The sequence below is a fragment of the Nafulsella turpanensis ZLM-10 genome (genome assembly GCF_000346615.1).
Taxonomy (GTDB): Bacteria; Bacteroidota; Bacteroidia; order Cytophagales; family Cyclobacteriaceae; genus Nafulsella; species Nafulsella turpanensis.
The window spans coordinates 1-57,671 of sequence record NZ_ANNU01000020.1; the positions used below are offsets into that span (position 1 = coordinate 1).

Sequence of the window (57,671 nt, forward strand, 5' to 3'; positions counted from 1 at the left end):
AATATTTAATTATTTATTATTGTAAAAACCTGTATCGCTATTCTAGGACGAGACATTTAACGCTTATTCAATCACCAGCTCATAAGGCAGTCGAGCCTGAATTCCACTATACTTCTTCAGCTCCTGAATTTCCTTTACAAAAGGATAAAGCTCTCCCAGGCGGGATTCCATTATTTTAGCTTCCACACTTTCATTCAGGCCTTCCAGCAGCTCTTCCATAATGGTTTTCTTTTCAGGGTAAAACCGCAGACGATAGTCATCTTCCTCCAGACCTGCTTTTACAGCAGCAATCTGGACAGCATCTTCAAAGCTCCCGAGCACATCGACCAGTCCACGGTCTTTGGCCTCTATACCAGACCATACCCTGCCGGATGCCACTTCTAACAGAACTTCCAGCGGCATATCTCTTCCTTCGGCTGCCTTACGGGTAAATGTCTCGTAACCATCTTCCACTGAGTTTTGAATAATGGCGGCTTCAAACTCACTTAAAGGTGCCGTTACCTTATAAAGGTTCGACAATTCTCCTGTTTCCACCACATCGGTTGTAATACCCAGCTTATCATTCAGCAGGGTTTGCATATTAAAGATTACCCCGAATATACCGATAGAGCCGGTAATGGTATTGGGCTGGGCTACAATGGTATCACAGGCCATAGCCATATAATACCCACCCGATGCTGCTACATCGGACATGGAGGCAATAATAGGCTTCACTCCTTTGGTCAGCACCACCTCACGCCAGATAACATCACTGGCCAGAGCGCTTCCTCCGGGTGAGTTAATTCGAAGGACGATGGCTTTTACCCGCTCGTTTTTGCGGGCATCGCGAATGGCTTTGGCAAATTTATCGGAGCCAATGCTCTCATTGTCGCCCTCACCACTTACAATTGGGCCCGTGGCTACAATTACGGCAATTCGGTCTGATGATACCTCTTCGTCTTTTACCGACTTCTGGTACTTGGCGTATTTTACCAGGTTAATTTCCTCTTCTTCATCCTCCATTTCCAGCTTCAGGCGCATGGCCGCCAATACCTCATCATAATACCCCAGCTGGTCTACTATTTCCAGCTCCAGTGCATCTTCCGGGTCGCGCACCAGCATTTCGTCAGATATACGTTCCAGCTCATCTGCTTCTATTCCTCGGTCGCGGGCAACATCGAGCAGAAAAACACTGTAGATATTATTAAGAAAGGCATTGGTTTGGAGGCGGCTGGCCTCACTCATATCGGTTCGGGTAAAAGGCTCAATGGCGCTTTTAAATTCCCCTACACGAAACACCTGCGGCTCAACACCAAGTTTGTTCAGGGCTCCTTTCAGGAACATAACTTCCTGCACCAGTCCATTCAGCTCTAAAGCTCCGGCAGGGTTCAGGTACACCTCATTGGCTACAGAGGCCAGGTAATAATCTTTTTCTGTATAAAGTTCGTTATAGGCCAGAATCCACTTTCCGCTGCTCTTAAAATCTTCCAGGGCATCACGGATTTCTTTAAGGGTGGCAAAGCCTGCCTGCACATTTTGCGCCTCCAGGTAAATTCCCTTTATCTTTTCATCTTCCCTCGCATAATTGATTGCTTCCAACACTTCAACCAGTCCTATTACGCCTCCTTCTCCACCCGAAAGCACTTCAAAAGGATTAACAGGGAAACCTGTTTCCCTTTCTACAATAGGTTTATTTAATTCTAAATGCAGCACCGAATTTTCGGCCACTTCCACCTCTTCCTCCGCTGATGATGCCGCTGAAATGATCGCTACACCCAGCAGAATAAACAATAGAGAAAAGATGAAAAGTCCGACAATGGTAGCCAGTACTCCTTTAAAAAACTTTAGCATAATTTTATTTTCTGTTTTTAAACCGGTATCTAAATTATAGATTCGCTGTAAATAATAAAAGAGTTTACATGACAAACGGGATATATTTACTCTTAGGCTCAAATTTAGGGGACAGAGCGGCGAACCTCCTTCGAGCCATTGATGCCTTGGAGCAGGCGGCGATTAAAGTAGTAGCCCAATCGGAGCTATACGAAACCGCCGCCTGGGGCCTGGAGTCTCAGCCTTCGTTCCTCAACCAGGTGGTGGAAATAAAAACCGAACTGGCACCTTTAAGCCTCCTGCAATGCCTGCTGGAGACAGAGCAACAAATGGGCCGAAAACGTAATGAGAAGTGGGGCGAAAGATTAATTGATATAGATATTTTATACTATGCCGACCGCGTTGTGAAAGAGCCCTCGCTCCATATTCCGCACCCACACATACAAGAGCGGCGCTTTACCCTGGTACCACTTTGTGAGCTGGTTCCGCTTTTGGTCCACCCGCTACTTGGCAAAACGCAACAGGAACTACTGGATGTATGCCCCGACCCACTGGAAGTAAGAGTGTATCAGGCATAGGAAATAAAAAAAGCTCCGGAGAGCTTTTTCAATATTTTCATCGCTTGAGATTCTATTTATCTCCCTTCTACGTCGAGCACACGGGTGCCTCTTTTAAGGGTTTTCAGAACGATGAGTAGCAGGAGGCATGCAACGAAAACTATCTTCCAGAATTCCAGCACATAAAACCCGCCGGTAAGCATATAATTCCGCAGAACATCCACAAAAACGAAAGACAGTGCGGTATAAAACAAGCCATTGTACTCTCTCTTTAACACGTTGCGGAATGAAAAATCGAGATTACTTTTTTGCCAGCGTTTAAAAGAAGGAATAAAGGCCGGTGTTCTGTTCGCCCATTCTTTATACTTCTCCCTGTATTTACTATAGAGAAACGCTTCTTCTGCAAACATAATCCGCTCGTAATACAGCCAGAACATGAGGCTGCATACAACGGCAAACCAGGTGCTGCCTACATACAATATCGGTCCCATCCACATCAGGTAATTTCCTAGGTACAAGGGGTGCCGCATGGCCGAATAAATGCCGGTAGTATTGAGCGTTTCAGCAACCTGCCCTTCGGCAGTGTTACGGCCGGAGGTTCCTTTTGGGGTGTGCCCTACGGTATAAGCTCTTACGGCCAGCCCTGCTATGGACACTAAAAAGCAGAAAACAGCATAACCGATGCCCTCACTTGAGCTGAAATCAACATCCCCGAACAGGACAACAAGGGCTGCAAAAGGAAACAGCACAACGGGCAGATAGCTCCTGTAGCGGAAGAGCCAGTTTCCTGATTTCTCGAATTGGTTTAATAACATAAGGGAAAAACTAAAAGCTTTTAGTTACAACAGGAATTGCTGTTTTAGATCGAAGGATATGAACCGGCCAACAGGCACTCTTCCTGAACCGAGGGGCAAAGATAGGAATGTATTCTTTAAATTAAAATCAAACTAAAAACAAAACATACTCCACTTTGTTGCCTGCCATACGACATCAGAAGCAGACAAAACAAAAACAGAAGGTATTACCGTAACTCACTGACAGGCAATAACAAACTACAAATAAGTAACATACTCCCACTCAAGAAACAACTGCTACTGAGCATAAATTAATAATTACCGAACTTTAGGAAGAGGAGCCGCCTTTTGCCTGAATGTATGTGCTGTAAAAAATAATAGCCTCCACCCGCTTAGCAGCAGATAGAGGCTATTCCCCATTTGTTTATTTATTTTTATTTTATTGGCAGAACTGCTCTGTAAGTTCGAGCTTACTAATATCAAACCCCTGCCGACGGGCTTTCTGCAGGTATTCCACATATACATCCTCATCCATCTCCGGGTAGCGCGACAGGATCCAGAGATGCTTACGGTTAGGGTGGCCCACTAGTGCATATTGATAGTCCTCGTCCAGCTCCATTATCCAGTACTTTCCTTTGAAGGGCCAGAAGAACTCAACCTCCAGCTTGGCATTTCCACTACCTTCCACCGGATAAGCTTTCCCCCATGCTTCCTTTTCCCGCCCATCTTTCAGGCAGCTGTTCAGTACATCCACATACCCTTCCGGATTAAGCCGGTATTCGGCCGTGGTGCAGGCACAGCCTTTTTCAAAAGACTCGGGCATGGATGCAATTTCGTACCACTTACCGCCATAGCGTTTTAAATCAACATTTGAAACTGTTTTCAGCGGGGTTTCACTTTTTTTATAGGCAGCTATCAGAGCGGCTACTCCCCCAATGGCAGTGGCGCCGGCCGCAATTTTCCAGCCGTTAGAACTTCTTTTCTTCATTAATATTCTTTGTTAAAATTGTTGAGGTTCCTTCTTATCGTTCCTGATTGGTTACACCTGACCTCTGCCTGTTCGATAATATCAAGGGCAGAGAATAAATTTAAAAACCGTAACATAGTAAATGACTTCCCAGGCCCCCTTCTTGTTTGCTGAAATGCCGTAAATTTAATCTGAAGTATAAATTCTACTTCTCTCAGCCCACTACTCCTCTTTCTTTTTCTGTTTGGATCCTGCCCCCTTCTCTTTTACCGACAATTCGCATTTCACCCCCTAATATCCATTTCTGTTTTCGCCCGTATACTTACACAGTAATGAACCTAAAATTGAAGATTATGGCAGATAACAATAAAAAAGAAACCGCAGAAAATCAGAATCAACAGAAAGACAATGCAGGGCTACAGCACAAGCTCAGCAATAAAGGCAACCCTGCTGATGTGGATAAAGGAAGCCTTAGCAGCAAAACCAGCCACGGGAGTGATGGTGGAGATCAGCGCTCCAATTACACGACCAGTGGTGGAGAAGCCCGCCCAAGTGCAGGAGATATTGGAACAGACCGCCAGCGGGAGAAAAACCGTATCCTGAATGAACAGGTAAAGAAGCCTGATCAGGAAAAGAATACAAAAAAGTAAGAATTGAATGAATGCCTTCCCGGAAAAAAAACACCTCCTGTTGTAGAATGCCTACAGCAGGAGGTGTTTTATTCTGAACTAAAATTTCAAACTTCCGGCTATACAAACCCGGAAAGATAAATAAGCCAGACCTATTAAACCTCTACACTACTAACGCTGGCTTCTTTATCAATCTTCTTCACCAGTCCCTGGAGTACCTTGCCGGGCCCACACTCCACAAATTCGGTGGCGCCATCGGCCAGCATCCGCTGCACACTCTGGGTCCAGCGAACGGGAGCGGTGAGCTGGGCTATCAGGTTCTGCTTAATTTGCTCAACATCGGAAGAAGGCTCTGCATTAAAATTCTGGTACACAGGGCAGGAAGGCTGGCTGAACTGTGTCTGCATAATGGCATCTTTCAGCTCCTCCCGTGCAGGCTCCATGAGCGGAGAGTGGAATGCTCCACCAACCGGCAATGGCAACACCCGCTTGGCCCCTTTAGCTTTTAATATCTCACCTGCCTGCGCCACTCCTTCGTTGGAGCCGGAAATAACAAGCTGACCGGGACAGTTAAAGTTGGCTGGCACCACCACCTCGTCCGTCACTTCTTTACAGGCCTCTTCCACTACAGCATCGTCCAGTCCTAAAACTGCGGCCATGGCAGAGGGGTTTGCCTCACAGGCGGCCTGCATGGCAAGGGCTCTTTTAGAAACCAGGCGAAGGCCATCTTCGAAGCTAAGCACACCATTGGCCACCAAAGAGGAAAATTCACCAAGGGAGTGGCCGGCCACCATATCGGGCTTTATATTTGCCAGCTTTGCCAGGATAACAGAATGAATAAAAATAGCTGGCTGAGTAACTTTGGTTTGCTTCAGGTCGTCGGCCGAACCATTGAACATAATATCGGCTATATTGAAGCCAAGTACTTCATTCGCTTTCTCGAATAATTTTTTCGCCTCTTCCGACTGCTCGTACAAATCTTTGCCCATACCAGGAAACTGCGATCCCTGGCCGGGGAAAATATATGCTTTCATACAATTTTTATTGGTTTGTAGTCCGAAGTAATAAGGAAATCCTGAAAATTACAAACCTTCTAAAAAGCGGTTACGGATTTCGGGGGTAGGCATGCGGCATTGTTCCCGCTTCCCGAAGAAGCGATAACGATTGCTGCCAATGAAGTTATAGGCTGCATCGCGAAGCGGCCGGGGCACTATTTTAAACACCTTCAGCAGGGGCCATGCACCCTTTAAGCGACCAGCAATTTCAAGTGCAGCGGTACTTTTCTGATACACTTTCCCGTCTTTTAACAGCACTACGCTTTCAATGTTTTCGGTAGAAAGATTGTAGTACGCCAACAATTCCTGGCCAGCTGCTGACTGCAGAGAAGCAAAAGCAAGCTGCCCTTTGGGATCGCGATCCAGGATAAAATCGACTGCCCCATTACAGAGGTTGCAAACGCCATCGAACAATACAACGTCGCGTCCGGAAGCTTTTGCTAACACATTTTTACTGTTACCTGATTCCGTTTTCTCCAACTGTTAAATCTTCTCCGTCTTCAATAATTTCAATCCAGCCTTTTAAAGTCTGCTCTTTCTTTGCGGGGTCGAGCACATTAAAACTTACCTCTGCCACATAATAGTACACTCCGGGCGCAAGTTCTTCTCCATTGTTAGCCCGTCCATCCCAGTTTATGTAGATGGAACGCTCCTGACCGTCTTCTTCCCTGGTATTATAACTGTACACTTCTTTACCCCAGCGGTTAAACACCACAAAGTTTACCGCCTCCACAAAGCGCGGGCAACGCGCCGGATCCTCTGCATTAAGGGGTGGACCATAGGTCTGGTTAAAGCGGTCGCCGTTCGGAGTAAAGACGTTTGGCAGCCAGTAATTCGGGCAGTTGTCGTTCTGCACCAGGTTGCTCGGCTCACTTCTGTTTCCGGAGCGGTCTACCGCAACAATATAGTAGAAGCCCGCAAGCGACCGCAATTCATCGTGTACAAATCGGTTAACTGATGGAGTACCTACTACTTCAAAGGTTCCTTCTTCGCCGGTGGCAGAGAAATACACTTCCCAGTAGTCGATATCATCCTGGCAGTTCTCTTCCGAAGAAACCGTCCACACCAGGCGATTTTCGAAAAATTCCTGCCCACATTCAGCCTGCCGGATAAACTCCTCACAGCTCAATACGTTCTCGAGCTCGAAAGTGAGTGGAGTACAGGGTGGAATACTATCGTTTGGCTGGGCACAAATTTTCTGCGAGTTATTATATAGTGGTGAAGCAATAGCCGGATTACCATAGCTACCGCTGGTGGTAACAAAATAGCAGTATTCAATAGTATCGGCCAGTTGCACTTCGCCGGTCGCTCTACCGTCATCGAAATACTCAAGCTTCTCATTCAATACATTTACACTATCTATCAGCACAAAAGCATCTTCAGCCTCTCCCGGTATTCTATTGCGGTAGATATAATGCCAGGGAGCTTCCCGCACCTGGTTGCTCCATGGAACTGCCGCTTCCCAGATAAGGCCAATCCCTCCTACCTGTGCCTGAGTAGAAAGGCGTACAGTTGAGGCAGAGGCGGAGCTATCCACTTCCTGTCCCTGTGCACGGAACATCACGTAGTAATTATACACTTCATCTTCCGTGTTCAGACCGCTATCCACAAAAGAAGTATCGCTTACATCCTCCAGTATCAGCTCATAAGCACCGCCGGTAAAGCCCTGTGCACGATAAACATCATAAGTATAGGGAGGCTGGAAGCGACTGGAATCGACTTCCAGAGGCGGTACCCAGCGGACTAATACCTCTCCTTCCTCTTCAGCTGTTTCCAGTACACTTACATTTGTAAGCAAAGGCACAGAGGCAGGCATGGTTACACAAACCTCTTCCGAAACTTTACTTTCTCCTCCGGCAGGCTGAGGGAATACGGCTACAATTCTATAGCAGTAAGTTGCACCAGGCGTAAGGCCCTGTCCGTTATTTGTATCCCGGAAGGGAAAGTCCGTAATACCGCGGGTGCCTACTAATTCATAACCGCTACCGGCAGGCATACCGGTCTGGCAGTCATCTTCGCTTATTTCTCCGTTATCAACACGGCGCCAGACCTGAATCTGGCTGGCTTCATTGCCGCAAAGGTATTCATCGGCATTTACATTTACATCAGCCGTACGACTATCGACGGCATTAACACTGCTGATTTCCGGGGCGGGGGCAATTACGGTAACATTCCAGGTTTCCAGGTCGGTAAGGGAAACGCCTCCGCCACGAAGGTCGGTAGCTTTAAACTGAACGGTATAAGGCCGCTCCTGCACATCTTCGCAGCTTGTTTGCCAGCTGAATTTTACCTGCGCCGGCACGTCCTGGGCCGAGGCATCATCGGGGCTATAGGTTGCTCCCAGGGCATACACCCCACCATAGGATTCTATTTTAACCTGATCGCCATCCGGATCATCGGCAAAAATGGTGGCTTCCAGCAAAGTACCAGCCACAATACAGGTATCTTTAGGTATTTCCAGCACCGGGGGCTCGTTTTCTGTTTCTTCCACGATAATCTGCATATCGCGGGTTACATAACCAAGGAAATAAAACTCCCCGTTTATCTTTCGCCACTCCTCAATAAGAAAGGCCACATTATACTCGCCTTTAGTGCCCGGGGTATTCCACACCAAATCCCCGGTTAGCGGGTCGAGTGTTAAGATGGATTCGCCGCCATCGAGACTGGTACCATTACGGGGATCGCCTTCAGGAAAGGTTTCATCCGGAAAGCGGAAGTTGGCTACCGGCACATTATTGTCCTGCTTACTGGCAACCAGTCGGTACGAAAGGCTGTCGCCATCCACATCGTAAGCACCTGGGTTATGGATATAAAGCTTGCCAACTGCCGCATTATCTACGGGTGGCACCAGCAACTGTGGCGTATTATTTACTCCCAGAAAGCCATCGATTACCATTACGGTTTCGATATAAAAAGGCATATTTACCGAATTATCCATATTCAGGATTCCTTCATTCCGGTAAAGCTCCCGAAAAGAAATTTTATAGGTCCCCTGCCCTGGGAAGGTATGCGTGCGGGTAAGGGTGTATTTCCATGTGCCGTCACTGACACGCTCACGGGGAATCCAGCCGGTTTCACCATCATTGGTTATTTGCTCGGAGGTACCATCTCCATAATCGAGGATACCATTACTACCAAACAGAACGGGAGAATCCGTATCGGCATAGCCGGTAACTGTAATTTCGTAGACAGGCCGTTGGGGGTCGATTCTACGCGCGGTAATTTCCCCTGCCCTGATATGGGTTGCCTGCAGTTGTGCTGTAAAGCCCAGAAAAAGCAGCATAAACAGGCTAAAGAGTTTATAAAAAGTATTTGCCATTGCCTGGTGGTTAAAGGCTAAATGAGTTGTATCTAATATAATATAAAACCAAACCAAAAGGTTTGTGTTAGATTGCCGGGCCTGAATTTCAGGCTTTCCTTGTATAAAACTTAATTTTATTGTGAAAATTATCGGTGCAACATCTTTTTTTACAAATTGAATCCGGGCAGGCATCTCTTTATCTTGAAATATATCTCATTGACCTTCAGATATATAGGAAAAACAAAGGTAGTAACGCTACAAAAATCGAAGTTTACCCTAAGGCAATTGAATAAACAGCCATGGTAGCAGGCCACCCGGACAAAACATTTGCTTAGCTATGGATAATATACAAAATTTTAGCAGGAATAATTTAGAATGGATTAAAATTAATTTGGGGGAATTGTTTGCTACCGCCTGCTAATGTACCTTTGGCAAGCTAAAAAAATAGGTACCCTTAAATTATATCTAAAGAATGAGTTGGATCACACAAACGTTTTCGAGCACGATAGGCAGAAAGTTACTGGTTGCCGCATCGGGCTTGTTCCTGATCATTTTCCTGATCGGTCACGTTTCCGGTAATTTTTTATTATTTAAAGATGATGGCGGTCAGGCCTTCAATGAGTATACCCAGTTCATGACCACCAATCAGCTGGTACAGGTGGTGCGCTGGCTTACCTATATCAGTATATTAACCCATATTATTGTTACCATCATTCTTACTATCCACAACAAAAAGGCTCGCCCTGTAGGATATGCCGAGGCGCACCCTTCTGCCAACAGCACCTGGTCGTCTCGTAACATGGGCCTGCTGGGAACACTCATTGCTGTTTTCCTGGTTATACACCTGGGCAACTTCTGGTATAAGATGAAGGTGGGCGAAGTTCCGCTGGTAACCTATGAATCCGAAGGCACCTTACGCGACCTTTACTCGGTTGTGCTCTTCTCCTTTTCTAACCTTTGGTATGTAATTTTGTATGTGGTAATGATGATCTTCCTGGCGCTGCACCTGGCTCATGGCTTCCGCAGCGCCTTCCAGACGCTGGGCTGGCGCCACAAAAAATACACCCCGATTATTGAAAAGGTAGGACTGGCATTTGCGATTATTGTACCGCTGCTTTTTGCCATTATGCCCGTTTATATCTATATCATTACCAGGTAGTCTTACCCTTTAAACGACAGAAACGATGAAATTAGATTCGAAAATACCTGAAGGGCCACTAGCGGAAAAATGGACAAAACACAAGTTCAATGTTAAGCTGGTAAACCCTGCCAATAAAAGAAAGTATGAGATAATTGTGGTTGGAACCGGTCTTGCCGGTGCTTCTGCAGCTGCCTCTCTTGCCGAACTAGGCTATAACGTAAAAGCATTCTGCTTCCACGACAGTCCCCGCCGTGCGCACTCTATTGCCGCTCAGGGAGGTATTAATGCCGCCAAAAATTACCAGAACGATGGCGACTCTGTATACCGCCTGTTTTACGATACCATTAAAGGAGGCGACTACCGCAGCCGCGAAGGCAACGTTTACCGTCTGGCCGAAGTTAGTGTTAATATCATTGACCAGTGTGTTGCTCAAGGCGTTCCATTTGCACGCGAATATGGCGGTCTGCTCGACAACCGTTCTTTTGGTGGTGCACAGGTATCGCGTACCTTTTATGCGAAGGGTCAAACAGGGCAGCAGCTCCTGATTGGTGCCTACCAGGCCCTGAGCCGCCAGGTAACCAACGGAAAGGTAAAACTGTATACCCGCTCCGAAATGCTGGACCTGGTAATGATTGACGGCGAGGCACGTGGCATTATTACCCGTAACCTGATTACCGGTAAAATCGAACGTCACGGAGCCCATGCGGTAATTCTGGCTTCAGGTGGTTATGGCAACGTATTCTACTTATCGACCAATGCCATGGGCTCGAATGCAACTGCCGCCTGGAGAGCACACCGTCGTGGCGCGCTTATGGCCAACCCCTGCTATACACAAATTCACCCCACCTGTATCCCTGTTTCCGGTTCGTACCAGTCGAAGCTTACGCTGATGTCGGAATCGCTCCGGAATGATGGCCGTGTTTGGGTTCCTAAAACAAAGGAACTGGCCGAAAGAATTCGTAAAGGAGAAATTACTGCCCTGGATATTAAAGAAGAAGACAGGGACTATTACCTGGAAAGAAGATATCCTTCTTTCGGCAACCTGGTTCCGCGCGACGTGGCTTCACGAAATGCCAAATATGTATGCGATGAAGGTCGTGGCGTGGCCCCTACCGGGCTTGCGGTTTACCTCGACTTTGCCGATGCCATTAAGCGCGACGGACGCGATACGATTGAAGCGCGTTACGGTAACCTCTTCGAAATGTATGAGAAGATTACTGGGGCCAACCCTTATGAAGTGCCCATGATGATTTACCCTGCGGTACATTATACCATGGGTGGCCTCTGGGTAGATTACAACCTGATGACCAACATCCCCGGGCTTTATGCACTGGGCGAAGCCAACTTCTCCGACCACGGCGCCAACCGCCTTGGAGCCAGTGCCCTGATGCAGGGGCTTGCCGACGGTTACTTTGTTATCCCTTACACCTTAGGTGACTACATTGCCGGTAAACCCAATACCAAAACCGACATTAACCACCCTGCTTTTGAGGAGGCTGAAAAAGGCATTCGCGACATGATCAGCAAGCTCCTGAGCATAAAAGGTAAGCGCACGGTGGATGATTTCCACCGCGAGCTGGGCCACATTATGTGGGAATACTGCGGCATGTCACGGAACGCTGAAGGTCTAAAGAAAGCCCGCGGCATGGTTCGTGCCCTGCGCGAGGAGTTCTGGAAAGATGTAAATGTTGGCGGCAGCAGCGATGAACTGAACATGAGCCTTGAAAAAGCCAGCCGCGTAGCTGACTTCCTTGAACTTGGCGAACTCATGATCGTCGATGCCCTCCACCGCGAAGAAAGCTGCGGCGGCCACTTCCGTGAAGAATACCAGACGGAAGAGGGTGAAGCCCTGCGGAATGACGATGAGTTCTCTTACGTAGCTGCATGGGAGTTTAAAGGAACTAACCAGGACGAGGTGCTGCACAAAGAAGAACTCGTGTTCGAGAATGTTAAACTGACCCAGAGAAGCTATAAATAAATTGCTATGAACTTAACACTGAAAGTCTGGAGACAAAAAAACCCAAGCGACAAAGGCGGGTTTAAAACATATAAAGTAAATGATATCAGTGAGCATATGTCCTTCCTCGAAATGATGGACGTGCTCAATGAGCAGTTAGCAGTGGCTGGCGAAGAGCCGGTGCACTTCGACCACGACTGCCGCGAAGGTATTTGCGGTTCCTGCAGCATGTACATTAACGGTCGTGCCCATGGCCCACAAAAGCTTACCGCTACCTGTCAGCTGCACATGCGCCATTTCAACGACGGAGAAACCATTACCATTGAACCATGGAGAGCCAGGGCTTTCCCTGTGGTAAAGGACCTTGTGGTAGACCGCAGTGCGTTTGACCGTATAATCCAGTCTGGTGGGTATGTATCTGTTAATACAGGAGGCGTACCTGATGCCAACGAAATTCCTGTTCCGAAGCAGATTGCCGATGAGGCCTTCAGCTCTGCCGAATGTATTTCCTGCGGTGCCTGTGTGGCTGCCTGTAAAAATGCATCGGCCATGCTTTTTGTAAGTGCAAAAGTGTCGCAGCTCGCCCTTCTTCCACAAGGTAAGGTAGAACGGAAAAGCCGTGTGGAAAGAATGGTGGCCCAGATGGATATTGAAGGCTTTGGTTCCTGCACCAATACCGGTGCCTGTACCGCTGAATGCCCTAAAGGCATCTCCCAGGAGAATATTGCCCGCATTAACCGCGAATATTATAATGCAAAATTTACTTCTGATAACGTTTAGAAGTCCTTTTGCAAAAAAAAGGGGCTGTCTTTTTGGACAGCCTCTTTTTTTGCTTTAGTCTGTTACTCCAGCAGGGAGCCTGCTCCTTCATAAAAAAACCCGGAAAGAGGGTCAGCTCCAACCGGGTTTCGAGAGTTTAAAAAATAGTAGCTTAAAAAGTTATCAAATTAACAGTTTAAAAAATTAGGTTCCGTTCAACTCTATTACATCTTCCATGCCAAAATATGAAGCAAAGGTATAAATTAGCCTATACAAGCCAGATACGCAGATTCAGCATTTAGAGGTACCATTTTCGCAAACAAAATACCCTGTCATTTTGAGTGAGTTGTTTTCATTTTGAAAGACTTCATCAAAAAAACCCGGAAAGAGGGTCAGCTCCTGCCGGGTTTCGAGAGTTTAAAAAGTAGTTTAAAAAATTTAACTAGGTTCTGTTTTTCCTATTACAGGAAACATGCCAGAAAAAGCCATTTGCTCTTGAATGTTGTTATCTGACTGATTTAGAGATATTAGATGATAAAATCTCTAAATCCTTTATTTTAACCCAAACAAAAAACCCTATCAAAATGACAGGGTCTTTTTCAGAATGAAACATTCAGAAAATTAATATACCCCATTCTCGGCCAGCTGAATTTCGTACTCACTTATTTTCCGGTAGAGGGTCGACACCCCGATATTAAGCAATCGCGCAGCCTGGGTTTTATTTCCATTCGCTATCTTGAGCACTCTTTCGATATGCATTTTTTCAATATAGCCCAGCTCCAGTTTATTGCTATTGTTCACTTCCAGCACGGATGGGCCAAACTTCACCTCGTAAGGCAGTACAGATTCCTCCAGCTTCCCTCCTTCGCTAAGTATAACAGCCCGCTCTACCACATTCCGCAGCTCACGAATGTTCCCCTTCCAGGGATACTGCACCAGGTGCTGAAGGAAGCCATCTGTCATTCCACTAAACTTTTTTTGCGAGTTACGGGCAAAGAGCTGCATAAAATGTTCAGCCAGCAGAGGTATGTCTGACTGCCGATCCCGTAGAGGTGGCAGCATAATTTCAAAAACGGAGAGCCGGTAATAGAGGTCGGAGCGGAATTTATTCTCATCTTTCAGCAGGTTGCGATTAGTGGCTGCAATAATGCGGACATCTACTTTGCTTGTTTTGGTATCGCCCACCTTTATAAAGGTGCTGGTCTCCAGCACCCGAAGCAGCTTCGCCTGCAGGTCGAGGTTCATTTCTCCTATTTCGTCAAGGAAAATCGTGCCTCCGCTGGCTTCTTCAAACAAGCCTTTTTTATCATATGTAGCGCCTGTAAAGGAGCCTGCTTTATGCCCGAATAGCTCTGATTCGAGCAACTCCTTATTAAAAGCACTGCAGTTAATGGCCACAAAAGCCTTATCGCTCCGGTGGCTGGCGCTGTGGATAGCCCTTGCAAAAACCTCCTTGCCGGTGCCGGTTTCTCCCAGGAGTAAAACAGTGGCATCGGTGGCTGCTACCCTCCGCGCCATTTCAATTGCTTCCTTTATCTGCGCTGACTTTCCAATTACGCTGGAAAAGCTGTACTGGTCTCCTACCTGCTCTTCCAGTTTTTTAATTTTCTTTTGCAGCTTTACCTTCTCATAGGCTCTGTAAAGCAGCGGAATCAGTTTACTATTATCTTCTCCTTTTATGATATAGTCATAAGCCCCTGCTTTGATGGCGGTAACACCATCCTTTATACTGCCATAGGCGGTAAGCATAATTACTTCTACCAGCGGACAGGTTTCTTTAAACCTTTTGAGCAGCTCAAGGCCATTAGTCTCGGCAAGGTTCACATCACATAAAATAATGTCCACCTCGTCTTTCTGTAGCACTTTAAATGCCTGCCGTTCATTGGGTACATCTAAAGTCTTAAAACCTTCTTTTTCAAGTATCCGGGAAAACAGAAAACGGGTATCGTCTTCATCATCTACAATCAATATATGTCCTTCAAACATTAAATTCTTTCCTCTTAATATATGATTTACAGAAAATGCCTCTACAGGTAATTTATTATCGCAGGAACTGCCATGGAATAAATATACCAAAAAACTAGTATCAAAAAAATGGTGCCCGGCCTGATACAATAAATATAATTACCTGTGATTGCACTTTTTCTATCAAATTTTCACCAGCCCCCGGAATTACCCGCAAAAGGAGACTACTTTGCTTTAATGGCCGAAGAATGCTATTTTTGTAGAAGTACGAAACCTTAAAGCTGCAAATAAGATGGAATTCCAGACACTTACCGCTATCAACTCAGCCACTTATCTCGAAAAAAATGAGATTGCCGACTTTCTGTGCGAGCACCTCGACCAGTATGGAGATACGAAGGAGGACGTTATGAAATGTCTGGACTATGCGCTTAGTAATTACCCGCACCAGGGTGGTTTTGCGCTGCTGGCCAGGGATACTGAAGGAATTGTAGGCGCTGTAATTATGAACAAAACAGGCATGGAAGGCTATATTCCGGAAAACATACTGGTTTATATTGCCGTACATAACAACTACAGAGGTAAAGGACTGGGCAAGCAGTTAATGGAAAGAGCGATTAACCTTGCTAAGGGGAATATTGCCCTGCACGTGGAGCCCGATAATCCTGCCAAAAAACTGTATGAGAAATTAGGTTTCACCAATAAATATCTTGAAATGAGGCTGACAAAATAAGAGAGGCCACTGGCCTCTCGAACAGACCTCATTACGCACACTGTTATGGCCTATCTTACGCTTTACAAAGATAAACTCGCGAAGAACTTCCATTATCTTAAAAACCTGTTCGAGTCGCACAATATGGCCTGGGGGGTAGTTTCAAAACTCCTCTGTGGCAATAAAAAGTACCTTGAGCAGCTGATTGAGCTGGGCGTTAAAGAAATCCATGACTCCCGCATCAGTAACCTAAAGCGAATAAAGGAAATAAGCAATGAGGTTCAAACGGTTTATATAAAACCTCCGGCAAAACGCAGCATTCCGGATGTGGTAAAGTATGCCGATGTGAGCATGAACACGGAGTACTATACCATGAAGCTCCTTTCCGAAGAAGCGGAAAAACAGGGCAAGGTGCACAAGGTTATTATTATGATCGAAACCGGCGACCTGCGCGAAGGAATAATGGGAGAAAACCTGGTTCGCTTCTATGAAAAAGTTTTTGAGCTGCCTAATCTCGAAATTATTGGCCTGGGCACCAACCTTAACTGTCTTCACGGGGTAATGCCTTCTAAGGATAAGCTAATTCAGCTAAGCCTCTACAAACAAATTATTGAACTGAAGTTTAATGTAAAAATTCCCTGGGTCAGTGGAGGCACCTCTGTAACTATTCCGCTCATCCTCACGCATCAGCTTCCGGCAGGCGTTAATCACTTCCGGATAGGAGAAACCCTCTATTTTGGCGCTAACCTTTTCGAGGAAAATACCATCGACGGCATGCACGACGATGTATTTGTGCTTTCTGCCGAAATTATCGAATTAACGGAAAAGCCAATGGTCCCGCATGGCCGCATGGCGGCCAACCCGCAGGGAGAGGTAATAGAGATAGACGAAAAGCTTTATGGTAAAACCTCCTGCAGGGCCATTATTGATATTGGCCTGCTCGACATCGACCCCAAGTACTTAGTTATTGACAGTCATGATTTTGAAATTGTAGGCGCCAGCTCCGATATGCTGGTACTGAACCTGGGCCAGAATGAGAGGAAATACAAGGTAGGCGACCTGGTAGACTTTAAACTGAAGTACATGGGCGCCCTCGCTCTGCTCAACAGTAACTATATAGAAAAGCGAATTGCCTGAACAATCGGGCAGGATAAGGATTTGTAATTACAGTACAACTATAATTACAAACTTATGAAAGCGCTGAAAGGATTTGTCATTTGCAGTATTCTACTTTGCTGCGCCCACATTAGTGAGGCCCAGTACTCTTACCCCCAGCCCGATTTTCGCTCTACCGGATTTTTAACTGACCGCTTCCCCCATGTGGTAAAGGTAAATTTCCTGAGCCCCTTCGTTTTTACCGCTAATGTGGCGTATGAACAGTTTATTACCCCTAAAGTAAGTGTTCAGCTGGGAGCTTTCTATACCGGCATTACACTTGAAGAAACCGATTTTTACTTTTTCACCTTTCCGAGAGCCCGCTACCGCAGTTTTGCCTTTACCCCTGAGGTGCGGTTCTACACCGGAAGCCCTGTCCGTACCCGCCTGGGTGGCTTCTATCTGGCACCCTTCCTGCGTTACCAGCATACCGATATCCATATTTCGCCTGAACTACAGGAAGTAGACGAGCAGGAACCTGCACCGACCGATACCTACGAAGGGAGTTTAAGCTCCATCCGCGTGGGCGGCGTGGCAGGTTATAAATTATTTGTGGGAGAGCATGTATGTCTGGAAGCCTTTCTTGGCCCTTCTTTACGGGTTTCTCAATCGTTAAATGCTAATTTGAACACCTACAATGCAGAAGACTTTATGCCCTTTGGGCTCATGCTCCGCTCGGGTTTTACTATTGGCTATGCTTTTTAAACTGCGCCGGGTGAGGATTAGCATCAGGCATAAAAAAAACCGGAAAGAGAGTCTTCCGGTTTTTTTTGCTTTTTCAGAAATACTATTTTTCTTCTGCAGGAATCTCTTCTTCAAATTCCTCCTCATCCGTTTCAGACAGGGCGGTAAAAGGGTCTTCTTCGGCTTCTTCATTGCGGACGTTCTCCGCTTCTTTATCTTCGGCATTCATGGCCGCAATTTCAGCTGGTCCCGGAGGAATAGGTCGTACCACGCCACGGGCTTCAGCTTCCACTTCACTTAATGGCCGTAAGTTTTCAGGAATTACCTGCTCCCGATCTTCTTCCGATACATACGGGAATATTTCCACAATAGGGCTCTGGGCTATTTCAGGAATCTCAAAGGGCACCAGCATCGTGCTCAGGCTCTCCTGAATCCTGTCATACGCCTCCTTTACATTGGCGGCGGTCACCAGCATCATATTAGTAATTTTCTTCTCCTTGCCGCTGTTCTCATCGGCCACCATATAGGTTACCTTACACTTATACCATACATCGTTATCGTCGTAATGGAATATATCTACAAAACGGCTTTTTGTAATACTCGTTACCTCAAATTCTCCGCGAATTACCGAACCCAGCTCTTCATAAATACGGGCTTCGGCCTCGGTATAAGATACCGCGTCGACCAGGTAAGGCTCCGACACATTCTTGATTTTCCCGTTCTCTTCTTCTTTCTGGTACTTAATTTTACACTGAAACCAAATCTTCATAAATCTCTTATTTTGATACCCAAACAGATCGAAAGATAAAAGATTAAAGCTGGAAATAATAATTAAAACTTCTGAATATTGGCCCGGCCTGGAAAATTTAATTTCCCTTACCTTTGCAGTATCGAATAGTAAGGATAATGTCATGGGTAGTAAGTCTAACTTTACTCATTCTGGCTTAAAACCTGCAGTTTTACGTTTAAAAAAGTATGTCTAAAATAGTTATAAGTTGCGCACCAAGTACGGCTCCTTACCTGGCAATGGAGCTGGAAGCCCTGAATTATCCTGTAGTTGAAATGAATGCTACCGATGTGGTAACAGAAGGAGATATGACGGATTGCATGCGGCTAAACCTTTACCTGCGCACGGCCCACCGGGTGCTGCTGATAATTGCCGAATTACAGGCCCGTACTGCGGAGCAGCTATACCAAAAAGCAAAGCGGGCTCCATGGGAAGACTACCTCTCCCCTGACGGATATTTCAGCATTGACTCCTTCGTTCGAAACGAAAGCATACTTGATTACCGATTCGCAAGCCTTAAACTTAAAGATGCCATTGCCGACCGCTTTCAGCAGAAATTCGGACGCCGGCCCGACAGCGGCAAAGAGAAGGACCAGGCCGTCCTTTTTATGCACTGGGTGGAAGATAAAGTATCGCTGGCCCTCGACACCAGTGGCGAAACTATTGCAAAGCACGGTTACCGTCACCTTCCCTGGAAAGCCCCCCTGCTGGAATCCATCGCTTCCGCCACCATTCTTGCCAGCCGCTGGGACCGCCGGAGCCCTTTTGTAAACCCTATGTGCGGCAGCGGCACCCTGGCCATTGAAGCCGCCCAGATAGCCCTTAACATTCCTCCGGGGCTTGAGCGCGATAACTTTGGGTTCATGCACCTGAACGGGTATAAACCCGGTATTTGGAAAGACATGCAGGAGGAAGCAAAAGAAGACTGCTGGACGGAACTTTCTTTTCCTATCATCGCTACAGACAATAATCCTAATGCCATTGCAGCGGCCCGCCAGAATGCCCGGGCTGCCCGGGTGGAGGAGTTTATTACATTTGAGGTCTGTGATTTCCAGGACACCCCTGTTCCGGAAGAAGAAGGGGTTGTCATCTTCAACCCTGAGTGGGGCCTGCGACTGGGTGAGCAGGAACAGCTGGCACCGGTTTACCGGCAAATTGGAGACTTTTTTAAAGCCAAATGCAGCGGCTACTGGGGTTATATATTTACCGGAAACCTTGAGTTGGCCAAGCAGGTTGGACTACGAACCAAGCGGCGGATGGAATTTGTAAACAGCAAAATTGACAGCCGCCTGCTGGAGTATGAACTCTACAAAGGAAGCAAAAAGAATTAACATTAACCTCCTGATAATTAACTACATAATCCATTTGCCATATATACTAACCGTTAGAAGGAGCAATTTTCACCTGCACAGCAAAACTTTTAAATTTTAATTCACGTTCAATAGATAAGTTGCCAGTAAACCTGCCTGGGTGGCCACCTGCCCTACTTTGGCTGCTCTTGCAAAAGACAGACGGTAAACGCAGCCAGTCTACTGAACCATTAAAGCTTACAAGACGATGCTAAAGGCCCTCTACCACTCTTTCCCTATCCGGCTCCTGATACATAACATCAAGAATAATCAGGTGCTGCTCTTTCTCTGGGCTTTTTTGTTTGCCGTTGTTACCCAGAATTTCGGTAAGGTTTTAGGTATTCCCTATCTTTTTCTTGATCCGGAATATATGTACAAGGTCAACTTCTGGAGCTTTTTCGTAATAGGCATTGTACTGGCAGCCTATACAATGGCTTTCCACATTACCTGCTATATTCTTGACGGACCAAAATTTCCTTTTTTAGGGACCCTTCCACGTCCCTTCGGAAAGTTCTGTATCAACAATAGCCTTATCCCGCTACTGTTCCTCCTTACTTATATCATTTGCATCATTCGGTTCCAGCTCGATTACGAATATAATACTCCTTACCGGATTTCAGTGTATATCGGCGGGCTGCTTTCGGGCCTCTCTCTGATGATCGGGGCCATGTTTCTTTACTTTCGCTTTACCAATCAGGACATCTTCCGGTTATTTGCGAACAATGTAAACCGAAAGCTTAAAAAGATTAAAATCACGCGGGCTAACCTCATCCGCCGCCTGGCAGCAGCCAAAAACAAACCCGCCAGTGTCAGCTATTATCTCGACGAGCGCTTATACCTCCGAAAAGTAAGTGTAAGCCGACATTTTTATGATAAGGAGGCCATTTTAAAAGTATTTGACCAGAACCATATGAATAGCGTAATTTTTGAGCTGTTCATACTCGTGGTCATACTGGTACTGGGAGTATTCCGCGAGCATGCCGTTTTCCAGATTCCTGCAGCAGCCAGCAGCTTTCTGCTGCTTACCATTGTGCTGATGTTTGCCGGCGCCCTCTCCTTCTGGCTTCGCAGCTGGACGATTACCGTAGTACTGGCCGCTCTGCTGGCGCTTAATTATACATCCAGTTTTTCGTTTTTTGATAAGCCCTACCAGGCCTACGGCCTTAACTACCAGCAGGCACCGGTAAAGTATTCGCTGGCGGCCCTGGATTCGCAGGCGCAGGAAGAGTTTTACCTGAAGGATAAAGAGAATACGCTTAAAATTCTGAACAACTGGCGTGCCAAGTTCCCGCTGACAGAAAAACCAAAAATGGTGTTTATCTGCACCAGTGGCGGTGGCCAGCGTGCGGCCTTGTGGACTGTGCGTTCCCTGCAAACGGCTGATAGTCTTACCGGTGGAGGACTCATGAACCAGACCATGCTGATGACAGGTGCATCAGGAGGTTTGGTGGGAGCTGCCTATTTCAGAGAACTAGTTCTCCGGCAAAAGCAGGGCGAAGCGGTAAATCCTTACGATTCCATATACCTCGACCGCGTTAGCCGCGATAACCTCAACCCTATTATCTTCAGCCTGCTGGTAAACGACCTCTTTATCCGCTATCAAAAGTTTTCTTACAATGGGAAGTCTTATCTGAAAGACAGGGGCTATGCCTTTGAAAAGCAGTTCAGCCAGAATACGGAAGCCTTTCTTGATAAGCCATTGTCGGCCTACCGGGAGCCGGAACAAAAAAGCCTAATCCCGATGATGCTGGTAGCTCCCAGCATAACCAACGATGGCCGGAAGCTCTTTATCTCCCCGCAACATGTATCTTATATGACTTCAGGGATGAAAGAGGAAGAAACTGGTGCCGTTGCCGAAAAGGTAAAAGGAGTGGATTTCCTGCGCTTCTTTCAGGATCATGATGCCGAAGATCTCAGGTTTCTGAGTGCATTGCGTATGGCCGCTACTTTCCCCTACATCACTCCCAATGTAAGCCTTCCGAGTGAGCCGCCCATGAAAACAATGGATTCGGGTATAGCCGATAATTTTGGCATAGAAGACGCCACACAGTTCCTGTATGTTTTTCGCGAATGGATTGCGGCAAATACCAGCGGCGTAATCTTTTTGAGCATACGCGACTCTGAAAAAAATGCACCGCTGGAGAAGAACCTCTCCCCTACACTTTTCCAGAAGTTCTTTACCCCCATTGAAAACATTTACAAGAACTGGACCTATATCCAGGACATTAAGAATGAAAACCTTCTGCAGTTTGCCGAAGGCTGGTACGATGGGGATATTCACCGGATTGAGCTGCAGTATATCCCCCGCACCATGTTCGATACAGAGCCGGCCGATAATGCGCTGGAAGAACAAAGCAAACTGAAAGAAGAAGAGGAGGAAAGGGCCTCTCTCAACTGGCACCTTACCACCCGTGAGAAAAAGAATATTCTCGACAACATTTATCTCGACATCAACCAGGATGCCTTAAAAAAACTACAGGAGCTGCTTGGCCCGGAACAGGCCCTTCCGCGGTTTTTAAGTAAAAAAGAAGTAAAAACTTCCGATAGCCAGCCCACGGGGCAGGCTGGCGCCCTTCCCTAAGGCTGGAATCGCAACTGAAACATTTCTCTGAAACCTGTCTTACACCCCTTTTTCTTCCAGAAAGTGGCAGGTGTACTCATAGCCGGCATTAAAGAAAATATCCAGTGCGGAGCGGTCAGTTAATCCATGCCGCCCAAGCTCCGGGGGTTCAATTACCCAGTCGCACAATTGCCTGGTTTTGTCTACGGTACTTTCCAGTGCAATCCAGGCAGTACGAACAATGGTATCGCGCAGGCCGCCAAGTTCTTCTTTTTCCGGAATCGGGTTTACTGTAATGCCAATAAGCCGCTCACATTTTCCTGTTAAAGGCTCAGCCGGGAGGTTGCTCACCAGCCCTCCATCCACACACTGCTCTCCGTCTATCTCAACTGGTTCAAAGGCTACAGGCACAGCACAGCAGGCTTCGAGTATTTTTAGCAGGTTTCCCTTCTCGAGCACTTTCTGCTTTCCATTGTTCATAGAGCTGCAGCAAAGAATGGTTTTAATCGGAAGATCTTCGAGGCGATCGTGCTTAAGGTATGGCTGCATGAGTTCTCCTGCCCTGGCAGGCCTTAAAAGTCCGAACTTTGGAAAATGCAGCTCCAGCACCTGGCCAAAAGGTTCCTTACACCAGATGTCTGCCATTTCATCCGGTGTGTATCCGCTGGCATATAGTACCGAATTAATGGCACCGGAACTTGTACCGCATAATACATCCGGCTTTACGCCCTTTTCCTCCAGTGCCTTCAGTGCACCAATTTGCCCCATGCCCCGGTAGGCACCACCGGAGAGTACTATTCCATTTTGATATGTATTGTTTTGGTTTCTCTTTTCTTTCTCCATACCAAAGCAAACCAAAGAAAAGAAAGGAGTGTTTCCTATAACGAACGCTTGTTAGCAATTGAGCCCTGTTTTCATTAAATTTGCAATCGATTGTGACTGGGAGCGATTGAAGACGGGAGGCAATAGGCATGAGCCATCAGGCACTAAAATCGAGCAACGAACAACAAGAAACTAACAACTAAATAATATGTCGCAAACAAAAACGGCACCTTATAAGCCAAAAAATCATATCCGCATTGTAACGGCGGCCTCGCTTTTCGACGGGCATGATGCTGCCATTAACATAATGCGGCGTATCATCCAGTCTACAGGGGTGGAAGTAATTCACCTTGGCCACAACCGCTCCGTGCAGGAAATTGTCGATACGGCCATTCAGGAAGATGCGCAGTCCATTGCCATCACCTCCTACCAGGGTGGGCACGTGGAATTTTTTAAATATATGCACGACCTGCTGAAGGAAAAGGGCGCCGGGCATATCAAGATTTTTGGCGGTGGCGGCGGCACCATCCTTCCCGAAGAAATCGAAGAGCTGCACCAATACGGCATCGACCGTATTTACTCTCCCGACGATGGACGCTCTCTTGGCCTGCAGGGCATGATCAACGACCTGGTAGAGAAAAGTGATTACCCCGTTGGCGGAAACCTGAATGGTGAAGTAAACCAGCTGGAAGAGAAAGACCCGAAGGTGATTGCCCGTATTATTTCCGCGGCCGAAAACTTTCCGGAAGAATCGAAAAAAGTATTGGACCAAATCCACCAAAAGGTGGCTACCAAAACCACGCCTATCCTTGGTATTACAGGAACAGGTGGAGCTGGCAAATCCTCACTTGTCGATGAGCTGGTGCGCCGTTTCCTCATCGACTTTGATGACAAACGCATTGCTATTATCTCGGTAGACCCATCGAAGCGCAAAACCGGCGGTGCCCTGCTCGGCGATCGCATCCGGATGAACTCCATTAATAACGAACGGGTGTTTATGCGTTCGCTGGCTACCCGCCAGAGCAACCTTGCCCTGAGCAAATATGTGCAGGAAGCAGTGAATGTGGTAAAAGCCGCCGGCTACGACCTCATTATCCTCGAAACTTCCGGCATTGGGCAGTCCGATACCGAAATTATCGAGCATTCCGATATGTCGCTCTACGTAATGACACCGGAATACGGAGCTGCCACCCAGCTCGAAAAAATCGATATGCTGGATTTTGCAGATGTAATTGCCCTCAATAAATTCGATAAGCGAGGCGCCCTCGATGCCCTGCGCGATGTAAAGAAGCAGTATAAGCGCAACCATGGCCTCTGGGAGGCAAAGGACGAGGAGCTGCCTGTTTATGGCACCATTGCCTCGCAGTTTAACGACCCCGGCATGAACCAGCTCTACAAAGCCATTATTGATAAACTGGCGGAGAAGACTGGTGCGAATCTGAAGTCAACCTTCGAAATCACCAACGAAATGTCGGAGAAGATTTTCATTATTCCTCCGAAGCGCACCCGCTACCTGAGCGAAATTGCCGAAAGCAACCGCAATTACGATAAAACCGTGGCCGAACAGGCTGAGGTAGCCCAGAAGCTTTATTCCCTGCGCAAGTCTATTGAAACGCTGGAGAACAGCAGCATAGACGATAAAGACCGCCTCATTAAAAAACTGGAAGAAGCTTTTGAGCAGGTAAAGCTCGACCTGGATCCGCGCAACTGGAAGGTGCTCGAAGAGTGGCCCGACAAGGTAAAAAAATACCGCGACATGCTCTTTACCTATAAAGTGCGGAACAAGGAAATCAGCATCGAAACCCACAGCGAAACGCTTTCCCACACACAGGTGCCCAAGGTTGCCCTGCCCCGCTACGAAGCATGGGGCGATTTGCTCAAGTGGAACCTGCAGGAGAACGTGCCGGGTGAATTCCCTTATACCGCCGGGGTATTCCCGTTCAAGCGAAAAGGCGAAGACCCAACCCGTATGTTTGCCGGCGAGGGCGGACCGGAGCGTACCAACCGCCGCTTCCACTATGTAAGCAAGGATATGCAGGCCAAGCGCCTTTCCACAGCCTTCGACTCGGTAACCCTTTACGGCAATGACCCCGATTATCGCCCGGACATTTACGGTAAAATCGGTAACTCCGGTGTTAGCATTTGCTGTCTCGACGATGCTAAAAAGCTCTATAGTGGCTTTAACCTCGCCGACCCGGCTACTTCAGTTTCCATGACCATCAATGGCCCCGCAGCTATCCTGACCGGCTTCTTTATGAATGCCGCTATTGACCAGCAGTGCGAGTTGTATATTAAAGAAAATGGACTGGAAGAAGAGGTAAACCAGAAAATTGAAAATATTTTCAAAGATAAAGGGGCTCAACGCCCCGAATACCAGGGACCGCTACCGGAAGGAAACGACGGCCTTGGCCTGATGCTGCTGGGCGTGACAGGCGACCAGGTTTTGCCAGCTGATGTGTATGAGGAAATTAAAACCCGCACACTGGCTTCTGTCCGCGGTACAGTACAGGCGGATATCCTGAAGGAAGACCAGGCCCAGAATACCTGTATCTTCTCAACGGAATTCTCCCTTCGTCTGATGGGCGATGTGCAGCAGTATTTCATCGATAAGAACGTCCGGAACTTCTATTCTGTGTCTATTTCGGGCTACCATATTGCCGAAGCCGGTGCGAACCCTATTACGCAGCTGGCCTTTACACTGGCCAACGGCTTTACCTTTGTAGAATATTACCTGAGCCGCGGCATGGATATCAATAAGTTCGCGCCTAACCTCAGCTTCTTCTTCTCCAATGGTGTAGATGCCGAGTATGCAGTAATTGGCCGTGTGGCTCGTCGTATCTGGGCCAAAGCGATGAAGAATCTCTACGGGGCCAACGAGCGCAGCCAGATGCTGAAGTACCATATCCAGACCTCCGGCCGCTCCCTGCACGCCCAGGAAATCGACTTTAACGATATCCGTACGACACTGCAAGCGCTCTATGCGATTTACGACAACTGTAATTCGCTGCATACCAACGCTTACGACGAGGCCATTACCACGCCTACTGAAGAAAGTGTACGCCGTGCCATGGCCATTCAGCTGATTATTAACCGTGAGCTGGGTTTAGCCAAGAATGAGAACCCGCTGCAGGGAGCCTTTATCATCGAAGAACTGACTGAACTGGTAGAAGAAGCGGTACTGACGGAATTCGACCGCATTACGGAGCGCGGTGGCGTGTTGGGTGCCATGGAAACCATGTACCAGCGTGGCAAAATTCAGGAAGAAAGCCTTTACTACGAAACGCTCAAGCATACTGGCGAATACCCGATTATCGGCGTAAATACCTTCCTGAGCTCAAAAGGCTCGCCCACAATTATCCCGAAAGAGGTGATTCGTGCAACGAAGGAAGAAAAGGAATACCAGATAGAAATGCTGGGGCGCCTGAAGGATCGCAACCGGGAGCAGGCCGACCGTTTGCTGAATGAGCTGCAGCGCACCGCTATCCAGAATGGCAATATGTTCGAAACCCTCATGGAGGCCAGTAAGTTCTGCTCCCTCGGACAAATTACCAACGCCTTGTTTGAGGTAGGCGGTCAGTACCGGAGGAATATGTAAAGTAGACTGGAGACGTGAGATATGAGAAAAGCAGGCTCGATGAATTTCGGGCCTGCTTTTTTTTCTCCAGATCAAAATTTCTTTTCCCTCTCCAGCTGCGGCCTTTCATACTTGTGAGGCTGAACCGGGACAGGGAGATCAGGCAAGCCAAATTTTTCTTTAACGGTATTATAGTTACTGTAGTCAACAGGCTCCATCCTACCATTATCCATATACTGGGCGGGAACAATTACAATGCGAATTACCCAGTCATCCAGTTCATCAGGACCTAAAGGGGCAGTATAGAGGTTAAAGTTTGCTTCCAGGAATAGTTCAACATCGAAAGTGGTATGATTAAAGTTATAGACCAGTGTTCCTTCCGGCACAAAGGTGGTCTGCGGCAGCTGTCGCCATACATCTACCGGGCCTGCATCGGTATCTACCACATCCCAGAGGGCATACACCAGTACGGCATCTGAAGGAAGGGCTTCATAGCCATTGAAAGGTAGAATGACACCAAAATCATCGGCTGCCCGGAAATCAACATCGGCAAACTCAATAACCAAACCTTCTTCACCAGGATTTCCCTGTGGACCTCTTGGCCCCTGCGGACCGGGAGGCCCTTCCGGCCCTTCGGGTCCGGCACAGGCAGCAAGCAAAAAAACCAAAGCAAGGAAGTAGACTTTATTGAATAGCTTTTTCATCTGGACAGTGGTTGTGGTTTAGGAATAAGAGCAAAGAGATATTGACAGGAGCCAGGTATCTCTTTTAGCAATAGCAAACAAAAAGAATGCCTAAGTAGGAGAAGCAGTTATAAGTTCTCCCCCCACACAATCAACCCACTGTAATCCAGCTCATTAAAAAAAACAAAATTGTGTTACTACACAGCAACAAAAAAGGCCTCCTGAAAAGGAAGCCTTTTAAATATCTGTTTAATAAAGTACAGATTATTCTGCAGTTACATCAGTAAATTCGCTTGGTTCTACAATATTATCAACTACGTGAATAATACCGTTAGAGGCCTCAACATCAGGTTCAAGAATAAGTGCTCCTCCTATGTATACTTCTGTACCATCTAAACGAGTCTCCACCGGAATCTCATTTTCGGCAGCAGATTCAATAATCTGTGTTGTATTAAAAGCAGCTGAATAAACTTCGGTTGGTAAAATATGACGCTGAACGAAGAGCATTAACTCTGTTCTGTTTTCAGGGGCCATCAGGTAATCAAGCTTTCCAGCTTCGAGTGTTTCAAAAGCTGCATTGGTAGGAGCAAGAATGGTTACAGGATCTGCCAGTTTTATTGAAGGCTCCAGTCCTGAAAGCTCCACCAGCTTGACAAAGGTCGATAAATTATCTTCCATTTTGGCAAGGGCCAGTACATCATACTGTTCAGTATCATCCATATCTTCGAACATATCTTCATATGCAATGTCATCATTCGACACCTCTTCTACCTCATCCACGAGTTCGACACCTTCGATAGGATCTCCTTCCACAACAGCATCATCGGTACCCTCATCTGTACTTGCACAACTAAAAAGGGTCATTGCCATTATGGCCATTCCTGTTATTGGTTTTAAAAAAGTTCGTTTCATAGCTAAAAATTATGGTTAAATTAAAAAATTCAGTTTACTCTACTAAACCATACGGATTGTAGCAGAAAATGTTAAAAAGGATAAACACCCACTTTAAACCTATAGTAGGGATGTCCTTGAAAAATTTAAAAGAAGCAGCTTTATTTTTCCTTCATGCTGGCAAGGCCTGCGACTTTTTCTGCAATTGCCACGTACTGCTCTTCCTGCAATAAGTGGCTGCCATTTACCTGGTGCATTTGTTCGGGTGCCAGCCGGGCCAACTGCTCTACTTCCTTGCCATACCGCTCGTACCGGAGACCGGGATCATCCATTCCCCAAATCGCCTGCACCGGGTAAGGCACATTCTGAACCGCCTTTCGGCACCGGGCTGCATACTCTTTTGATTTGTCAAAATTCCGCATCACTTTTAGGAAGGCTTTTCCTCCATCCTCCCGTTTTAGCAGGTCAACATAGGCATAAATTTCTTCTTTAGGTATACCATCGGCATTTGCCACTCCTACGCCTTTGAAGGCTGCATACCAGCTAAGGTGGGTAAGCGCTGCCAGCTGGGCTTCTCCAATTACCGGCACTTCGAAAGGCCGCATGGGTAAGGGTTTTTCAAACTGGTCGACCTCAATCCATGTATTCAGAATAGTAAGAGAAAGAATTTTTTCCTGAAGTTCGGCGGCCATTCCAAAACCAACCGGCCCACCAATATCGTGCACCACCAAATGAAAGCGCTCCAGTCCAAGGGCCTCAGCAAGCATGGCGCAGAAGCGGGCATAAGAAGGAAAGGAGTAGTCGAAATCACCGGGGCGCGTCGACAACCCAAAGCCGGGAAGGTCGACTGCTATTGCCCTGAAGCCACGGGTAGCGAGGGCTGGCAATACTTTTCTGTACAGAAAAGAAGAGGTAGGAACACCATGGATACAGAAAACAGCCTCCTGAGGGCTTTCTTTTCCCGCAAAACCCGCTTCCAAAATAAAAGTTTCCACCCCTTCTACATCAATATACCTGCCCGATGCCCGGTGTTTTTCAATTACCTGCTCAACCGAAGAATTACTCATAATGGAAGGATTATATTTGGAACAAAAAGGCTTTAGCCGGATGAAGGCGATTGTCCTGCTGATTTATTTTAATGCTACGTATCCCTTCATGACTGGTTGCAGCATAGAGCAAGGTATGAGTAAGCAGTTACCGCAGCGATAAAACATTCTTGCTCTTTAGGTTAAGCCGGATGAAGTGATGATTCTCCTTATCTCCGGCTAAAAGCATAAAGCTTCCTCCTCCTGTTTCAATGCCAGAGCGTGGAATAACAGAGAGCTTTAGCCTATTCAGCTCCGGAACCGGTTCTTTCCTCAGTCTGCCATTTCGGTCCACCTTCACAAGTACAGTTTCTGAACGGTTAACAGGTTTTAATCCTTTCCCGCCTTCTCTTTCCGCTAAAAAAGAATAGTTGTTAAATAGCAGGCAAATCTCATCCTGAAATTCTCCTGCCATGTAAGAGGCGTAAAGACCGCTGTCGTCCTGAGAATATTGCCGCTTTCCTATCTTCTGCGCCCATTCAATTTCCCCTTTCTTGCTCATGCTTACCAGCAACACATCCTTATAATTATAAAAATAGTTGGTCTCTGATTTAGCACCACTTTGCCGCTGATTTACCCGGGTGGTGGTAGTAAGGCTGTACTGCTCCCCGAGCAAAAGAATACTGCCGTCTTTTCTCAATACAAGCTCATGGAGTTCGAAGTCGGAGCGTTTTAATTGATGGGCTCCATCAAAAGGAACCACCTGGGGTAAACCCAGCTCAGAAAGGCTTTGCGATTCAAAGGTTTGTGGAACAAAATCTGCTGCAAAGGCCATATTACTTTTCGAAGTAACTTCATTGGTAAGGCCATTAATCCGGAAAAAATAAGCTCCTTTTACATCCGTACTTCCTTTATCTGCATAAAAGCCTCCTCCTATTAAGTTTTGCTGATGGTCTGTTGTAATTTTAATTTCCGTTAAAAACTTACCAGGCAGTTCAATACCGTACCTGTGCAGTTCGCTCCCGCTATTCTTATAAGCCAGCAGATGGTACTGGTAAGAGGTGCGGCTTTTATCTCCATTCCGGAATAAAGTATTCAGCAGGTACACATTTCCGGAATTATCGAGGTGATACTGTACGGTGGAGAACCTTCTTAAAGGAAAAGGCAAACAGTTTTCTTTATGCCAAAGCCGCTCCAGTTCCTGGTTCAGCACATACAGGTTAAAGTTTTGCCGCTCGAGCTTTTCGGATAGATGAGAATAAAGCAGAAGAAGCTTGCTTTTATCTTTTGAGCGGCTCCAGCTAAAAAAGCCATCTTTTTTTCGGTTATCGACTTCTGCAATTTTCTTCCACTCTCCTTCCGGCTTCAGTTCCAATTTATTGATAGGCCTTGCGAAAAGAAGCTCTTTGCCGCTTGCCTCGTCAGTAGCCGAAGCAAAAAGAAAAAGACTATCTTTTAGCTGAACCAGAAACTGAAAAGAAAGACGCTCTCCCCCCTTTTTTACTCTTAGTTTTTCTTCTTTTACCTCCTGAAGGTCCTCATTAAAATACTGGAGATACAGGTGATAAGGCTCCTGCCGGAGAAAACCAAAAGAACGTTTCATTTTTTTCTGGAGCACGATAAAACCACCATCATCCTGTCCCACTACCGTCCGGAGCGACTTTCGGTCTGATTTTTTCAAGGCACCACCAATGGAAACCTCAAAGCCTGGCTGATTTTCCTGAGCATATGAAACAAAAGGGAATAAAAAAAATAGCAGTAACAGTATAGACTTATAGTTATACATATTGGGCCTGATTAAGATTAAAAAATGGCTATATAGCTTACTAACCGTTACAGTATAAGATTGTTAGCGAAAAATATTAATTTCCTTTTCTTATTTTTTTATCTTCCAATATTCCTTTGAGTTACCTATAAGGTTTCCCTAACTTCTTCCACCTGTCTATTTAACCCTTTTCTTCCACCTGGGCTGGGGTTAATCTTCTTCCGCCTGCCGGTTTATTATATTTCTTCTTCCAAAACCTTTCGCTGCTCATACTCTTTTAAGAGTGTAAAAAGACGCAAAAAACATGCTTAAAACTCCTAAACCCGGCAGTGCCCGCAGTTGGCTTATAGCCATTTTTCTTATCCTTTTGATTCTCGGCTGGTCTCTTTTTCACTTCTGGATGCCTTGATTGCTCTGTTGCAGGCTTTAATACAAAACCTTTCTGCTGCCCCTTCGCTGATATTTGTCAAATTACCTGCTTTTTTTGCTGTCAACCACCAGAAAGTAATACCTGAATGGAGGCAATGAGGGACTTACCGTTTCTTTTTCCCTGTTGAGCAGGAAGCGTCTGAAAACAAAAATGGAGCAACAGAGTATAATTCAGGAAGAATTCTTGTAATATTAGTCCTGAATTAAGAAAAGTGAACTTACTTTTTTCTTTGTAACTTTCCTCAAACAAGCTTTAAAAGCATTACTAAAGCAGTAGCGGTATGGATATTATTAATTCTGCAGGAAAATGGCTGATGAAGAAGCGTCTTCATCAGATAGAACATTTTATGCAACATCCGGAAGAAGCACAGCGCCAGGACCTGCAATACCTGTTAAAAACTGCCAGAAACACCACCTATGGGAAGAAGTTCCGCTTCGATCGGGTAAGGAATGTTCAGGAATTCCAGGAACAGGTACCCCTTACCACATACGAGGATCTTTTCCCTTATATTCAAAGGCAACTAAAGGGCGAGCAGAATGTGCTCTGGCCCTCTCCTATAAAATGGTTTGCCAAATCATCCGGCACTACCAGCGACAAAAGCAAGTTTATTCCGGTTTCGCAGGAGTCTCTCGAAGGCTGCCATTACAAAGGCGGCAGAGACATGCTGGCGCTTTACATCCGCAATTATCCGGACACTAAGATTTTTACCGGTAAAAATCTTTCTGTAGGCGGCAGCCAGGAAAACAGCTTTTCCGACAAATCTGCCCCTGTACATACGGGAAATATCTCGGCCATCGTGATGCAAAACCTGCCTTTCTGGGCCCAGTTTTCGCGTACACCCGGGCTGGATATTACCATGATGAATAACTGGGAAGAAAAAGTTAAAAAAATAGCCGAAATCACCTCCCGACAAAAAGTAGCCAGTATGGCCGGCTCTCCAATGTGGATTCTTTTGCTGCTTCAGTACATGATGAAAAAGCAAAATGTCCAGTACATTCAGGAAATATGGCCGGAGCTGGAAGTCTTTTTTCATGGCTCTGTTTCCTTTACACCTTACCGTCCGCTTTTCCAGCAAATCGACCGTGGCGAAAGCCTCCGGTACATGGAAATTTATAATGCGACAGAGGGCTTTTTCGGACTGCAGGACCAGCCGCACGATACCGCCATGCTGCTCATGTTAAATTATGGTATTTTTTATGAATTTATTCCGGCCGAAGATTTTAACAATGAACACCCACGGGTACTTACGCTGCAGGAAGTAGAAGCCGGCAAAAATTATTCTTTAATTATCTCTACCAGCTCCGGCTTATGGCGTTACAAAATCGGCGATACCGTTCGGTTTACTTCGGTACGACCTTACCGCTTTACCATTAGCGGGCGTACGAAACACTGTATTAATATTTTTGGTGAAGACCTTTTTATAGAGCATGCAGAAAAAGGCCTTGCGGCTGCCTGCAAAGAAACAGGGGCTGTAATCGAAAATTATACCGCCGCTCCCCGCTATTATGGCAAAGGGGAGAAAGGCTGCCACGAATGGGTAATAGAATTTGTACAGCCACCACATGACCTGCCGGTTTTCACTAAAATTCTGGACAAAGCCATCCAGGAGGTTAATGAAGATTACTTTGAAAAAAGAAAGGGTAATACTGCCATTGAAGAACCGGTAGTGAGAGAGGCCGCACCCGGTACTTTTTATTCATGGCTGAAAAAGCACGACAAGCTGGGCGGGCAGCATAAAATCCCTCGTTTATCGAATAGCAGGGAATTGGTCGAAGAGCTGTTAAGCCTGCAGCCGGAAAAAAGGGAAGTAGGATAAACTGAACTCCTGATAAGATTTATGCTACTCCTGTGTATGGTTTAATTTAAAGAAAACTGAAAATGAAAAACTTAGGGAGCCTTTTAATAATATTTAAATAATCCGGAGGTATAGACGCTCTGGCTTTCGGGCACCAGGCCAGGCAGAAGGATAGCAGTAGTGGACAGGATAAAACAAGCCACGAACATAAGCCCTCAGTGAGTACAGCATCTAAATTATTTTTTACAGTACCGATCTGTAAGGCTTTTAACACTTTTACTTATTCAAGAGGATCTATTCCTGTTCTACTACAGTTTTTGTCCTTCCCACATACCGCTTACAGAATTTCCCTTTACAGCACAAAAATCCTTTTTTACTTTTCAGGTAAATTTTTAGCTTATGAAACGTCAATTCAACCTTACTCTCATCGCATTTTTCCTTTTTACCGGCTTTTGCCTGGCACAGGAAAATAAGTACCAGTACCAGGTGGACCTAACCCAGGTACAAAACGACCAGCTTCAGGTAAACCTGGATGTACCGGATATTGAACAAAAAGAAATCACCTTTCACCTCCCCGCCATTATTCCTGGCACTTACCGAATCAGTAATTTCGGTGAGTTTGTCAGCGACTTAAAAGCGTATGACAAGAAAGGGCGCCTCCTTCCGGTCGAACAGGTAGACACCAACACCTGGAAGATCAAAAAAGCCCAAAAGCTGGAGCGCCTTTCTTATTTGGTAGAAGATATTTTCGACACTCAGAAGGAGAACAACATTTACTATATGAGCGGAACCAATATCGCCGCCAACGAAAACTTTGTTATCAACCCCTTCGGTTTCTTTGGTTATTTCGAGAATATGCGGGAAATTCCTTTTGAGGTAAGTATTACCAAACCCGAAGGCTTTTATGGCAGCACTGGTCTGATACCGGAAAGCACCTCCCCCACCACGGATGTTTTTCTTACGCAGGATTACGACCGCCTGGCCGACTCGCCAATTATGTACAACAAGCCGGATACGACCATTATTCAGGTTGGAGATGCCGAAGTGCTCGTATCGGTTTACTCGCCAAACGGACTGGTAAAATCTGAGTTCCTGGCCCAGAAGTTCGACAAGCTTTTACAGGCCACCAAAGATTATTTAGGAGGCGAGTTGCCGGTCGACAAATATGCCTTTCTGCTTTACTTCGAACCCCCAATGACGGCCCGAAACGACCGTGCCGGAGCATTGGAACACAGCTACTCAAGTTTTTATTACCTGCCGGAGTACCCACAGGAGCAAATGGCTCCCCTGCTGGTCGATATTGCTGCCCATGAATTTTTTCATATTGTAACGCCTCTTACCATCCACAGCGAAGAAATTGAAGACTTCAATTTTAATGAAGCTAATTTAAGTAAACACCTCTGGCTATACGAAGGGGTTACCGAATATGCCTCTGACCATATACAGGTGCGCCAGAACCTTATTCCACCGCCGGAATTCCTCAACCGGCTGGCGGAGAAAATAAACAATTCGAAGCGCAATTATATCGATACCCTGGCCTTTACCGAACTCAGCGAATATGCAGCAGACAAATACAGCGACCAGTATGGCAATGTGTATGAAAAAGGAGCTTTAATTGCGGCCCTTCTGGATATTAAGCTGCTCGAACTGAGCAACGGAAGCATGGACCTGCAGGACCTTCTGGCAAAACTCTCGGAGCGGTACGGCAAGAACAAACCCTTCGATGATGAACGCCTGTTTGAAGTAATTGGCGAACTCAGCTACCCCGAAATTGAAGAATACCTTGAACGTTATGTGGGAGGTACTGAAAGCCTGCCTTACGAAGAAATATTTGCAAAAGTAGGTGTTGAATATGTGCAGGAGCCTCCACAGCAGGTAGCTACGCTTGGACAGGTAAACATTGGATTCAATCAGGAACAGGGCCGGCTGGAAATTGCCAACACCAGCCAGATGAATGCATTTGGCAGAGCTATTGGTTTTGAAACCGGCGACCTCCTTCTTCGCCTGCAGGGGCAGGACATTCTTCCGCAAACGGCCCAGGCACTGCTGGAAGATTATGCCACCAACACCGAGGAAGGAGATACGGTAGAAATTGTAGTAGGCAGAGCGAATGAAGCTGGAGAATATGAAGAAGTAACCCTCAGAGCCCCGGCGCAGCTGGTTACCACCGAAGGTTCCTATAGCTTGAGGATGATGGAGAATCCTACCTTCGAGCAGATGAAACTGTTTAACCAATGGACTCAGGCCAGTCCTGTTACAGCCAGGCCGGAAGATGTGGCTTCGGTCGATGCAATTGTAAACACGCTCTACGAGGTTATTTCAGGCCCTGCCGGCGAACGGAACTGGGAACGCTTCTATTCACTCTTTAAGCCGGACGCCCGCATGTCGGCCATTGCAGCCCAGCCCGGTCGTACTCCTTATGTGGTAAGTATGACTCCGGAAGAATACCAGGAAAAGAATGCACCATTTTTTATGGAGAGCGGTTTTTTTGAAGAAGAAATTGGCCGGGAGGTAGATCAGTTTGGCGAAATGGCCCATGTATGGAGCGCCTATCAGTTTAAAGTTCAGGAAGAGAGCGAACCTGCCCAGCGCGGCATCAACAGCATTCAACTGGTTTTCGACCAGGGGCGTTGGTGGATTAACAGCCTCCTCTGGAACAGCGAAACACCGGATAATCAAATTCCGGAAGAATTGCTTGAAGAGCAGGAAGAAGAATAAACGCTGCTGATTCTCCGAGGGAATCAATAGCGGATTTTAAAAAACGGTAGCTCTAGTGAACATGTTCCTGGGGCTACCGTTTTTTATTTCCCACCACCTTCTTCGGCCGGAGTTTCCCTCTACTCAAGATAAGCGTTGCTTACCTGGAGGGTAAAACATTCTTCTCCTTATAGGCACATCGTTCCCTCTTACCACTTCCCCAACTTCTATTCGTCATTTGGCAAACAAAGCAAGTTTACTATTTCAACAAAAAGCCGGCACCGGTTATCATGCCAATAGGGGCCTTTTAATCCCTTAAACCGTAAATTCCTTCACTTCACCAGAAGAACTTGTAATATTCAACATAAAACTGTCCAAAAAAGCTTGCAATAACTCTTTACTTTTATCCTTAAATCAAAATCGAGCCAAAATGAAGCTAAAGCTGAGAGGGAAACTCACCTTATCAATTACTGCTGCTTTCTTAATTACATATATAGTTATTGCAGGCTATATTATCATCAATACCCAGCAAAAAGCCATCGATGATGCCAAACATATAGCCAAACAGTATGCACTCCGGAATGCCAACGAGTCGAAAGCTTTGCTGATGCGCGACCTTGGAGTGGCCAGTGCCATGGTGGCAGACATAAAGGAATATTTCGATACCAGCGACAGCATCAGGAGTGAAGCCATTCTCCGACTGTTAACTGGTATCGCTACTCATGATGAGCGCTACCACAGCAGCTGGGTAAGCATCGAGCTCAATGCAATTGACCCTTACTGGGGCAAGAACCATGGCCGAAAGCGGTACACAGTCTACCGGAATAAAGATTTCGTGGTAGACTCCCTCAACCTCGACCAGGATAATGCAGGAAGCCTTTACCACACCTTAAAATTGTCGAAAAAGGAAGAAATTACCGACCCATATTACTTCAGCGAATACTCTTCTATTAAGCAGGACGATGTATTTGGCACCTCGGTTTGTGTGCCCATTATTGTAAATGGTTCTTTTGCCGGCATTGCAGGCATGGACCTGTCCCTGAACAATTTTGATTTTATCACCGACATCAAGCCCTACGAAAGTGCTACCACCTTTCTGGTATCTAATAACGGTACCATCGTGGCACACGAGAACAAAGACATAATCGGCAAGAACATTGAAGAGGCACTCGCGATTGGGCAGGAAGGGCTAAGCCAAAGTATTAGCAAAGGCCGGTTCAGTTCCTTTACCAGCCAAATCAACCAGGAGGAGGCCTACATTACCTTTGCTCCGGTTCCCTTAGGAAGCTCCGACCACCCCTGGGCCTTAGGCACTATTGTTCCTATGGAGAATATGACCAAAGCGACAGACCGGGTACTATACTATTCCCTTGCCATGAGCCTTGCCGGCTTGCTCATCCTTTTCCTGCTCGTGCGCTTTATTGCAGGCCGTATTATCAAACCTATCCTTAGCACCAGTAACCTGCTGAAAGAACTTTCTGAGGGCAAGGTAAATAAAGAGAAAAAATTAAGCATTGATCGGGACGATGAGCTAGGTGAAATGGCCGGCTCTCTCAACGTATTAGTCGACTCACTGGAACAGAAAGTAGCGTTTGCCACTGACATAAAAGAAAATAAGCTCGATTCCGATATAGGCGAAATAAGTAAAGAAGATGCGCTCGGAGTAGCGCTCCAGCAAATGCGCGAAAGTCTTAAAAAGAATAACGAGCAAAACCGCATCAGGAACTGGTTTACACAGGGAGTAGCAGAGTTCTCCGATGTTCTGCGCTACAATAATGACGATACCGGCCAATTCTATTTTACTATCATACAAAACCTGGTTAAATACCTGAAAGCAAACCAGGGAGGAATCTTTTTACTGAATGAAGCAGAGGAGGGGGAAAAACACCTCGAACTGATGGGGGCTTACGCCTTTGAAAGAAGAAAATACATTGAAAAGAAAATAGAAATCGGGCAGGGAATTATCGGGCAGTGCGTGCTGGAGGCCGATACCATTTATCTTGAAGAGATTCCGGCAGATTATATCCGCATAACATCCGGCCTTGGCGATGCTCCCCCCCGCTCCATTTTAATTGTACCCTTAAAACTCAACAATGATGTAATGGGGGTTGTAGAGCTTGCGTCCTTCCACCCATTCAGCAAGCACGAAATTGAATTTGTAGAAAAAGTGGGAGAAAGCATCGCTTCTTTTATCTTTTCTTATAACATCACCGTAAGGACGAAAAAGTTACTGGAAGAGTCGCAGGAGCAGGCTGAACAAATGCGTGCACAGGAAGAAGAAATGCGGCAGAACATTGAGGAGCTGGAAGCCACACAGGAGGCTATGCATCGGGTGCATACCGACAGCCTGCGTAATGAGGCCCTGCTGAAAGCCATCATGGAAGGAACTGATGATGCCATTCTGGCCATTGACCAGGACTATACAGTTGTTGCCTTAAATCCTAGAATGCAACAGCACATTACCGGGCTAAATACAGGTTCTTACCTGCTTCAAAAGCTGGAGGGAAACCAGGCGCAGTGGGAGGCCCAGTTCCAAAAAGTATTTGCAGGCCAGAAGCAATTCTTCAGTAACGAAAAGGGAGACTCCTATCACCTGCACCCGGTAGCCAACGATAAAGGATTGGTGGAGTTTTGCTTACTCATAAGCCGTAAAGCAGAAGCCGCTTTGCAGGAGGGCTAAGAGAAGCCTACCCGGTTTTCTATTATCATTATACCAATAGAGCCGCCTGCACTGAAACAGGCGGCTCTATTATTTTTTAATACCATTCCTTACTGCTTTTTGTAGTAATTAATTACAGCCCCAACAGCTTGTTCAGAAATGAGCCGACAACAGTTAACAGAAGCTTGTTAAAAAAATCCCTTAGCTGTCTTCAGCCAGAAAACGATCAGCAGAAGAAAAATAACCTCCTCAAAGCGAAGCCAATAGAAAAAATAGCCAATTGAAATATCTTTTCCGGAAAAGGAAAGTTTTTCCTTGGGAACAAAACAAAAAGCAGCAGCGGAGGTTCTACTGAGGAATGCACGTTCAAGCCATAAGTTCAGTGGTTGTGCAGTGGAATTGAATGGCTAAACAGTCATTTTTTACTTAACCTCATTTATTAACTTTTATTTTTATTATGAACACTTTTTCCAAAAACACCAAAGCACTATTTGCGCTCTTCCTGAGCTGCTTACTGGTTGTCGGTTGTGAGGATGACACTCCTCCGGTTGTTGAAGAGGACCCGGCAACTATTACCCTAATTGATCCTACCGAAGGGCCTGTTGGTACCCAGGTGGAGATTATTGGTACAAATTTTGGCACCGATGCCGATGTCGAAGCAGTTGATTTTAATGGTACTGCAGCCACTGTTACAAGCGTAACCGACGAATCTATTCTGGTAACCGTTCCGGAAGGAGCCACCACGGGCCCTGTAACCATTGTGGTAAGAGGCGAAGAAATTGAAGGCCCTGATTTTACCGTAACTGAAGAAGGAGCAGAACCAGTAGAAGCTGTAATTACTGAAATCAATCCTGTTGAGGGCTATGTAGGTGCCGAAGTAATCATTACCGGAACCGGTTTTGGCGAAGAGCTAACTGACCAGGTTGTAATGTTTAACGGGGTGGAAGCTCCTATCAGTGCTTTAACTGATGAAGAAATAATTGTACTGGTTCCAGAGGGCGCCACTACAGGCCCGGTTACCTTTACAATGGGTGATATGACAGTTGAAGGTCCGGAATTTACTGTACTGGAGGATGAAACCGAGCCAGGGGTCACTTCCATGTCTCCAACAGCCGGTCCTGTAGGCTCTACTGTCACTATCTTTGGCGCCGGCTTCGGCCAGGACGTGGCAAATGTCGCTGTTAGCTTTAATGGTACTGATGCTGAAATTACTTCAGTAACAGATAAAGAAATCATAACTGTTGTACCTGATGCGGCTACTTCAGGTATGGTTACCGTTACGGTAGGCGACGCCACATACGAAGCAGGTGAATTTACCGTAACAAGTGGCGAAACCGGCATATACTATGGAACTGGTTTCGATGGCGATGCGGAAGAACTCATTGACACCTTAGGGCAGGCATTTCTTTACGAAGGTGGCGGTCTTAATGGAGAAACTGTTCTTCGCTTAACTCCTGCCAAAAGTGACCGTACCGGAGCTGCCTATTATGGCGCTAAAGTAGATGTTGAAGGAGGTTTTGAAACCACTTTCGACTTCCGGATTTCCAGACCAGGCAAACCGGAAGGTGTTGAAGGTGAAACAGGTGCAGATGGTTTAGCCTTTATTATCCAGGGAGAAGGACCGGATGCGCTGGGCTCCCGTGGTGCTGATATGGGCTACGGTGGCATTACCGATGCTGTGGTAATTGAATTCGATACTTATATGAACGCAGCAGATGAAGATCCAAACGGAAACCACATAAGTGTTCAGGCTAGTGTTGGCGGCCCGGGTACTCCCGTTCATGCCGACCCTAACTACCGCCTGGCGCAAACTACCAACGCAACTCACCCTGACCTGCCACAGTTCATTGGCAACGAAATGTCTTCTCACACAGCCAGAGTGGTATATACTCCAGCAACTGAGTTCGAACCAGGTTTACTGCAGATTTGGGTAGACGGTATGGTGGCTCCTCTTGAAGTAGCAATAGACCTTTCAGATTATATTGCGCTGGAAGAGGGAAAAGCCTTTGTAGGATTTACTGCTTCAACAAACCACGTATATGGCTGGGAGGCACACGACATCCTTAACTGGAGCTTTACTCCACTTGGCGAGTAATTAATTCTCTCTTAACATAGTTTAATTAGCAAAAAGCCTCTGCAGGGAAATCCCTCAGAGGCTTTTTTGATTTATTCGTTTGCCAGGTATTTTCTCTTCTCCTTACCTGCCAAACTGTTTTCAATTCACACCCGAATCAGAACCTCCTTTCTGTAGGCTTAACGCAATGGCACAATTATTGAACGGTCCACTTGTAAGAAGAATTTCACAGAGCAATGGTTGCTACATTGGATTTTGTATGAAAAAGATAATTGTCTTTCTATTTACAGGAATTATGTTACTTGCACAGGAGGTAGTGGCAGCCCCTGCCGAGGCTCGTTTCATGGCCTCAAAAAATGAGCGGATTCAGCTTATAATTGATGGCGATTTAATTAACCTCACCCCTCTTTCAGAAGTGTATATCAGAGAGCGGCCGGGGAAGCACCGGGTGCATATAAAAGTATTTGATCGCTGGGGAAGGGTAAAGATGATTTATACAGACGAGGTGCTCCTGCGCCCTCACAGCCGAAACAGCTTTATTCTGAAAACGCACCCCTTTAAAGGGAGCAGCTTACTGCGTATAGCTCCGGAACCCTACCACGAAAAAATCAGAAGACCAGGGGCGCGAAAAGACTATCCTGAAGCAAGGAGAAGCTTGTTAAATGACGAAGAGTACCACCAGCTACTGGACCAGCTGAAATATCAGCAAAATGACCAGGCAAAGCTACACCTGGTTAAAAGCAGACTAAAAAACAAGTTACTGTATGCGGCTGATGTACAGGAGATGCTGTATCAGTTTTCATTTGAACAAAGCCGGCTCCATCTGGCAAAATGGGCCTACAGGCACGTAACCGATCCTGAGAATTATGAAGTGGTTTACAAAGCCCTTCGCCTGGAGGCAAGTCATATTCAGCTCGAAAACTTTATTTCCCGAAGCCACTCCAATCAACGGATTCGCTAAGGATTTAACCTCTCTTTATCCCTGAAAAGGATGAAAGAAATAAAGCCTGCTACAAAGAACTTGCAGCAGGCTTTATTTCTTTCATCTAACAAAATCAATCTATTAAATTACCCGAATAAAAAAGCATCTACGATAGAGCCAACCAGTGCTATTATTACAGCCAGGATTAGCGAAGGTGTAAACCCTTTTGTATTAAAGCCATTGCTCATCTGGTCAGCTATTTCAATAATAATAGCATTGACCACAATCCGGATAATAAAGCCGAGACCGGTAAAATAGAATAGCCCCAGGGTGGCAATATTCAGAATGAGGGTTAACAGCCAGCCGATTAAGAAGCTGAGCAGTCCAATTACAAGGGCCACTATAATAGCCGTTTTAAAGTTTCTCATTTGAACGGAAGACATCATTTTTGCCGCCACCAGCAGCACCAATGCGTCCACCACAATGTGAACAAGCCATTGTATCATAGTTAAGTAGGTTTGGTTTCCACAATAGAACGGATAAACAGGTTTACAGTTTGCTCAAAAAAATATTCACCTCTATATTTGAAAAAAGTACAAGATGAAAATAAGCACCCGCTTCCTGGCAGAAAAGGAATGGGAGGTCCGGAACGAAAGCGGAAACCTCCTGCCCGTGGACATGTATCCTGAAGGAGAAAAGAAGGCCTTCTCTCCCATGCAACTTGTTTTAGCTGCCACCGGGGCCTGCGCTGCAGTAGACATTGTTCAAATCCTGAAGAAGAAAAGAAAAACAGTGCTGGATCTCCGGATAGAAAGTGAAGGAACGCGAAGAGAGGAGCTTCCCCGCAGGTTCACCCATCTCCACCTTCACTTTATTCTTTACTCTCCCAATACTTCTTCGGAAGAGCTTGAAAAGGTGGTAGCATTGGCAATAGAAAAATATTGCTCCGTTTCCGCTTCCCTTGCGGCCGACATTGAGCTAAAATATACCGCTGAAGTCTTAGAACAGCTATCCTAAAGAGTTTCCCGCTCAAGGCCCAAAAGAGTAAAAGAACAGAAACCTGCTGTAAATTAGCCTACAGGCTGTACCTTTGCCTGAAAAGATGAGAGTTGTAAAAGAATATATGCGCCCGCAGTGCAAAGTCACCATTTTCCAGTGGAATGGTAAATACCTTGTTAAACTGGAAAAAGGGCTTATCGAGCAAACCTATAAAATACCTGAGCTGGACTTAACAAGCGAAGCTGAACTGGAGGCCATCCTTAGCGAAAGCTTTATGCAGAAAGCCGAAAAAAGATTCTCTGAGATGATGCAGGACCTGCAGACTGCCATTCAGGAGGCACTTTAAGCAAGATTTACTTTACTGGTCGGGCCTCTTCCTTATTCCTCACCTTTTCGAAGGTAACGGTTACCCCTGTGCCCTTTCATCGACCAGGTTCGTTTTATGCGATTGCCTGAACAGGTCACTATTCGGGCTACAGCATGAAAATTGTTAAAAAGCGGCGGTTGGTCCGGAAGAAGCGCTTCGGATCGTCCATTTGCTCAACAGGATCCTTTGAACAGTCAATAATAAAGTGCTTAATATGCCTGTTCAGCAGAATAGTGGCTTTTTCTTCACTATAAAAACAAAGGATAACCTTTTCCGGAATGGCAGAATTTTTTCCCTGACCTCTATCATAAACCAATCTGTAAAGGCGGCTCTTAATCTTTAGCACTCCAAACCTGAAGATGCTCTGGTTTAAGCATTAACCCAAGCACTTCCCCAGGCTTTGCTGTATAATAGCCTGGCTGGTAGCAACTAATAATTAGTATCTCGCCTATAAGTATACTCGTTTCGGAGTGTATACCGCTAAAAGACATACTTTTTACCACCCCCAACAGGTGAGACTCCTTTTCCGCCATTACCTGTACCACATCCGGCCGTATACCCACCACACTGCCTGCCGGGAGCTTTTGCAGAAAATCCAATGCATCTCCTTTCAGTACCTCCATCAACACTTCCTTCTTAACCAGGTTGATTTTGCCGAAAAGCCGGGCTACTTCCGGTGAGGCGGAGCGGTAGTACACTTCCCGGGGAGATCCCTGCTGCACGAGTTTTCCCTGCTCCAGCACCCAGAAGCGATCTGCCAGCGGAAGAGCATCTTTGGGATCGTGGCTTACCAGGATGGCGGCTATACCCTGCTCGCGAATATAGCTGAACAGCTTTTCTTTGATATCTTCCTTTAGCGGCGGGTCGAGGTTACTGAAGGGCTCATCGAGCAGGAGAAGTTCGGGTGCTTCGGCAAGTGTGCGGGCGAGGGCCAGCCGTTGTTTTTCGCCGCCCGATAACTGCTCAACAAAAGTATATGCCAGCGCGCCCAGGTGGCAAACTTCCAGCAGCTCCAGTGCCCGTTCCTGCTGTTCTTCGGGGTGAAGGTGACGGAGCTTCTGCGCTACATTTTCGTATACCGAAAGCCGGTGTGCCAGCTCAAAATCCTGATGAACAATCCGGATGGAAGGATGTCCGGCTACCAACTGCTGCGAAGGCCCGGCAACCGGCATTCCGCGAAAAAGAATAGTCCCGGCCGATGGCTCCTCTAAACCGGCCAACAGGCGTAGAAGAGTTGTTTTACCAGATCCACTGCTTCCTACCAGTCCTACTATCTCTCCTTCGCCAAGCGAAAGGTTCATCTCCTGCAAAATGTCTTGCTCTTTGCCCTCGAACCGTTTCCGGAGCTGCCGAATTTCTATCATTATTAACTGTTCTTCCTTTTCAGTCCACTATATTACTGGTGCACAGCAGTGCATTCTGCTTCCTCCTGAGCTTAGCGGCTCTTTAAACCATCGCGGTAAAGAAACAGAAAAACCAGCAGGACTCCCAACAACATTAACCCGATGCTAAGGGTATACTTCGTTTGCTGCCAATGGTACGCTTCAATTTTGGTAAGCAGGCAAGGATCAGCCGCCTGCAGCTCTTTTTCCCATATTTCCAGCTTCTGGTAACTTTCCTGCTCAAAGGGAAAAGTATAATTTCCCTGCTTGTTTGTTGCAAATACAACCCTTGCAAAGCTACCTCTCTCCCCTTCCACTTCCAGTATTTTTTCTTCATTATTGCCTATTTCCAGGCTATAAACTACCTGAGCAGAGCAGTCGGAGCCTGAGAAAAAGTACAGAATACCCTTTTTGCCGGTATAATTGATAGCGCTTACTTCAACCGGATTAGAGTAGAGACTAAACTGTGAAAAAAGAGCGATGCCTGAGAGTAAAAGTGCAAAGAAAAGGCCAGCCCCTGCAAACAACTTTCTGCGAATGGGGTGCTTCAGGAAAAGAAAAACAATCAGGAGCAGGTAAACTGCCACGGTGGTCCAAAGAAGATAATCTGCCATTGTACTTTTTAGCTTTTACGCCCAAAGGGCTAATATTACGGAAAAACAGTTCCTGCGCCTTAAAGTTTTTTATCTTTTTACCTTCCATACAGAACAAAGCCAGCTCCTGCTGTCGTGCTCTTTTGTAACTTTGCATATGTTCTTCTTCCTGTCAAAAACCATTACCTACCTTATTCTACCGGTGCCTTTGCTGGCTATCTGCCTGCTGGTCTTTCTACTGGTTCGCAGGCGCCCTATTAAAAAACTGGCGCTTATCGCTTTTACAAGTCTGTTCTTTCTCTTTACCAATCCGTTTATCGCCAACCAGCTCATGCAGTGGTGGGAGGTGCCTGCCACTCCCCTGCAGGCATTTGACCAACCTCATGAGCTGGCAGTTATCCTCACCGGGGTAACCGCCGCCGACCGGGAGCCGCAGGATCGGGTGCACCTGCAGAAGGGAGCCGACCGCATTATGCATACACTACAGCTATACAAGCTGGGCCTTGTCGAGAAAATATTGATCAGCGGTGGCTCCGGCAAGCTGATGGGAGAAGCAGAAAGAGCCGAAGCCGCAAAGATAAAGGAGGTACTCCTCCTCAGCGGCATGGCGGAGGAAGATATCCGGACAGAAGAGCGCAGCCGGAATACCCATGAAAATGCCCTGTATACCGCCGAATGGCTGGAAGAGAACAACATGGAAGATCACCCCTTTCTCCTGGTTACCTCTGCCTTCCATATGCGGCGCTCTATGGGCTGTTTCCGGCAGGCAGGCCTCCATCCTATCCCTTACAGTACCGACTTTTATTCCGATGAACAAGAGTATACCCCTGATAGTCTCTTTATTCCTTCGGAAGAGGCTTTAGTCAACTGGACGAAACTTATTAAGGAATGGGTTGGGTACATTATGTATGATGCGATGGGCTACCTCTGAGCAGTCCTTATTTTACCCAGATGGTTTTCTGGTTCATGAACTCACGGATACCCAGGTATGATAGCTCCCGCCCGTAGCCCGAATGCTTTACGCCGCCAAAGGGCACGGCCGGATCGCTGGCCATCATTTTATTGACATATACCGCTCCGCTATTGATCTGCCGGGCAACATACTGCCCCCGGTCCCGGTCGTTTGTCCATACGGAGCCACCCAGGCCATAGATGGAGTTATTGGCCAGTTTAATAGCTTCCTTTTCGTTCTTTACCTCGAAAACAGAGGCAACAGGGCCAAACAGTTCGTCTTTAAATGCCGGGCTACCTTTTTTGATTTCGGTTAAAATGGTAGGATTAAAAAAAGCACCTTCCATTTTAGGCCTGTCACCTCCTAGCACTACTTTGGCACCTTTTTTCACCGTTTCTTTTACCTGCTCCAGTAACTCATCTGCCAAATCCTGCCGTGCCATCGGGCCATAATCATTATCCTCATCGGTCGGATCGCCAATTTTAAGGGCAGCCATCTTTTCACGGAACAGCTCGAGGAAATCATGGTACACCTCTTTAAGCACGATAAAGCGCTTGGCCGCAATACAGCTCTGCCCGTTGTTTACCATTCGGGCTTTTACTGCTTCTGTAGCTGCCATTTCCAGGTCAGCATCTTCCAGTACTACAAAGGGATCGCTGCCTCCTAGCTCCAGCACGGTTTTTTTGATGTTTCTCCCGGCCCTTTCGGCCACCTTACTGCCAGCTTCTTCGCTTCCTGTAAGGGTAACAGCCTTTATAGACGGATTATCAATTATTTTATTGATTTTACTGCTACCGACCAGCAGGCTTTTAAAAACATTTTCGGGCAGGCCAGCCTTCAGGAAAATCTCTTCCAGCGCCATACTTACCTGTGGCACATTAGACGCATGTTTTAAAACGCCTGCGTTGCCAGCCATTAGATTAGGAGCGGCAAAGCGAATAACCTGCCAGTATGGAAAGTTCCATGGCATTACCGCAAGTACAGGCCCTATAGGATCGTAGGCGATATAGGCCTCTCCCTCCTCTACCGGGAGCGTTTCGTTTTGCAGGAACGATTCTGCATGTTTGGCAAAATAGCGGCAGCAGGCAGCGCACTTCTTTATCTCGGCATGGGCCTCTCGTTTTACTTTACCCATTTCCAGGGTCATCAGGTAAGCATAATGCTCAATGTCATCTTCCATTACGTCGGCTGCCTTCTCCAGAACAGCCGCCCTTTCCCGAAAGGAGGTCTCCTTCCAATCCTGGTATGCTTTTTCTGATTCTCTGAGCACCTCCTTAACTTCTTCGTCGGTGGCCTCCTCAAATTGTTTAATTACTTCGTTTGTATATGGATTGATTGATTGTATACTCATAAAAAGTGCGGTTGGTAAAAAATGGTGCTTATTACGCACCCTAATTTACAAACAAAACACCAGCCCGTATAAAAGGTTTTTTGATTATTCAAACAGCGATTAGAGCCATTCATACTCCCTAAAACAAAGAAAAATGCCACCAGCAGGATTACCCTACTGTAGCAACAAAAGTTTATAGGCTGTTTCCGGAAGGACTCCTGTTAATAATAGAACAAAAAATCCCTCCTGCAGAACAGAAGGGACTCTATTTATCTTCAACAGAAGTTAGCTTCCTTTATTTAAACTCCTTAATCGCCTCGCCTAAATCATAAACGACTGCATCCGGGAGCAGGTTTTCCAGAATGCTGAAGCCGGCTGCCGAGCGATATCCGGCTGCACAATGCACCATCACGGGTTTATCGACCGGAACTTCCCCGGCTCTTTCGCGAAGCTCGTGAAGCGGGATGGCCTGTGCCTGTTCAAAAATTTTACCCTCCTGCACTTCGCCTGCGTTTCTGACGTCCAGGATGTGATAGCCATCCTTATTCGCTTTAAAGTGCTCCAGGTTAAGGAAACGGCTATGGGCCTCTCCAGGCTTGTCTGCCACCATAGCTCCTTTTATATTACCTTCATAGCCTATCTTGGCCGATTTTCTTATCAGGCTCTCCAGTGTTTCTTCATCATCGGCTATCAGGTAAAAGGGTTCATCAGGCCCGACAATACTCCCCAGCCATGTTTCGAATTTAAGGCCATCCATCAGGTTAACAGAACCTGGTAAATGGGCATTCTTATACTGCAGCTGGTCGCGTGAATCGATAATTAACACGCCCTCTTCCAGTTTTTCATCAGCCGTTAAGCGGGTAACCTTTGCAATACTCTCCTTAAAAGGGGCCGCGCCTCGTTTATTGAGCTCCACACTGTTTTTGAAGTATTTTGGAATGAAAGGCTGATCTTCCAGCAGATTGTTGACAAACTTCTCCTCCGGCATCTCCTGCAGGGCATAATTGGTATCCAGTTCACGCCCAATGGTGCTGCTAAGGTCGGTGCTGAGGTTCTTCCCGCATAAGGAGCCTGCTCCGTGTGCTGGGTACACCAGCACATCGCGCTCCAGCTGCATAAGTACATTTCGGGTGGAGTGGTACATTTGCCTGGCCAGGTGCTCCCGCATGCTTTCCATCTCTCCTCCTTTTTCGCGCAGGTCCGGGCGGCCTACATCTCCCACAAAAAGCGTATCGCCGGTAAAGATAGAGTGCTGCTGCCCTTCTTTATCCATTACCAGAATGCTGATGCTGTCGGGCGAATGGCCGGGGGTATTATAAGCCTCCAGCGTCAGCTCCCCTATTTTCAGGCTATCGCCTTTGTCGAAGCCTTTGTGCGGGTAAAGGGCTCCTATTTTGCTGCTGGCATAGATGGTGGCACCGGTATGCTGGTGAATTTCCAGGTGGCTGCTGATAAAATCGGCATGAGGGTGTGTTTCAATAACAGCCACAATTTTCGCCTGCTGATCCCGGGCGAAGTCATAGTAGGGCTGGGGGTCACGGGCAGGATCCACCACGGCCATTTCTCCCTTGCTCACCACAGCGTAAGAAGCATGAGCAAGACCTTTATCGTAAATCTGATGTATCTTCATATCTAAAAAATTTGCAGTTCCGATTCACTTTCCACTGGCAGTAGCGGTCATTTAAAACCGCTGACCTAATGAAAGCGCCTTCATGACTGTAAATTAACCAGAAAAATAGGGGTTTTGCAATTCCACAACCGGTCTTCTCCTGAAAAGACTCTCCACCGGCTTCTCCTGGTAGCGCTTGATCATCAGGTAATCAACAAAGTAAGTTAGCTTAACAGAAAAAGTATTTAGCTGGGGCTGCTGGCTAAGTACCTCCACATTTTCCAAAAAGCCCAAATCTACATTATGGCGGCTATCGTAAATGGCATCTTTCCAGGCAAGGGTTAAAAAGCTGCCGGGGGCAACCTGCCACCTGTACATCAGGTCCATATTAAAGGCATTAAAGCTGGTGGCATAATCTGCCTGCTCTTCAGGTGTTACACCTGTATAATCGGTTGTGCTTCCATCTTTTTGAAGTTCAAAGAAACGATCGTAAAACACCCGGCTCCAGTAATGCCTTACCCTGAGGGAGAGCCCCATCCTGTTGCTGAAAATAAAATTCAGGTTCGTTACATTTTCGAAATTGCGGACATCCCGGTTGCCAAAAAGGATCAGGTCTTCCCCGATCTCATCAACATAGCCCCTTTCATTGGTTCGGTGAGAGGTGCTGAACTCATGTCTTACTGAAAAGCTGTCCGATACCCGGAAGCGCGGTGCAATGGTCATCCAGTAATCCTTCGAATTCCAGGAATGGCGACGGAAAAAACCATATTCGGCAAAGAAGGCCAGGCGCTTGCGATTATCACTATCCACCCAAATGCCCCCGTTGTAGCTGGGCCTGCGGGTAAAGAAATAACCTTCTCTTCTGGGCTCAAAAAAATCGTAATTATCAACCGGATTCAAGCTAAACCATGCCCCGGTACCCCAGAAATTCTTCAATTGGGTGTTGTAGTCTAAGCCCAGGCCAAAGCCGGAATACCTTCTGGGCTCGTACAACTGGTTATAGCTGCTGTTAAAATTGATGCTCAGGTCATTGAGTATCCAGAAGGGCTTAAAAATATGATAGCCCATGTACAAACTATGACCTATGCTGTTTGCCGCCCGCAGAAAGCCCAGATCGTTGATATTGTATGTATCGCTCTCCACATTCCGGCTTACTCCATACTGAAAGTTTCCGCTTACCTTTCCGGCCCTGAGGTAGTATTTATACCCATTGATGTTCTCCAGCCCGACAGCATCTTTATTGGGGCGGATGTGGTTATAAGCCCCAAAGCCTTCCAGCCGGTAGGTGTTCGTTTTATCGTTCAGGCGAAACTCAGTGGCCAGCACATTGGCATCGCGCCCACCATTAAAGCGGGTAACATTTGTATTGATGAGACTAATACCAGAATTATGCTTAAGGTTCTGGTCCAGCACCATTACGTTAAAGTTGGTTACAGGGTCAATTAGTATCTTTCTCTTGTCCCCCGTCAGGCTATCCTCTATTGTCAGGTAAACATTATCGGTAATGGCATTCAGAAAACCAACACCCAGGCCTCCTTTGGTACGGCCGGAAACTTTGGCCGCATTTAAAAGCTGGGCATCTCCGGGCTCACTGATAATTCTTTCGCCCTCCGCTACCTGCTCATATGCATCGAAAGTATAGGCTATCTGCCCTATTCTTCGGCTATACAACAGACCTCCTTTACTAAAAAGCTCTGTTCCTTCGGTAAAAAAAGACCTGTTTTCAGAATAATGAACTTCGAAAGGCCCCAGGTTGAGCACACGGTTGTCGGACTGCACCTGGCTAAAGTCGGGGATAAGGCTCAGGTCGAGGGTAAAACTTTCGTTGATACCATATTTCACATCCATGCCACCCCCGAAAGCGGTGGTAAATTCGCCTGTTTTGCTCCAGTGGTTTCCCACAGCACTTACGTAAGGGAAGAACTGCAGCCGTATGGGCGGGTCGACCTGCCGGATACCCACCAGCTTGCCTGACTGATTTACCAGGCCGCTAATACTATTATCTACAGTGCTCCAGGTGGCTTCCTGGTTATCGCGCTGCACTTTCCTTATAAAATTAACGCCCCACTCCTGCACTTCTGTTTCCGGAAAGCGAATGGCAGAATAAGGAATCTCGAACTCCGCTATCCAGCTCTCCTCATTAAAGGTAACCGCACTTTTCCAAACAGCATCCCAGGCCACATCATCGCCCTGCGGCCCCATACTGGCATCGAGTTCCACACCGGCAGCGGTTACGCCAAAGTAAAAGGCATTCTGCCCTTTGTTATAGGTGTCCAGTATAAAAGAGAAAGCATCTGCATTCCGGCCAAAGTCATCGCGCATTCCTAATTCCCGTGGAATAGTACCGGGCCTTGGATCCTTCATACGGGCCAGCACATATAAGGCATAATCGTTATAGGCCAGCTTTATTTCAGTAATATAAGCAGAAGGGTCCAGGTTATTGGGCGTTAGCTGCGTAAAATGGCCTTCAAAAGCAACAGGCACTTTTTCCCATTCCTCATCATCGCCAATACCATCTATTTTCGGCCCTCCGGTAATCCTTACAGCTTCAATTTCCTGTCCGCAGACTTCAGCAAAAGGGGTGAATGAAAACAAAATAAAGCACAACAGGAAGAGGAGCCTCTTTTCTCTCATTTTTAATACAGATGGGGTAGTAAACAGGGGTAATGATTTAATGTGTGCGAATTTACAAAACCATCTTGTTAAAAGGGAAATTTTTAGTGCTGATGGCAGATATTTTTAGAAATTGAATAATTCCGGGCCTATCATAGAATTTATTATAAATATTTTTGGAATATACAGCCCTGCCCAACACCTTCCCTTTTTTAGGGTTTCCATTTTATGAAAAAGAAAGTATTCAGATACCTGGGCAAGACTGCCAATAAATTAGACTACTATCGTTTTAGAATTAAGCAAAGAACCGGGTTGCTGGGAAGGCCCAAAATTCTTCCCTACCTCGGCTTTGGAAATGAGGATTGTATATATATGCGAGGGCAGGTGCTGGAGGATAAAGGACTGGCTACACCCGACGATGACCAAAATAAGTGGCAGAATGCCAAGGCCATGTACAAGCGCTACACCAGTAATGAAACGCCTCGGGTACAACTGCGCATCAGCTTTCAGGGCCATGCCACCCTTGCCCAAACGGACTCACAGGGATATTTTTCGCTGCACCTTAAAAACCGGCAACCCTACAAACACGGAAATGAATGGCAGCCGGTAAAAATAGAACTGCTCGACAGCGTAACCGAGCAGCAGGGACTGGTATCGGCGGTGGGAGAAGTACTCATTGCCGGTGAAAAGAATAATATGGGCATTATTTCAGATGTGGACGATACCATTTTAGTATCCAGGGCTACCAAAGTTTATAAAAAGCTGCAACTGATGCTGTTTAAAAATGCCCGCACCCGCTTACCATTCGAAGGAGTCGCTGCCTTTTACCGTGCCCTTTACGAGGGCACAAACCCTTTTCAGATCAACCCTATCTTTTATGTAAGCAGCAGCAGCTGGAAGCTTTTCGACCTGCTGCAGGATTTCTGCGAACTGCAGGGCATCCCGAAGGGGCCTTTTTTACTGCGCGACAGCCGTATGGATCAGTTCAAGCTCATTACCTCTCTGCACGAAGGACATAAACTGATGCAGGTAAAAAAGATTATGAATATGTACCCTTACATGCAGTTTATACTGGTGGGCGACAGTGGACAGAAAGATGCTGAAATTTATACCGAAGTTACCCGCCGATATCCTGAGCGGGTAAAAACTATTTATATTCGTAATGTCAGCGGCCCCGGGCGGGCAGCCGAAATACAGCCCCTGCTAGAGGAGTGCAGGGAAATGGGCGTAGAAATGCTGCTGGTAAAAGATACTGTGGAAGCAGCAAGGCATGCCCTTAGCCAGGGCTATATCAGCCCCGAAAGCCTGCCTGCCATAAAAGGAGAGCGCAAAAAGGATCTGGAAGCACCCAGCCACATGGAGCAAATGCTCCAGGTTTAGCGTAATCAAATCAGGAAAGCTTTTTAACCAGCTCGCTATCCAGCCTTTCCAGGAGCCCCTATCACAAGAATGAGGCTCCTCCCTGCTCCCCTACAGGAATTGTCCCTGAAGGCAAAAGTAGCCCTTTGTCATACCCGGAGGGAATCTAATGAGTTAAAAGGTTAGAAAAACAATAAAATGGGGCAGCCGATAAAGTCGCCCCTATTCCTTCCTCGAGGCTCTTTGTATCATATCATCTATGACAGATCTCCTTCGGAGATGGCAAAAGAAACCTTTTCTGCCAATCGTCTCCTTCCTCTACAAATTAACTTTACGGGAAGAGAACTCTTGTATGGCAACTGGTCTGTTACCTTTTGATAGAGTTTACCCCTACACCACATCCATAATTTTGTACTGCCGGCCCCGGAACTCAAACTGCTCTCCGGCTCTCTTTCCTTCCATTGCTTTATAAATGGGCGTTTGGGCCGAGATGATGAAGAAGTTTTCATCTTCCAGCTTAAACTCCCCAATACTGGCCGCCACAAAAAAGTTCTGATGATTTGTTATGATCAGCGAACCGAAACCTATAGCCTCTCCTCCTTTAACGCCCTTTACCTTTTCCAAAATACTGATTGTTCCGCTAACCTCATGGAGGCGCTTCACATACATATTCTGCTCATTCTGGCACTGAGCGATAAAAGCATCTGAAAGTTCCTCATTGCTACGGCCTTCCAATGCTCTCTCCTGAATGTCGCGCATGGCCTGCTGGGCCGTCTGCATCATGCTCTGCTGGCTTTCTATACAGGCCGCCAGTAAGCTGTTCTTCACGAATTTAAAGTCCTTGTTCATGAGATACCTGTCCATGAGTTAGTTGTAATGATGCATAAGAACGTTTTTCTATCGGATTAGTTTGTAAATATTCTGCAATTTTTTCTTCTTCTTTTTATTCCCCTTCTAAAGCCCTATATTGCTTCTAAAGCCATTTTTTCGAGAAAAACAATTTGTTAACTGAAGCCTCCATTTTTAACCTGATTAATCTTTATGAAAAAGCCTCTTTTATGGATGGCAGCCCTGGCGCTCTGCGGCAGCCTCCAGCACTGCCAGCAGACCGGCAACAGTACCGAAAAAGACCTTGCAGAAAATGAAAGCACGACTGCACCACTGGCCACGGCCGATATGGACGAAAAGCTGGATAAATATACCAGCGTACAGCTTACCGCCGATCTGGAAAAACTTTCGCCCCAACATAAGCAAATGATTCCACTGCTTATAGAGGCGGCCAAAATTATGGACAGTCTCTTCTGGTACGAAGCCTATGGCCGGCGCGACAGTCTGCTACAGGTGGTGGAAGATGAGCAGCTCGAAGAGTACATCGGTATTAATTATGGCCCCTGGGACCGGCTGGAAGGAAATGAGCCTTTTGTTGCCGGTGTGGGTGAAAAGCCGGCCGGAGCCAACTTCTATCCGGCCGATATGACCAAAGAGGAATTTGAGGCGGCCGACCTGCCCGACAAAACCAGCCAGTATACCCTCATTCGCCGCAACGAAGAAGGGGAGCTCATAACCATCCCCTACCATGTACAGTTTGCCGATGAGGTGGCTCGTGCAGCAGACCTGCTTCGCCAGGCTGCCGAGCTGGAAACCGACCCAGAGTTTAAGCGCTACCTGAACCTGCGTGCCGATGCACTGCTCGACGACAATTACCAGCCCAGCGACCTGGCCTGGATGGATGTAAAAAACAACCCGCTCGAACTGGTGATTGGCCCCATCGAAACCTACGAAGACCAGCTTTACGGCTATAAAGCGGCCCACGAAGCATTTGTACTGGTAAAGGATATGGACTGGAGCGAGCGCCTTGCCAAATATGCCGCCTTCCTGCCCGAACTGCAGCGCAACCTGCCGGTAGAAGAAAAATACAAAACCGAAATGCCGGGCACCGATGCTGACCTGAATGCCTATGATGTAGTATACTATGCCGGCGATGCCAATGCAGGCAGCAAAACCATTGCCATTAACCTGCCCAACGATGAGGAGGTTCAGCTGGAAAAAGGCACCCGCCGGCTGCAGTTGAAGAACGCCATGCGGGCCAAGTTCGATAAAATACTGGTGCCCATCGCCGACGAACTTATTGCCGAAGACCAGCAGGAACACGTAACCTTCGATGCCTTTTTTGCCAACACCATGTTCCACGAAGTGGCCCATGGGCTCGGCATTAAAAACACCATTAATGGCAAGGGAACCGTGCGCGAAGCCCTGAAAGAACATGCTTCTGCCCTCGAAGAAGGCAAAGCCGATGTATTAGGCTTATATATGGTAACCCAGCTGCACGAGGACAGTGAGCTGCAGGGCCGTCTAAAGGATTATTATACCACTTTTCTGGCCTCTATTTTCAGGAGCATCCGCTTTGGAGCCAGCAGCGCCCACGGCAAAGCCAATATGATTCGCTTCAATTATTTCCAGGAAAAGGGTGCCTTTAGCCGCGACCCCGAAACCGGAAAGTACAAAGTCAACTACGAAAAAATGCGCCAGGCCATGAACGACCTCTCAGCTGAAATCCTGCGCCTGCAGGGCGAAGGCGATTATGAAGGCGTAGCCCGACTGGTAGCCGAAAAAGGCAACATTACCCCCCAGCTACAGGCCGACCTGGACCGCTTAGCCGAAGCCAACATTCCCGTCGATATCGTTTTCGAACAGGGCGTGGAAGTACTCGGACTGGAATAAACTGTGAATGTGTAAAAAGGAGAACCGCTGTTCCGAAAGGGTCAGCGGTTTTATTATATAAGAGTGGCAAAGGAGTAACTTTTAACTTCCTACTATTCAGTCACTACAGAACTATAGGTAGATTTTATTGAAATTTTCCCTTTGAGAAGTGGAGACTTTAGGTTATGTTACAACTTTATTTATATAAATTATAAGGCAAAAATAGCAAGTGAATTTGCTGTTTTACGGTAGTTGGGTGTAATTCCTGCATTAGAGATTTTAATTTTTTTAATCAAAAGAAGTACTCTTGAAAAAACTGTTAAATTACGACAGCCATAAGAACACAAATGAGATCAAAATTAGATACTTATAGCCTAAATGAAGAAGATTCTAGGGCAATAATTTCCAAGTATTGTAGAATGAATAATTGGAAATATCGAAAAATGGAATGGGATAATGATATTGATGGAGAAATTGAAATTTTCAATGAGGAAAGAGAAACAACAGCCAAGTTCATCAAAGTCCAATTAAAAACCATTAATGACCCAGCTAAATTCGAAGGGCTGGATTCTCATGTTTCATACGATGCTCCAGTCAAGTTTCTGAATTTTTGTGATGTATGTGAAATCCCGATAATTTTAGTAGTTTTTAATATCCAAAAGGAAATAGGATATTTTCTTTTTATACAGAAATATATTTGTGAAGAGCTAGATGTTAAAAATCCGAATTGGCGAAATAATTCGACAACGTTACGGCTTCAGATTCCCTTAATAGATTCATTTGAAAATGCTTTTTCAAGAGCTAAATTAATTGAAATTGCATACAGTGGAACAAAATTAATTTCTCAGTTACGTAAAATAGAAACTTATAAAAATTACTATACTGTAATTAGACAAGGTGACAATTCACATGGAACTGCACTACGAACAGACATTAGAATACTGGTTGAAAAGTCATTTGCTTCATCAAGAGAGGCTATGCGAATTTTGATTCCAAAAATTCATGAGCAATATTCCAAAAAAGTTTATCATAGGAATCAATGGATTTCGCAGCGTTTCAAGAACAAGTCGTACGATGTTATATACTTGTTCTTTTATGATAGTATAGAAGATAGTAATTATGGCCAATCGTTTTGTAGTACGCTTTGGGTGGATGCAAATTTACCAGAGATAGGTAGGCCTCTAGTTTCTGATCCTAATGAAAAAGTTGAGGATATCAATATTTATTGGAATTCCACTGCCAATCAATATGATTTTATAAGGAAAAATTTACTTGACAAAGGTGAATACCTCCCTTTTATTGATAAAGTTTTCATCCATTTTGAAGAATTATATTCAAAAGTGTTAAAATTTTCACAAGATTATAAAGAAGAGAAGCTTAAAATACCGGACTACATTCAAAAGATAAAAACCTTGTCACTTGATCTTGATTCTTTGAATGGCTCAATAAGAGATTTAGGTTTTCCTCCAAATGAGTGCAAGGATCTTAACACTAAAATCAATAGTCTCATTGCATACCTCCATAATATTAGAATTGTAGTTTCTGATAATGACAGAGACTTCAGAAATATCCTAAATTGTATACAAATGTACCTAAGATATATTGAGGAAGAATTACCAGATTTTAGGTATGAAAGGAAAAAAGTAAGATAAACTACACCCAACAAAACAAACAGGTTATTGGGCATATACTTGTAATTTTGGCTTCACAGCCATTTACAAACTAAACAGCAACAGGAAACAGATGTGCCTTTAAATGCCCAACACCCAGTTTGCGCAACGCTGCAATTATACTACCACCTCTCTCATGAATAAAACCAAATCGAATCTCGTTGAACTGCCTGAAAATAAAACCATTGAAATAAGAGATTTAAGGAGCAGTAACCATCCGGAGTTTGAAGACTTTGAGGATATCCGGTTTCACATAAAAGAAGCCATCAAACAAAACGTATTAAAAGAGTACGACAGGTCCGTTTTTGAAAGAGTATATAGCCGTAAGCTACCTGATAAACCTATCAGCCTGGCCGAACATACCTACCAGCTGGCAGGAGGAGCCTAAGGAATTATTAAATTCCGCCTGAAGCATTCCACTTCTTCCCTGTCCCGTTATCAGAAACATAGCTATGAAACGATTGATTTGCTACAAAAAGACATCTTATTAAAGCATAATGGAAAAGTTTACAAAGGCTGTAATGGCTATCAGCGCATTGAGTTAATAGAAAGTGTAAATGAATTGTGCAGGGGCATTGAACA

Annotated in this window: 45 protein-coding genes (1 of these 45 running past the window's edge); 24 read left to right on the forward strand and 21 right to left on the reverse strand. The window is 46.2% G+C overall.

Going from position 1 to position 57,671, the window contains the following annotated elements:
- Nucleotides 1-63 precede the first annotated feature (63 nt).
- Nucleotides 64-1,830, reverse strand: a complete 1,767-nt coding sequence (gene sppA, locus F752_RS0109395; protein ID WP_026135634.1) for a signal peptide peptidase SppA — start codon at nucleotides 1,828-1,830, stop codon at nucleotides 64-66.
- Between the two features lie 68 nt (nucleotides 1,831-1,898).
- On the opposite strand from sppA, the gene folK reads away from it, so the two are divergent.
- Nucleotides 1,899-2,387, forward strand: a complete 489-nt coding sequence (folK, locus tag F752_RS0109400) for a 2-amino-4-hydroxy-6-hydroxymethyldihydropteridine diphosphokinase (RefSeq protein ID WP_017731476.1) — start codon at nucleotides 1,899-1,901, stop codon at nucleotides 2,385-2,387.
- A 56-nt stretch (nucleotides 2,388-2,443) separates the two neighbouring features.
- On the opposite strand, the gene F752_RS0109405 is transcribed toward folK, so the two are convergent.
- Together F752_RS0109405 and F752_RS0109410 are read right to left on the reverse strand one after the other, a co-directional pair.
- Nucleotides 2,444-3,181, reverse strand: coding sequence for a methyltransferase family protein (locus F752_RS0109405; protein WP_017731477.1), 738 nt, complete (start codon nucleotides 3,179-3,181; stop codon nucleotides 2,444-2,446).
- A gap of 418 nt (nucleotides 3,182-3,599) precedes the next feature.
- A complete protein-coding gene (locus F752_RS0109410) occupies nucleotides 3,600-4,148 on the reverse strand; it encodes a lipocalin family protein (RefSeq protein WP_017731478.1) in 549 nt (182 codons plus the stop codon).
- Nucleotides 4,149-4,480: 332 nt separating this feature from the next.
- Between F752_RS0109410 and F752_RS0109415 the strand changes: the two genes are divergently transcribed.
- Complete coding sequence (locus F752_RS0109415; RefSeq protein WP_017731479.1) at nucleotides 4,481-4,777, forward strand: hypothetical protein; 297 nt, start codon at nucleotides 4,481-4,483, stop codon at nucleotides 4,775-4,777.
- Nucleotides 4,778-4,911: 134 nt separating this feature from the next.
- Here the strand turns inward: F752_RS0109415 and fabD are convergent, their stop codons facing one another.
- The 3 genes from fabD to F752_RS23795 are packed head-to-tail and all read right to left on the reverse strand — an operon-like array spanning nucleotide 4,912 to nucleotide 9,130.
- On the reverse strand, nucleotides 4,912-5,790 hold the full coding sequence (gene fabD / locus F752_RS0109425) for an ACP S-malonyltransferase (protein ID WP_017731480.1): 879 nt from the start codon (nucleotides 5,788-5,790) through the stop codon (nucleotides 4,912-4,914).
- A gap of 48 nt (nucleotides 5,791-5,838) precedes the next feature.
- Entirely contained in the window at nucleotides 5,839-6,291 is a 453-nt protein-coding gene (locus tag F752_RS0109430) for a thiol-disulfide oxidoreductase DCC family protein (protein ID WP_017731481.1), read from the reverse strand.
- Nucleotides 6,269-9,130 (reverse strand): T9SS type B sorting domain-containing protein, encoded by a 2,862-nt coding sequence (locus F752_RS23795; protein ID WP_160164102.1) that lies wholly within the window; start codon nucleotides 9,128-9,130, stop codon nucleotides 6,269-6,271. Before F752_RS23795 ends, F752_RS0109430 begins: the two co-directional genes overlap by 23 nt.
- Before the next feature lie 454 nt (nucleotides 9,131-9,584).
- On the opposite strand from F752_RS23795, the gene F752_RS0109440 reads away from it, so the two are divergent.
- Genes F752_RS0109440 through F752_RS0109450 form a run of 3 tightly spaced genes read left to right on the forward strand, consistent with a single transcriptional unit; the run spans nucleotide 9,585 to nucleotide 12,990 of the window.
- The gene (locus tag F752_RS0109440) at nucleotides 9,585-10,271 is read left to right on the forward strand and encodes a succinate dehydrogenase cytochrome b subunit (protein WP_026135636.1); all 687 of its coding nucleotides are present in this window, start codon (nucleotides 9,585-9,587) and stop codon (nucleotides 10,269-10,271) included.
- Between the two features lie 25 nt (nucleotides 10,272-10,296).
- Nucleotides 10,297-12,231: a fumarate reductase/succinate dehydrogenase flavoprotein subunit gene (locus tag F752_RS0109445; RefSeq protein ID WP_017731484.1), complete on the forward strand. Its 1,935-nt coding sequence runs from the start codon at nucleotides 10,297-10,299 to the stop codon at nucleotides 12,229-12,231.
- Nucleotides 12,232-12,237: 6 nt separating this feature from the next.
- Nucleotides 12,238-12,990 (forward strand): succinate dehydrogenase/fumarate reductase iron-sulfur subunit, encoded by a 753-nt coding sequence (locus F752_RS0109450; RefSeq protein WP_017731485.1) that lies wholly within the window; start codon nucleotides 12,238-12,240, stop codon nucleotides 12,988-12,990.
- A gap of 600 nt (nucleotides 12,991-13,590) precedes the next feature.
- Here F752_RS0109450 and F752_RS0109455 read toward each other — a convergent pair.
- On the reverse strand, nucleotides 13,591-14,955 hold the full coding sequence (locus tag F752_RS0109455) for a sigma-54-dependent transcriptional regulator (protein WP_026135637.1): 1,365 nt from the start codon (nucleotides 14,953-14,955) through the stop codon (nucleotides 13,591-13,593).
- A gap of 271 nt (nucleotides 14,956-15,226) precedes the next feature.
- On the opposite strand from F752_RS0109455, the gene F752_RS0109460 reads away from it, so the two are divergent.
- The 3 genes from F752_RS0109460 to F752_RS0109470 are packed head-to-tail and all read left to right on the forward strand — an operon-like array spanning nucleotide 15,227 to nucleotide 17,503.
- Nucleotides 15,227-15,664: a GNAT family N-acetyltransferase gene (locus tag F752_RS0109460; RefSeq protein WP_017731487.1), complete on the forward strand. Its 438-nt coding sequence runs from the start codon at nucleotides 15,227-15,229 to the stop codon at nucleotides 15,662-15,664.
- A gap of 45 nt (nucleotides 15,665-15,709) precedes the next feature.
- Complete coding sequence (locus F752_RS0109465) at nucleotides 15,710-16,780, forward strand: alanine racemase (RefSeq protein ID WP_017731488.1); 1,071 nt, start codon at nucleotides 15,710-15,712, stop codon at nucleotides 16,778-16,780.
- A gap of 54 nt (nucleotides 16,781-16,834) precedes the next feature.
- Complete coding sequence (locus tag F752_RS0109470) at nucleotides 16,835-17,503, forward strand: DUF3575 domain-containing protein (protein ID WP_017731489.1); 669 nt, start codon at nucleotides 16,835-16,837, stop codon at nucleotides 17,501-17,503.
- Between the two features lie 82 nt (nucleotides 17,504-17,585).
- On the opposite strand, the gene F752_RS0109475 is transcribed toward F752_RS0109470, so the two are convergent.
- Nucleotides 17,586-18,251, reverse strand: a complete 666-nt coding sequence (locus tag F752_RS0109475) for a DUF4494 domain-containing protein (RefSeq protein ID WP_026135638.1) — start codon at nucleotides 18,249-18,251, stop codon at nucleotides 17,586-17,588.
- 206 nt (nucleotides 18,252-18,457) lie between these two features.
- Here F752_RS0109475 and F752_RS0109480 point away from each other — a divergent pair, with 206 nt between their 5' ends.
- Nucleotides 18,458-19,600: a THUMP domain-containing class I SAM-dependent RNA methyltransferase gene (locus F752_RS0109480; protein WP_026135639.1), complete on the forward strand. Its 1,143-nt coding sequence runs from the start codon at nucleotides 18,458-18,460 to the stop codon at nucleotides 19,598-19,600.
- A gap of 226 nt (nucleotides 19,601-19,826) precedes the next feature.
- Nucleotides 19,827-22,199 carry a patatin-like phospholipase family protein gene (locus F752_RS0109485; protein ID WP_017731492.1) on the forward strand — a complete coding sequence of 791 codons (2,373 nt, stop codon included), beginning with the start codon at nucleotides 19,827-19,829 and terminating at the stop codon, nucleotides 22,197-22,199.
- A gap of 39 nt (nucleotides 22,200-22,238) precedes the next feature.
- Here F752_RS0109485 and F752_RS0109490 read toward each other — a convergent pair whose 3' ends face one another.
- Nucleotides 22,239-23,021 (reverse strand): patatin-like phospholipase family protein, encoded by a 783-nt coding sequence (locus F752_RS0109490; RefSeq protein WP_017731493.1) that lies wholly within the window; start codon nucleotides 23,019-23,021, stop codon nucleotides 22,239-22,241.
- Between the two features lie 187 nt (nucleotides 23,022-23,208).
- Here F752_RS0109490 and F752_RS0109495 point away from each other — a divergent pair, with 187 nt between their 5' ends.
- Nucleotides 23,209-26,595, forward strand: a complete 3,387-nt coding sequence (locus F752_RS0109495; protein WP_017731494.1) for a methylmalonyl-CoA mutase family protein — start codon at nucleotides 23,209-23,211, stop codon at nucleotides 26,593-26,595.
- A 71-nt stretch (nucleotides 26,596-26,666) separates the two neighbouring features.
- Here F752_RS0109495 and F752_RS26240 read toward each other — a convergent pair whose 3' ends face one another.
- The 4 genes from F752_RS26240 to F752_RS0109515 all read right to left on the reverse strand — a co-directional run bounded on the left by F752_RS26240 (nucleotide 26,667) and on the right by F752_RS0109515 (nucleotide 30,959).
- The gene (locus F752_RS26240; protein ID WP_017731495.1) at nucleotides 26,667-27,278 is read right to left on the reverse strand and encodes a hypothetical protein; all 612 of its coding nucleotides are present in this window, start codon (nucleotides 27,276-27,278) and stop codon (nucleotides 26,667-26,669) included.
- A gap of 243 nt (nucleotides 27,279-27,521) precedes the next feature.
- Complete coding sequence (locus F752_RS23805; RefSeq protein WP_081604541.1) at nucleotides 27,522-28,169, reverse strand: fasciclin domain-containing protein; 648 nt, start codon at nucleotides 28,167-28,169, stop codon at nucleotides 27,522-27,524.
- 140 nt (nucleotides 28,170-28,309) lie between these two features.
- Nucleotides 28,310-29,215 carry an alpha/beta fold hydrolase gene (locus F752_RS0109510; RefSeq protein WP_017731497.1) on the reverse strand — a complete coding sequence of 302 codons (906 nt, stop codon included), beginning with the start codon at nucleotides 29,213-29,215 and terminating at the stop codon, nucleotides 28,310-28,312.
- 127 nt (nucleotides 29,216-29,342) lie between these two features.
- Nucleotides 29,343-30,959, reverse strand: coding sequence for a hypothetical protein (locus tag F752_RS0109515; RefSeq protein ID WP_017731498.1), 1,617 nt, complete (start codon nucleotides 30,957-30,959; stop codon nucleotides 29,343-29,345).
- Nucleotides 30,960-31,648: 689 nt separating this feature from the next.
- Here F752_RS0109515 and F752_RS0109530 point away from each other — a divergent pair.
- From F752_RS0109530 to F752_RS0109555, 5 genes are all read left to right on the forward strand, one after another.
- Nucleotides 31,649-33,184, forward strand: coding sequence for a GH3 auxin-responsive promoter family protein (locus F752_RS0109530; protein ID WP_017731501.1), 1,536 nt, complete (start codon nucleotides 31,649-31,651; stop codon nucleotides 33,182-33,184).
- Nucleotides 33,185-33,562: 378 nt separating this feature from the next.
- Complete coding sequence (locus F752_RS0109535; RefSeq protein ID WP_017731502.1) at nucleotides 33,563-35,881, forward strand: M61 family metallopeptidase; 2,319 nt, start codon at nucleotides 33,563-33,565, stop codon at nucleotides 35,879-35,881.
- A 409-nt stretch (nucleotides 35,882-36,290) separates the two neighbouring features.
- Nucleotides 36,291-38,540, forward strand: a complete 2,250-nt coding sequence (locus tag F752_RS25305) for a cache domain-containing protein (protein WP_017731503.1) — start codon at nucleotides 36,291-36,293, stop codon at nucleotides 38,538-38,540.
- A gap of 436 nt (nucleotides 38,541-38,976) precedes the next feature.
- Nucleotides 38,977-40,614: an IPT/TIG domain-containing protein gene (locus F752_RS0109550; protein WP_017731505.1), complete on the forward strand. Its 1,638-nt coding sequence runs from the start codon at nucleotides 38,977-38,979 to the stop codon at nucleotides 40,612-40,614.
- Between the two features lie 238 nt (nucleotides 40,615-40,852).
- Nucleotides 40,853-41,554, forward strand: coding sequence for a DUF4476 domain-containing protein (locus F752_RS0109555; RefSeq protein WP_160164103.1), 702 nt, complete (start codon nucleotides 40,853-40,855; stop codon nucleotides 41,552-41,554).
- 107 nt (nucleotides 41,555-41,661) lie between these two features.
- Here F752_RS0109555 and F752_RS0109560 read toward each other — a convergent pair whose 3' ends face one another.
- Entirely contained in the window at nucleotides 41,662-42,021 is a 360-nt protein-coding gene (locus F752_RS0109560) for a phage holin family protein (RefSeq protein WP_017731507.1), read from the reverse strand.
- Between the two features lie 94 nt (nucleotides 42,022-42,115).
- On the opposite strand from F752_RS0109560, the gene F752_RS0109565 reads away from it, so the two are divergent.
- Together F752_RS0109565 and F752_RS0109570 are read left to right on the forward strand one after the other, a co-directional pair.
- Complete coding sequence (locus tag F752_RS0109565) at nucleotides 42,116-42,532, forward strand: OsmC family protein (RefSeq protein WP_017731508.1); 417 nt, start codon at nucleotides 42,116-42,118, stop codon at nucleotides 42,530-42,532.
- Between the two features lie 85 nt (nucleotides 42,533-42,617).
- Nucleotides 42,618-42,860 (forward strand): hypothetical protein, encoded by a 243-nt coding sequence (locus tag F752_RS0109570; protein WP_017731509.1) that lies wholly within the window; start codon nucleotides 42,618-42,620, stop codon nucleotides 42,858-42,860.
- Between the two features lie 127 nt (nucleotides 42,861-42,987).
- Here the strand turns inward: F752_RS0109570 and F752_RS0109575 are convergent, their stop codons facing one another.
- The 3 genes from F752_RS0109575 to F752_RS0109585 all read right to left on the reverse strand — a co-directional run bounded on the left by F752_RS0109575 (nucleotide 42,988) and on the right by F752_RS0109585 (nucleotide 44,877).
- The gene (locus F752_RS0109575; RefSeq protein WP_017731510.1) at nucleotides 42,988-43,197 is read right to left on the reverse strand and encodes a hypothetical protein; all 210 of its coding nucleotides are present in this window, start codon (nucleotides 43,195-43,197) and stop codon (nucleotides 42,988-42,990) included.
- Nucleotides 43,198-43,213: 16 nt separating this feature from the next.
- Nucleotides 43,214-44,245 carry an ABC transporter ATP-binding protein gene (locus F752_RS23815; RefSeq protein ID WP_017731511.1) on the reverse strand — a complete coding sequence of 344 codons (1,032 nt, stop codon included), beginning with the start codon at nucleotides 44,243-44,245 and terminating at the stop codon, nucleotides 43,214-43,216.
- Nucleotides 44,246-44,316: 71 nt separating this feature from the next.
- On the reverse strand, nucleotides 44,317-44,877 hold the full coding sequence (locus F752_RS0109585; protein ID WP_017731512.1) for a DUF423 domain-containing protein: 561 nt from the start codon (nucleotides 44,875-44,877) through the stop codon (nucleotides 44,317-44,319).
- A 136-nt stretch (nucleotides 44,878-45,013) separates the two neighbouring features.
- Between F752_RS0109585 and F752_RS0109590 the strand changes: the two genes are divergently transcribed.
- Nucleotides 45,014-45,787, forward strand: coding sequence for a YdcF family protein (locus F752_RS0109590; RefSeq protein ID WP_017731513.1), 774 nt, complete (start codon nucleotides 45,014-45,016; stop codon nucleotides 45,785-45,787).
- Nucleotides 45,788-45,794: 7 nt separating this feature from the next.
- Here the strand turns inward: F752_RS0109590 and F752_RS0109595 are convergent, their stop codons facing one another.
- From F752_RS0109595 to F752_RS0109605, 3 genes are all read right to left on the reverse strand, one after another.
- The gene (locus F752_RS0109595; protein ID WP_017731514.1) at nucleotides 45,795-47,159 is read right to left on the reverse strand and encodes an NAD-dependent succinate-semialdehyde dehydrogenase; all 1,365 of its coding nucleotides are present in this window, start codon (nucleotides 47,157-47,159) and stop codon (nucleotides 45,795-45,797) included.
- A 274-nt stretch (nucleotides 47,160-47,433) separates the two neighbouring features.
- Nucleotides 47,434-48,768, reverse strand: coding sequence for an MBL fold metallo-hydrolase (locus F752_RS0109600; protein WP_017731515.1), 1,335 nt, complete (start codon nucleotides 48,766-48,768; stop codon nucleotides 47,434-47,436).
- Nucleotides 48,769-48,861: 93 nt separating this feature from the next.
- Nucleotides 48,862-51,381 (reverse strand): DUF5916 domain-containing protein, encoded by a 2,520-nt coding sequence (locus tag F752_RS0109605; RefSeq protein WP_017731516.1) that lies wholly within the window; start codon nucleotides 51,379-51,381, stop codon nucleotides 48,862-48,864.
- 207 nt (nucleotides 51,382-51,588) lie between these two features.
- Between F752_RS0109605 and F752_RS23820 the strand changes: the two genes are divergently transcribed.
- Entirely contained in the window at nucleotides 51,589-52,740 is a 1,152-nt protein-coding gene (locus tag F752_RS23820; RefSeq protein WP_017731517.1) for an App1 family protein, read from the forward strand.
- 369 nt (nucleotides 52,741-53,109) lie between these two features.
- Here the strand turns inward: F752_RS23820 and F752_RS0109615 are convergent, their stop codons facing one another.
- The gene (locus F752_RS0109615) at nucleotides 53,110-53,583 is read right to left on the reverse strand and encodes a hypothetical protein (protein ID WP_017731518.1); all 474 of its coding nucleotides are present in this window, start codon (nucleotides 53,581-53,583) and stop codon (nucleotides 53,110-53,112) included.
- Nucleotides 53,584-53,760: 177 nt separating this feature from the next.
- Here F752_RS0109615 and F752_RS0109620 point away from each other — a divergent pair, with 177 nt between their 5' ends.
- The 4 genes from F752_RS0109620 to F752_RS0109635 form a co-directional block, all read left to right on the forward strand.
- Nucleotides 53,761-55,440 carry a dipeptidyl-peptidase 3 family protein gene (locus tag F752_RS0109620; RefSeq protein ID WP_017731519.1) on the forward strand — a complete coding sequence of 560 codons (1,680 nt, stop codon included), beginning with the start codon at nucleotides 53,761-53,763 and terminating at the stop codon, nucleotides 55,438-55,440.
- A 326-nt stretch (nucleotides 55,441-55,766) separates the two neighbouring features.
- Nucleotides 55,767-57,071, forward strand: coding sequence for a DUF4365 domain-containing protein (locus F752_RS0109625; protein WP_017731520.1), 1,305 nt, complete (start codon nucleotides 55,767-55,769; stop codon nucleotides 57,069-57,071).
- A gap of 103 nt (nucleotides 57,072-57,174) precedes the next feature.
- On the forward strand, nucleotides 57,175-57,477 hold the full coding sequence (locus tag F752_RS0109630; RefSeq protein ID WP_017731521.1) for a hypothetical protein: 303 nt from the start codon (nucleotides 57,175-57,177) through the stop codon (nucleotides 57,475-57,477).
- A gap of 78 nt (nucleotides 57,478-57,555) precedes the next feature.
- Nucleotides 57,556-57,671, forward strand: the beginning of a protein-coding gene (locus F752_RS0109635; RefSeq protein WP_017731522.1) for a class I SAM-dependent methyltransferase. Its footprint extends 490 nt past the window's final position; 116 of the gene's 606 nt are visible here — the first part of the coding sequence; it begins with the start codon at nucleotides 57,556-57,558; its stop codon lies off the right edge, out of view.

What these genes read in the sequence shown, in the direction of transcription:
- sppA (WP_026135634.1), bottom strand. Translation starts at nt 1,830, where the DNA reads ATGCTAAAGTTTTTTAAAGGAGTACTGGCTACCATTGTCGGACTTTTC.
- folK (WP_017731476.1), top strand. Translation starts at nt 1,899, where the DNA reads ATGACAAACGGGATATATTTACTCTTAGGCTCAAATTTAGGGGACAGA.
- F752_RS0109405 (WP_017731477.1), bottom strand. Translation starts at nt 3,181, where the DNA reads ATGTTATTAAACCAATTCGAGAAATCAGGAAACTGGCTCTTCCGCTAC.
- F752_RS0109410 (WP_017731478.1), bottom strand. Translation starts at nt 4,148, where the DNA reads ATGAAGAAAAGAAGTTCTAACGGCTGGAAAATTGCGGCCGGCGCCACT.
- F752_RS0109415 (WP_017731479.1), top strand. Translation starts at nt 4,481, where the DNA reads ATGGCAGATAACAATAAAAAAGAAACCGCAGAAAATCAGAATCAACAG.
- fabD (WP_017731480.1), bottom strand. Translation starts at nt 5,790, where the DNA reads ATGAAAGCATATATTTTCCCCGGCCAGGGATCGCAGTTTCCTGGTATG.
- F752_RS23795 (WP_160164102.1), bottom strand. Translation starts at nt 9,130, where the DNA reads ATGGCAAATACTTTTTATAAACTCTTTAGCCTGTTTATGCTGCTTTTT.
- F752_RS0109440 (WP_026135636.1), top strand. Translation starts at nt 9,585, where the DNA reads ATGAGTTGGATCACACAAACGTTTTCGAGCACGATAGGCAGAAAGTTA.
- F752_RS0109445 (WP_017731484.1), top strand. Translation starts at nt 10,297, where the DNA reads ATGAAATTAGATTCGAAAATACCTGAAGGGCCACTAGCGGAAAAATGG.
- F752_RS0109450 (WP_017731485.1), top strand. Translation starts at nt 12,238, where the DNA reads ATGAACTTAACACTGAAAGTCTGGAGACAAAAAAACCCAAGCGACAAA.
- F752_RS0109455 (WP_026135637.1), bottom strand. Translation starts at nt 14,955, where the DNA reads ATGTTTGAAGGACATATATTGATTGTAGATGATGAAGACGATACCCGT.
- F752_RS0109460 (WP_017731487.1), top strand. Translation starts at nt 15,227, where the DNA reads ATGGAATTCCAGACACTTACCGCTATCAACTCAGCCACTTATCTCGAA.
- F752_RS0109465 (WP_017731488.1), top strand. Translation starts at nt 15,710, where the DNA reads ATGGCCTATCTTACGCTTTACAAAGATAAACTCGCGAAGAACTTCCAT.
- F752_RS0109470 (WP_017731489.1), top strand. Translation starts at nt 16,835, where the DNA reads ATGAAAGCGCTGAAAGGATTTGTCATTTGCAGTATTCTACTTTGCTGC.
- F752_RS0109475 (WP_026135638.1), bottom strand. Translation starts at nt 18,251, where the DNA reads ATGAAGATTTGGTTTCAGTGTAAAATTAAGTACCAGAAAGAAGAAGAG.
- F752_RS0109480 (WP_026135639.1), top strand. Translation starts at nt 18,458, where the DNA reads ATGTCTAAAATAGTTATAAGTTGCGCACCAAGTACGGCTCCTTACCTG.
- F752_RS0109485 (WP_017731492.1), top strand. Translation starts at nt 19,827, where the DNA reads ATGCTAAAGGCCCTCTACCACTCTTTCCCTATCCGGCTCCTGATACAT.
- F752_RS0109490 (WP_017731493.1), bottom strand. Translation starts at nt 23,021, where the DNA reads ATGGAGAAAGAAAAGAGAAACCAAAACAATACATATCAAAATGGAATA.
- F752_RS0109495 (WP_017731494.1), top strand. Translation starts at nt 23,209, where the DNA reads ATGTCGCAAACAAAAACGGCACCTTATAAGCCAAAAAATCATATCCGC.
- F752_RS26240 (WP_017731495.1), bottom strand. Translation starts at nt 27,278, where the DNA reads ATGAAAAAGCTATTCAATAAAGTCTACTTCCTTGCTTTGGTTTTTTTG.
- F752_RS23805 (WP_081604541.1), bottom strand. Translation starts at nt 28,169, where the DNA reads ATGAAACGAACTTTTTTAAAACCAATAACAGGAATGGCCATAATGGCA.
- F752_RS0109510 (WP_017731497.1), bottom strand. Translation starts at nt 29,215, where the DNA reads ATGAGTAATTCTTCGGTTGAGCAGGTAATTGAAAAACACCGGGCATCG.
- F752_RS0109515 (WP_017731498.1), bottom strand. Translation starts at nt 30,959, where the DNA reads ATGTATAACTATAAGTCTATACTGTTACTGCTATTTTTTTTATTCCCT.
- F752_RS0109530 (WP_017731501.1), top strand. Translation starts at nt 31,649, where the DNA reads ATGGATATTATTAATTCTGCAGGAAAATGGCTGATGAAGAAGCGTCTT.
- F752_RS0109535 (WP_017731502.1), top strand. Translation starts at nt 33,563, where the DNA reads ATGAAACGTCAATTCAACCTTACTCTCATCGCATTTTTCCTTTTTACC.
- F752_RS25305 (WP_017731503.1), top strand. Translation starts at nt 36,291, where the DNA reads ATGAAGCTAAAGCTGAGAGGGAAACTCACCTTATCAATTACTGCTGCT.
- F752_RS0109550 (WP_017731505.1), top strand. Translation starts at nt 38,977, where the DNA reads ATGAACACTTTTTCCAAAAACACCAAAGCACTATTTGCGCTCTTCCTG.
- F752_RS0109555 (WP_160164103.1), top strand. Translation starts at nt 40,853, where the DNA reads ATGAAAAAGATAATTGTCTTTCTATTTACAGGAATTATGTTACTTGCA.
- F752_RS0109560 (WP_017731507.1), bottom strand. Translation starts at nt 42,021, where the DNA reads ATGATACAATGGCTTGTTCACATTGTGGTGGACGCATTGGTGCTGCTG.
- F752_RS0109565 (WP_017731508.1), top strand. Translation starts at nt 42,116, where the DNA reads ATGAAAATAAGCACCCGCTTCCTGGCAGAAAAGGAATGGGAGGTCCGG.
- F752_RS0109570 (WP_017731509.1), top strand. Translation starts at nt 42,618, where the DNA reads ATGAGAGTTGTAAAAGAATATATGCGCCCGCAGTGCAAAGTCACCATT.
- F752_RS23815 (WP_017731511.1), bottom strand. Translation starts at nt 44,245, where the DNA reads ATGATAGAAATTCGGCAGCTCCGGAAACGGTTCGAGGGCAAAGAGCAA.
- F752_RS0109585 (WP_017731512.1), bottom strand. Translation starts at nt 44,877, where the DNA reads ATGGCAGATTATCTTCTTTGGACCACCGTGGCAGTTTACCTGCTCCTG.
- F752_RS0109590 (WP_017731513.1), top strand. Translation starts at nt 45,014, where the DNA reads ATGTTCTTCTTCCTGTCAAAAACCATTACCTACCTTATTCTACCGGTG.
- F752_RS0109595 (WP_017731514.1), bottom strand. Translation starts at nt 47,159, where the DNA reads ATGAGTATACAATCAATCAATCCATATACAAACGAAGTAATTAAACAA.
- F752_RS0109600 (WP_017731515.1), bottom strand. Translation starts at nt 48,768, where the DNA reads ATGAAGATACATCAGATTTACGATAAAGGTCTTGCTCATGCTTCTTAC.
- F752_RS0109605 (WP_017731516.1), bottom strand. Translation starts at nt 51,381, where the DNA reads ATGAGAGAAAAGAGGCTCCTCTTCCTGTTGTGCTTTATTTTGTTTTCA.
- F752_RS23820 (WP_017731517.1), top strand. Translation starts at nt 51,589, where the DNA reads ATGAAAAAGAAAGTATTCAGATACCTGGGCAAGACTGCCAATAAATTA.
- F752_RS0109615 (WP_017731518.1), bottom strand. Translation starts at nt 53,583, where the DNA reads ATGGACAGGTATCTCATGAACAAGGACTTTAAATTCGTGAAGAACAGC.
- F752_RS0109620 (WP_017731519.1), top strand. Translation starts at nt 53,761, where the DNA reads ATGAAAAAGCCTCTTTTATGGATGGCAGCCCTGGCGCTCTGCGGCAGC.
- F752_RS0109625 (WP_017731520.1), top strand. Translation starts at nt 55,767, where the DNA reads ATGAGATCAAAATTAGATACTTATAGCCTAAATGAAGAAGATTCTAGG.
- F752_RS0109630 (WP_017731521.1), top strand. Translation starts at nt 57,175, where the DNA reads ATGCCCAACACCCAGTTTGCGCAACGCTGCAATTATACTACCACCTCT.